We start from the raw sequence: 43,660 nt of genomic DNA, 5'->3' as shown, positions 1-43,660 counted from the left end.
CCCGCTGGTTTCGGGTCCGATTGCGGAGCAGTGGGGAAATAGGCCAAAAAGGGGGAGGGGGGGGGCAACCGGGGGGGGGGACCCCGAGGGGGGGGGGGGGGGCCCGGGGGGGAGAAACGCACGGCCCCCACTCGCTTTTCCCGCGGGGACGGGGTCTTTCGAACACGCCAACAGTAATGAAGCGGTAAAGGCGTGTTGGGCGGGAAAGGTCCCGGCTCTGCCCGACCTTGGTCCCGAAGCGGCGCAAATTGCTCGCTACCGCCCGGATTCTGGACGAGGGCTTCCGCTGAGCGAACCTGCTCGCTACATTCCCCGCATTGAAACGCCCCGTGGCAGCGCCGCCGCGGAGCGCAGCCGGGCATTTGGCCTTACCGGCGGCCTCTCCGTGCGTCGCCGATGGGACCGGCGTCGCTTCCCCCGTGAGAGCCCCCCGCCGCTCACCGAAAGAGGGAGAGGCGTCGTGACCGCGGAAACCTCCCAGACGCTCGACCGGGGACTGCGCGTCCTCAAACTTCTTGCCGATACCGACCACGGTCTGACGGTCACCGAGCTCTCGAACCGGCTCGGCGTCAACCGGACCGTCGTCTACCGCCTGCTCGCCACGCTGGAGCAGCACGCGCTCGTACGCCGGGACCTCGGCGGCCGCGCCCGTGTCGGGCTCGGCGTGCTGCGGCTGGGTCGCCAGGTCCACCCGCTGGTCCGCGAGGCCGCGCTGCCCGCGCTGCGCTCGCTGGCCGAAGACATAGGTGCCACCGCCCACCTCACCCTCGTCGACGGTACGGAGGCCCTCGCGGTCGCCGTCGTCGAGCCGACCTGGACCGACTACCACGTCGCCTACCGGGCCGGATTCCGCCACCCGCTGGACCGCGGCGCGGCCGGCCGGGCCATCCTGGCCGCCCGCCAGGGCGCGCTGACCGACCCCGGTTACACGCTCACCCACGGCGAACTGGAAGCCGGCGCCAGCGGCGCCGCCGCCCCCCTGGTCGGCATCACCGGCCTGGAGGGCAGCGTGGGAGTCGTCATGCTCGCGGACGCGGTGCCCGAGCGGGTCGGCCCGCGCGTGGTCGACGCGGCCCGCGAGGTCGCCGACGCCCTGCGCTGATCCACGCGCCCGCGCCCGGACCGCAGTGACCCTGCGCCGATCGGACAGGCCACCGTCGCCCTGCACCGATCGGCCAGGCTGCCGCCGATCCCGCCCGGCGCGCCCGGCCAGCTAGATTGGCCGGGTGCTCTCACGCCTCACACGTCTGTCCCGTCCCGCGACCCTCGCGCTCTGCGCCGCGCCCGTGCTCGCGCTGCTCGCCGTCGCGGCCCTCGCCCCGCTGCCGTTCGCGCTGGCCCGCCCCGGCATGACGGCCGACGTGCTCGGCGCCCAGAAGGGCAAGCCCGTCATCACCGTCACCGGCGCACCCGTGCGCCCGACGACCGGTCAGCTGCGCATGACCACGATCCTCGCGACCGGGCCGTCCACCACGGTCCAGCTGCCCGAGCTGGTCGACAACTGGTTCCGCACGGACCGGGCGGTGCTGCCCAAGGAGGCCGTCTACCCGTCGGGCGGAAACGACCGGGAGATCGAGAAGCACAATCTGGAGGAAATGGAGAAATCCCAGTCGGCCGCCGCCCAGGCCGCCCTCGGATATCTCCACAAGGACCCCAAGGCCGTGAAGGTGGACCTGGAGCTCGCCGACGTCGGCGGCCCCAGCGCCGGACTGCTCTTCTCCCTCGGCATCGTGGACAAGCTCGACGGCGACGGCAGCGGCGGCGACCTCACCGGCGGCCGCTCCATCGCAGGTACGGGCACCATCACCCCGGACGGCAAGGTCGGCGCCGTCGGGGGAGTGGCCCTGAAGACCCAGGCCGCCAAGCGCGACGGCGCCACGGTCTTCCTCGTACCGAAGGCGGAGTGCGCGGACGCGCAGTCCGACCTTCCCGCCGGCATGCGGCTGATCCCCGTCACGACCCTGACGGACGCGGTGTCCTCGCTGCGCGCGCTGAACCGCAACGCCGAGGTCCCCAGCTGCTGACAGCCCTTAGCCGTCGGCCGTGGCCCGTGCCTTCTCCTGCCGCTCGTCGGGCCCGGCAGTGGACCCGGCATCGGGCTCGGGCTTCGTGTTCATCGTGCGCCAGGACGGGAAGGTCACCGGCGCCAGTGTCGTGAGCAGGTAGACACCGCCGAACACCAGCAGTGCGGTGGTCACCCCCAGACCCTCGACCAGCAGGCCCGCCGCCAGGCCGCCCAGCGGCATGGTCAGCTCGCAGCCCGCCGTGCTCACGCCCGCGACCCGGCTGCGCAGCGCGTCCGGCACCCGCTCGTAGAACACCGTGGTCAGGATCGGGTTGAGCATGCCCACCGTGAAGCCCGCCAGGGCCATGGTCACCGCGAGCGGCAGGGTGGTGTCGGTGGCGGCCGCGACCACCCAGCGGGCGGGCCCGCTGATCAGGAAGGCGGCGGCGAAGACCGTGCGGCGCGGGAAGCGGTGCCCCACCGTCCCGTAGGCCAGCGCCCCCAGCAGGGCGAACCCGCCGAACAGCGCGACGAGCAGCCCGAGCTGCGTCGATCCGCCCAGCTCGTCCTTCGCGTGCACCGGCAGGAGTACGGAACTCCACGCCTGGTCCAGGCCGTTCGTCATCATCACCATCACGGTGATCCCCAGCAGCAGCCGGTTGCGCAGCAGGAACGCGTACCCCTCGGCCAGTTCGGTGCGGTACGACGCGAACGAGACCGCCCCCGCGCCCGGCTGCGGCTCGGCGGCCCGTACCCCGCGCACCCCGGCGGCGACCAGTGCCGCCGACACCGCGAAGGTCGCCGCGTCGAGCAGCAGCACCGCCTCCGCGCCGAGCACCGCGATCAGTACGCCGGCCAGCGCGGCCCCGATCATCCGCGCGCCCCGCGAGACCGCGTCGTACAGGCTCGCCGCCCGGGTCAGGGAGGTCCCCGCGTGTGCGGCCAGGTCCGGCAGCAGCACCTGGCGGGCCGTGAGGCCGGGCGTGTGGACCAGCCCGCCCACCGCCATCAGCACGCACAGCATCCAGAACTCGAGCACCCCCGCGAAGTGCAGCAGCGGGATCGCGCCCACCGACAGCCCGCAGACCAGGTCCGAGCCGACCGAGATCCGGCGCCGCCCGACCCGGTCGATGACCGGGCCGCCGACCAGCGCGGCCACCACGATCGGCAGCGTGGCGCAGAACGCCACCACCCCGGCCCGCGCGGCGCTGCCCGTGGTCTCCAGCACGAACCACGGAACCCCGATCATGGTCAGCGAAGTGCCCGCGATCGAAACGGTGTTGGCCGTCAGCACGGCGAGCAGCGGACGCCGTCCCTCCGTCTTTCCCCCCTGGCGGAACACGGTGTGTGCCTCCTTCAGTCGTTGGTGCGCGGAAAGGCGTGGATCTGGAATCGGACCGTCTCGGCACCCTCTGCGGGCTCGCGGTCCTGGTAGCTCTCGATCAAGTCGTGGATCTTCAGGATGAGTTCGTGGCTCTGCGCGGCGTCCAGCCGCAGCGAGAAGTCGCTCATGTCGGAGCCGCGCCGCCACTCCAGCGGCCACGTGTGGGCATTGCCGAGCCAGGTGCTCAGCTGCTGCGCGTGCACGGTGGCGATCTCGTGCAGGAACAGGTCGGCGGCGCCGCGCACCGCCGGGTCCGGGTCCATCGCCAGGGCCTCGTCGAAGCGGGTGGCGGCGTGGGTGGCCCGCCACCAGCGCTCGCGCCCCTTGCCGTACTCGGGGGCGTCCTCGACGAACCCGTACGCGGCGAGCTGGCGCAGGTGGTAGCTGGTCGCGCCGCTGGACTCGCCGAGCTGCTCGGCCAGTTGCGAGGCGGTGGCCGGACCGTCGTGGCGCAGTGCGCCGAGGAGGCGGATGCGCAGCGGGTGGGCGAGCCCGCGCAGGGTGCGGGCGTCGAGGGTGCGGACCGTGCGGTCCGGTGCGGGCTCGGGCTGGGTCATGAGGGCAGCGTAGGGTTGCAAAGGATCCTATGCAACGGATTCTTTGCAACTAGTCCTTTGCAAGTCGGCGGCGCCCGGGCGGGGCCACCTGCCGGTGGCCGCTCAGTCGAGGTGGTCCTCCGCGGCCTGCTCCACCAGCGGGATGATCCGCAGCGGCACGGGGTTCTCCATCACGATGGCCGTCGACGCCCGCACGATCCCCTCGAATCCCACCACCCGGTCGATCACCCGCTGCAGGTCGGCGTTGGAGCGGGCCACCAGCCGGCACAGCATGTCCCCGTGCCCGGTGGTCGTGTGCAGCTCCAGCACCTCGGGCACCGTGGCCAGATGGGCCCGTACGTCGGCCCCCTGGCCCTGCTTGATCTCCAGCGTCGCGAACGCCGTGACCGGGTAGCCCAGGGCCGTCGGGTCCACCTGCGGGCCGAATCCGCGGATGACGCCGCTGGCCTGGAGGCGGTCCAGCCGGGCCTGCACCGTGCCGCGGGCGACCCCGAGCCGGCGCGAGGCCTCGAGGACCCCGATCCGGGGTTCCCGCGCCAGCAGAACGATGAGCCTGCCATCCAGTTCGTCGATGCCCATGGGGCCTCCTCGGGTGGTCATCCTGTACAGAACCTCGAGGGATCCTGGCACCAGGCTGTGCAGATTGACCAGTGAATGAGGAAACTATTGCGCACCTTGTGGATGGGCGCGAGTCTGCGCATATGACTGAGACGCTGCACCACACCACTCCCGACACCGCGCGTGAGGCCGACCCCTTCCCGGTGAAGGGCATGGACGCGGTGGTCTTCGCCGTAGGTAATGCGAAGCAGGCCGCGCACTACTACTCCACCGCCTTCGGCATGAAGCTCGTCGCCTACTCCGGACCGGAGACCGGCAGCCGCGAGACCGCCAGCTACGTCCTCACCAACGGCGCGGCGCGCTTCGTCCTGACGTCGGTCATCAAGGCGACGACCGACCACGGCCGCTTCATCACCGAGCACGTCGCCGAGCACGGCGACGGCGTCATCGACCTCGCCATCGAGGTCCCGGACGCGCGCGCCGCCTACGCCTACGCCGTCGAGCAGGGCGCGCGCGGCCTGGAGGAGCCCTACGAGGTCACCGACGAGCACGGCACCGTCGTGCTCGCCGCCATCGCGACCTACGGCCAGACCCGCCACACCCTGGTCGACCGGTCCGGCTACAACGGCCCGTACCTGCCCGGCTACGTCTCCGCCGAACCGATCGTGGCGCCCCCGGCCAAGCGGACCTTCCAGGCCATCGACCACTGCGTCGGCAACGTCGAGCTCGGCCGCATGAACGAGTGGGTCGGCTTCTACAACAAGGTCATGGGCTTCACGAACATGAAGGAGTTCGTGGGCGACGACATCGCGACCGAGTACTCCGCGCTGATGTCGAAGGTCGTCGCGGACGGCACCAAGAAGGTCAAGTTCCCGATCAACGAGCCGGCGATCGCGAAGAAGAAGTCGCAGATCGACGAGTACCTCGAGTTCTACGGCGGCCCCGGCGTCCAGCACATCGCCCTCGCCTCGAACGACATCGTCGCGACCGTGCGCTCCATGCGCGCGGCCGGCGTCCAGTTCCTCAGCGTCCCGGACAGCTACTACGACACCCTCGGCGAGTGGGTCGGCGACACCCGCGTGCCGATCGACGAGCTGCGCGAGCTGAAGATCCTGGCCGACCGCGACGAGGACGGCTACCTGCTCCAGATCTTCACCAAGCCGGTGCAGGACCGCCCGACCGTCTTCTTCGAGATCATCGAGCGCCACGGCTCCATGGGCTTCGGCAAGGGCAACTTCAAGGCCCTCTTCGAGGCGATCGAGCGCGAGCAGGAGAAGCGCGGCAACCTGTAAGCCGCTTGCGGCAGCCCGCGGACGGGCGGGTCCGGGCCTCCACCCGGACCCGCCCGTCCGCGTGCCGTACTCCACGCCCGCGCGCCACGCGCCCGCGCCGGGGCCGGCGCGTCAGCCGGACCCGGTCGGCGCCGGGGCGGGCTCCGGCCGCTTGAGGGGGGCGGCCGGCGCCGGCTTCGACGCCGGGTCCCGGTCCGGCGCCGGCGCATCCGGCACCCGTACCCGCTTCGGCGGCGCCACCGGCTTCGGTTTCGGCTTCGGCATCACCGGCGCCACCCACGGAGTGGCCGGCTGCATGTGCTCCGGACCGCCGGGCGGCGGGTCCGCCAGCGCCTCCAGCGCCTGCCTCGCCCGCGGCGCCCGCAGCGGCGAGAACTTCGGGTTCGTCCGCAGCGCCTCCTCGAAGTGCCGGCGCGCCGCCGCCGTCTCCCCGAGATCCCGCTCGACCACCGCCCGGTGGTACGCGAACTCCGCGTTCCGCATCCCCAGCTCCGTCGCCTTCTTGGCGTACCAGAGCGCCTCGTCCGGCTCCCCGGACCGGAACAGCGCCCACCCCAGCGCATCCGCCACCTGCACGCTCTTGCTCCGCGTCCACTCCGCCCGCAGCCGCCGCACCGCCGCCGCCGGATCCGCGTGGTCCGCCTCGTACAGCGCCAGCGTCACCTCGTCCCGCACCCCGTACGACGCCGCCCGCGCCAGCTGCGCCCGCAGCAGCCCGTACGCCTCCTGCGCCTCCGGCTCCCGGTCCAGCGACTCCAGCAGCTCACCCAGCTCCAGCGCGAACTGCGGCAGCGCCACCCGCTGCAGCGCCGCCCGGTAGTCCCGTACCGCCTCGCGCGTCCGGTTCAACGCCGCCAGCGCCCGCGCCCGGCCGCCCAGCGCCAGCCCCTGCGAAGGGTCCGTCCGCAGCGCGGCCTCGTACGAACGCAGCGCATCCGCCCACTCCCCGCGCTCCCACGACAGCTCCCCGATCCGGTACAGGCAGTACGACTTCTCCGCCGGCGTCCGCGCCGCGCCCGCCGCGTGCGCCATCGCCGCCGCCGCGTCCTCCCGCCACCCCCGGTCCCGGTACACCTGCGCGGACCGCAGATACCCCGGCAGCCCCCCGCGCAGCGACATCAGCTTCTCCACCGCCGCCTCGCCCGGCTTGTACATGCCGAGACCCGTGTACGCGTCGATCAGCACCGGGTACGCAGTCCACCGCTGCGGCGACTGCGCCCGCACCAGCTCGCCCCACTTCCGGCCCAGGGCGAAATCCCGCCGCGCATTGGCCAGCGCCCCCATGCCGACCATCGCGTCGAAGTTCCCCTTCTCCGCCGGCCGCACCTCCAGCGAGCGCTTCAGCGCCTGCTCCGCCTTCGGCAAGTGCGCCGCGTCCGCCGTACGCCGCGCCTGCTCCAGATACGCCGCGCCCAGCACCGACCACGCCCCGTCGTCCGCCGGATGCGCCTTAACCCACCCGGTCCGGTCCGCGATCAGCGCGTCCAGGTCCACCGCGGCCGCCGGAGCCCCCATCCCCACCGAGGCCATCGCGCGCTGCTCGGGCGCGGGCGGGCGCGGATCGTCCCCCTGCGAGGGCGCCGGCCTGATGAACAGCGCACCGGCGATCAGGACCACGGCCACCGCGGTGGCCATCGCCGTACGCCGCGCGGTGAACGTGACGGGCGGCTGCTGCGCCTCGAAGTCCGCCCGATCCGGACGATCCATCCGATCCATACGATCCATGCGCTCACTGTGCGTCAATATGAAGAGTGATCCGCGGTGTCCACAGCCGTGGGCGGCCGGGTTCACACCAACGGCCCCGGCTGCGAGGCTGGCCCCATGGCCCCCACGGATGCCCCCACGGACGCCCACCGCACGCCCCCGGCGCACGAGCTGCTCGCCCGCCTGCGCGAGGGGCTGCCCGCCGAAGCGATCCACACCGACCCCGAGATCACGGCCTCCTACGCCACCGACATGGCGAGCTTCTGCGCCGCCGGCACCCCGGCCGCCGTGGTCCTGCCCCGCACCGTCGAACAGGTCCGGCACGTCATGCGCACCGCGACGGCCCTGCGCGTCCCGGTGGTCCCGCAGGGCGCCCGTACCGGCCTGTCCGGCGCCGCCAACGCCTCCGACGGCTGCATCGTGCTCTCCCTCGTCCGGATGGACCGGATCCTGGAGATCAGCCCGGTCGACCGGATCGCCGTCGTCGAGCCCGGCGTCGTCAACGCCGTCCTCTCCCGCGCCGTCGCCGAACACGGCCTGCACTACCCGCCCGACCCCTCCAGCTGGGAGCAGTGCACCATCGGCGGCAACATCGGCACCGCCTCCGGCGGCCTGTGCTGCGTCAAGTACGGCGTCACCGCCGAATACGTCCTCGGCCTCGACATCGTCCTCGCCGACGGCCGCCTCCTGCGCACCGGCCGCCGCACCGCCAAGGGCGTCGCCGGCTACGACCTCACCCGCCTCTTCGTCGGCTCCGAGGGCAGCCTCGGCATCGTCGTCCAGGCCGTCCTCGCCCTCAAGCCCGCCCCGCCCCGGCAGCTCGCCCTCGCCGCGGAGTTCCCCTCCGCGGCCGCCGCCTGCGCCGCCGTCTGCGCCGTCATGGAGGCCGGCCACACCCCCTCGCTGCTGGAGCTGATGGACCGCACGACCGTACGGGCCGTCAACCGCCTCGGGAAGATGGGACTGCCCGAGACCACCGAGGCCCTGCTGCTCGCCGCCTTCGACACCCCCGGCGCGGCCGCGGACCTCGCCGCCGTCGGCGCCCTGTGCACCGCCGCCGGAGCCACCCGCGTCGTCCCCGCCGAGGACGCCGCCGAATCCGAACTCCTCCTCCAGGCCCGCCGGATGTCCCTGACCGCCCTCGAGACCCTCCGCCCCGCCACGATGATCGACGACGTGTGCGTACCTCGCTCCAGGCTCGCCGACATGCTCGACGGCACCAGCGCCATCGCCGGACGTCACGGACTGACCATCGGCGTCTGCGCCCACGCCGGCGACGGCAACACCCACCCCGTCGTCTGCTTCGACCCCGACGACGAGGACGAGACCCGGCGCGCCCGCGAGTCCTTCGACGAGATCATGGCGCTCGGCCTCGGTCTCGGCGGCACCATCACCGGCGAACACGGCGTCGGCGTCCTCAAGAAGGAATGGCTAGCCCGCGAACTGGGCCCCGTCGGCATCGAAATGCAGCGCGCCGTCAAGCACGCCTTCGACCCCCTGGGCCTCCTCAACCCCGGCAAGCTCTTCTGACACCCCGTCCTGGAGACTATGAAGGAAGGACAACTGCCTTACGGGGGACATGCAATGGGCACAGCGCTACATCCGGACGATCCGGAACGGCTCGGCGGGTACTGGCTGGCGGCACGCCTCGGTGCGGGAAGCCAGGGCGTGGTCTACGAGGCCTACGACGGCACCGGCGCCCGGGTCGCCGTCAAGGCCCTGCACCGCGACGCACAGCAGTTCGTGCGCGACCGGTTCGCCAAGGAGGTCGACGCCGCCCGCGCCGTCGCCCCCTTCTGCACGGCCCGCATCCTCGACGCCGCCACCGGAGCCGAAGCCCCGTACATCGTCAGCGAGTACATCCCCGGCCCCACCCTCGCCGCCGCCGTCCGCGAACAGGGCGTCTTCGACGCCGAGGCCGTCACCCGGCTCGCCGCCGGCGTCGCCACCGCACTCGCCGCCATCCACCAGGCCGGGGTCGTCCACCGCGACCTCAAGCCCGGCAACGTCCTCCTCGGCCCCGACGGCCCGCGCGTCATCGACTTCGGCATCGCCCGCGCCTCCGACATGTCCGTGACCGCCACCGGCGCCATCATGGGCACCTTCGGATACATGGCCCCCGAGGTCCTGGCCGGGCAGCGCGCCACCGCCGCCTCCGACATCTTCGGCTGGGGCGCCCTCGTCCTCTACACCGGCTCCGGCGACGAACCCTTCCGCGGCGACAACATCGCCCAGGTCGCCCACCGCACCGCATCCGTCGACCCCGACCTGTCCGGGCTCCCCGCCCCGCTGCGCCCGCTGGTCGCCGCCGCCCTCGCCAAGGACCCGGCCCTCCGCCCCACCGCCACCGAACTCCTCCTCGGACTCGTCGGCGACACCCCCGCCTCCGCCGACCCCCGGCGCACCCTGCTGGAGGCCGGCGCCCGGCGCGCCGCCGACCCCCGCCCCGAAGCCGACCTGCCGGCCCTCGGCGAGCGAGCCGAGGCGGCCTACGCCGCCCTGCCGTTCGGCGCCCAGCAGGCCGCCCACGAACTGATGCTGCGGCTGGTCGTCCCCGGCGAGGACCCCGACGGCAGCCAGGACACCGTACGGACCGCCGCGTACCAGGAGGTCTACGAGGGCCGCAGCGACGCCGAGCGGGCCGACGGCCACGCCGCCATCACCGCCCTGGCCGGCGCCGGCGCCCTCGTCGTCGCCGAAGACCACTCGATCCGTCCGGTCAGCGCCGCCCTGATCCGCGCCTGGACCCGGCTGCGCGCCTGGACCGAGGCCGACCGGGCGGGCCTGGGCCTGCGCCACCGCCTCGGGCACGCCGCCCGCGAATGGGAACGCCACGGCCGCCGCCCCGAGGACCTCCAGCAGGGCACCGCCCTGCGCGCCGCCCTCGACTGGTCGGCGACCGCCACCCCGCACCTGCGGCCGAACCCGCTGGAGCTGGCCTTCCTCGCGGCGGGCCGCGCCTCCGCCACCCGCACCACCCGCCGCCGCCGCCAGCTCCTGGGCGGCCTCGCGGTCACGCTGGTCGCATCCTTGGTGGCCGGCGGCCTGGCCTGGCAGCAGTCCCGCGCGGCGGCCCGCGAACAGGCCCGCGCGGCCGCCCGCACCACGGCCCAGGCCGCCGCCAGCCTGCGCGCGGCGGACCCCCGCGCGGCGATGCTGCTCGCGGTGGCGTCGTGGCGGATCGCCGAAACGGAAGACTCACGGGCGGCGCTGCTGGGGGCGGTGACGCAGCCGGAGTCCGGCATGCTGCAGTTGCCGGCGGAGGCGGCGGCGGACGAGCCGCGGTCGTCCCGCGTCCTGTCGGCCGACGGCCGGGTCCTGGCCGCCGGAGTCGGCGCGGACGCACAGTTCTGGGACGTTCCCAAGGGGCGGATGATCTCGTCCACCAAGGGTCGGCAGGGGCTGGACCGCTGGGACTTCCAGGCATTGAGCGCGGACGGCCGGCTCGTGCTCGGCGTCGACCAGTTCGACTACCAGGTCTTCGAGGTCGCCACCTTGAAGCCCGTGGGCCGGCCGGGCACTGCCACGGACAACCGCCGCCCCGTCGAGGTGACCGTCAACGGGCTGGTGCTCACGCAGCCGTTCGGCAGTGAGTCCTACGAGGTGATCCGCGCGTCGGACGGCGAGACGGTCGTCGAAGGGGGAGGCGCGTCCATGGCCCTCTCGCCGGACGGCCGCTTCCTGGCCACCTGCCAGCCGAGCGGGTCCGTCCTGCTGTGGCGGATCGGCCCCGAGGGCACGAACTCCGTGCCCCTGTCCTCGCCCCCGGGAACCGTGCAGCCCCAGTGCTACGGATCGGTTCTCGACCGACTGGTCTTCAGCCCCGACGGCAGGATGCTGGTCGCAGGCGCCTACGAGGAGAGCAGTCCGCAGACGAGCCGCCTCTTCTCCTGGACGACCGGAGACGGGAAGTACCTCGGCAACTCCGCCATCGCGCTGGAGGAGGTGGCCTTCAGTAGCTCTGGCCGGTACCTCGTCGGGTTCGACTCCGCGACGGGCCTCATCGAGATCCGCACGCCGGGTTCCTCGGTGGCTCCTGCCTTCACATATCAGGCGCGCCACGCATCTGACCGGCCGCACCGGGCGTTCCTGACGCTGGCCCTGGACGACAAGACCCGGCAGTTGGTCTTCCACCGGACCGACACCACCACGGTCGAGACGGTCGACGTGCCGTTGCAGGCGGGCGACGGGGGTACGGACGGCGTCGCTGCGGTCTCCCCGGACGGACGTTTCGGGCTCACCGTCTCGCCGGAGAACGGGGAGCGGGCGCTCGTCGACCTGCGGACCGGCAAACCGCTCGGCAGGCCCTTCGGGGCCGGCTCGCCGCCCGGGCACCACGGCGGCTTCAGCGTGACCCGCGACGGCAAGGCGATGGCCGAACTGGCGGACGAGTTCATGGTCGTGTGGAACCTGGAAACCGGAAAGCAGATCGCCCGGACGAAGGTGGACACGCGGGGTACCGAGGACGCCCACGGCGTGAGTTCGGCGGTCCTGTCGCCCGACGGCCGCTGGTTCGCGTACTTCCGGGGCAGCGATCCCATGCCGGGAAACGGTGCGAGCATCGAGCGCCCCGGTGCCGTCCAGGTCTGGGACGTCGCCGCCGGCAAGCGGAAGCACACCGTGGAAACGGCGGCGAGCGCGCTCGCCTTCAGCCCCGACAGTCGTCTGCTCGTCAGCGCGGAAGGCGATGTGCTCGACCTGGCCGGCGGAAAGGTGCGGCGGAGCGCATTCGGGCCCGTTCCGGCCAGTGACCTCGCCTTCTCCCCGGACGGACAGAGCCTCGCCGTCGCCAAGGGCAACGGCTGGATCGAGCTGTGGGACGGTACGGCGTCCCGCCGGAGCGGCGCGGTGCCCAGTGGGGCGACCCGGGGCGGCCAGCGCTTCGGGCAGTCGATCGTCAGCCCTGTCTTCTCCGCCGACAGCAGGTTCCTGGCCGCGACGTTCCGTGCGCGCATGACGGGTACGGGGATCACGGAGAGCGGCGGCGGCGTGCAACTGTGGGACCTGAGGTCCCGGCTCGCCCTCGGCTCGCCCCTCGACACCGGCGACGTCCAGGGACTCGCCTTCGACGGGGACGTCCTGCGGATCCTCTCCGCCGAGAACCCCCTCCGGGCCGTCCCCACCGACGCGGACACCCTCATCGAGGCCGCCTGCGAGCGCGCCGGTCGCGACATCACCCCCAAGGAGTGGGAGACGTACGTCCCCGCCGGGACCGAGTACCGCGAGGTCTGCCCCTGACCCGACCCCCGTTCGGGTCACAGGTCGCCCTCCGACGACTCGTCGGAGGGCCACGGGTCGCGGAGCCAGAGGTCGTCCGCCGGGGTCGGGGTCAGCAGCTCCGCCAGGGCCGCGTCCAGGCCCAGTCGGTCGGTCTCCGAGCCCGGCGGGACCGCGCGGAGCGTGCGCTCCAGCCAGGTCGAGACCGCGGTGGACGGCGCCTCCAGCAGGGCGTCGCCGTCGGGGGAGCTCAGGGCCATGCACAGCACGCTGCGCGAGTCGATCTTCGTCGGCCAGATGCGGACGTCACCGTGGCCGCAGGGACGGAACACCCCCTCCACCAGCAGTTCACGCGCGAACGTCCAGTTCACCGGGGTGCTCGACCCCACGTGGAAGATGACGTGCACGGCGTACGGGTCGTCGGCGCGGTAGACCAGCCGGGCGGGGACGGGGATGCTGCGCTCGGGCGACAGGACCAGCTTGAGCTCGAGTTCGCGTTCGACGACGGTGTGGTGCATGGCGGTTCCTTCCGGCTGCATACGTGCTTGCACCCGGAGAGAGTGCCGCCGCCGCCGGGTATGACGCGGGTTTTCCGGGAAAAATCCTGCTCGGCCGGAATCCGTCTGCTGACCGGAATTCAACCTCTGCCCAGGGGTCGCCCGAAGGCGGTCTTTCTCTCGTTCCCGGCCCTGTGGGGGCCCTGTTCTTGGCTAAGGTCTGCTTGCACGAACGGGCACCAGCTGACGAACGGAGTTGGGGACATTGGCGGCCTCTCCAGGTGACGGCGAATACGCGGCCCGAGAGGGGTACTACCCCGATCCCTCCATTCCCGGCTTCGTCCGGTACTGGAACGGCTCGGCCTGGGTGCCGGGTACGAGCCGCCCCGCGCCCCCCGGGTACGAGCGGCCCGCCCCGCCCGCTGCGGTCCTCGCGCCCCCGCCCGTGCGCGTCGAGGAGACCGGGCCGGTCTTCCTCGACGAACTCCCGCAGGAGCAGGAAGAGGAACCCGCACGGCCTTCCGCGGCCGCCGCTCCCGCCGAGCCCGCGGCGGTCTGGCAGGCGGACGTCTCCCGGCAGAGCGGCTTCGGCGGTGATCGCGATCGCAAGGTGTCCTGGGGCGAGGCCCCGGCCGGCAGCCAGGCCGACCCTGCCCCCGTTCCTGTCCCCGCGCCCGCGCCTGCCCCTGCTCCCGCGCCCGCGCCTGCCCCTGCTCCCGCCGCGTCTCAGGGGATCCTGTCGGTGAAGTCCCCCGCGCACGCAGAGCCCGTCGCGCCCGTCGCCGCGCCCGCGCCGGAGCCGCGGCCCGAACCCACCCCCACCCCCACCCCCGTCTCCGTACCCGCCCAGGCGACCGCCCCCGCCGAGCCGAAGCCCCAGCCGGCGGAGAAGACCAGGCCCCAGAAGTCGCAGCCCCGGAGCCCCGAGCCCGAGGCGAGCCCCGCTCCCACTCCCACTCCCACTCCCGATCCCGATCCCGCCCCCGCGCCCACTGCCTGGAAGGCTCCCGCCGACGAGCTGTTCCGGCGGCTCGCCGAGGACGCTCCGCGTCCCGCCGGGCTTGGGCGCCGCCTCGTCGCACGCCTCATCGACGGCATCGTCACCGCCGCGGTCGCCACCGCCGTGACCGTTCCCTTCGTCGCGAAGGCAATCGAGCACATCGAGCTGAAGATCGACGAGGCCCGGCTCGCCGGCGAGACCGTCACCGTCTGGCTGATCGACGGCACCACCGGCGGCTACCTCGCCGTCGTCCTCGGGGCGCTGTTCGTCTTCGGGTTCCTCTACGAAGTCCTGCCCACCGCCCGCTGGGGCCGCACCCTCGGCAAGAAGCTCCTCGGCGTCCGTGTCGTGCGCATGCAGTCCGCCGAGCCGCCCGGCTTCGGTGCGGCACTGCGCCGCTGGCTGGTGTACAGGGCGCTCGGCGCCGTCGGGATCGGGCTGTTCAACGTGCTGTGGTGCCTGGTGGACCGGCCCTGGCGGCAGTGCTGGCACGACAAGGCCGCCGGGACGTTCGTCGCCCGCTGAGCGGGTTTCGGCACGGACCGTCCCCCGAACGGCGGCCGTCCCGTTGCGGCGTGCACGGGGCCGGGGTCGACTACGGCCATGAGTACCGATCAGCCGCCGGGCCAGCCGCCCGAGGAGGACCCGTTCCTCAAGAAGCCGCAGGAACCGACGCCTCCGCCGCCACCGCCCCCCGGGTCGGGATCCCCGTACGGGGGCGCGGGCGGTGCTGCCGGCGGAGGCGCGGGAGGAGGCGCGGGAGGGGGCGGCTACCCGCCCCCGCCGCCCCCGTACGGCGGTGACCCCTACGGCGGGGGAGCGGGATACGGCGCCCCCGACCCGCTCGCCGGCATGCCGCCGCTGGCCGACTTCGGCAAGCGCCTGCTGGCCCGCATCGTCGACGTCCTGATCATCGGCATCCCGCTCGGCCTGCTCCAGTGGCTCACCAGCCGCAACCGCTGGACCATCGAGACGGACAAGGGCGAGGACGCGACCGAGGTCTTCACGAACGCCTACAGCGGCGGCGGCCTGCTGTGGACGCTCATCGGCATCGTGGCCTACGTCGGCTACGACTGGTACATGACGAAGAAGGACGGCCAGACCGTCGGCAAGCGCCTGATGAACCTGCGCGTGGCGATGCTCAACGACGGCAGCGTCCCGACGAGCAATGCCGCGCTGTCCCGCGCCGCCGTGCTGTGGCTGCCGACCCTGCTCTGCTGCGCCTGCCTGTGGCCGCTGGTACTGATCATCACGATCTTCAGCGACAAGCCGTACAAGCAGGGCCTGCACGACAAGGTCGGAAAGACGGTGGTCGTCGCGACCACCTAGCAAGACCTCAAGACCTCAAGACCTCAAGAGCGCAAGACCGTCAGTGGTGCGCGTGCTGCTCGGCCTGCCGGGGTTCGGGCACCCGGCCGGCGGGCGCGGTCCCCGCGGCGGTGGTGTCTTCGGAGAGGGCGGGTGCCGGGTTCGTACGAGCCCGGCGCGCCGTCCTCTTCGGCATGGCGGCTGCCGTGAGGGCGACGAGGAGTCCGAGGGCGAGTGCGGCCGCTGCGATGACGGCCACCCCGATGCCGGAACGGGTCTGCGAGAGCAGCAGCATGGCGAGGGTGGACACGATGACGGTTGCTGAGCCGTAGGCGAGCTGTGCGGCAGTCGGACGCGGCATGGCGGTATCCGTCCTCGAAGACATCGGTCGGGGAGTCGCTCAACTCGGTCGCACGTTCAAGAGACTCTACGTCGGGGGATTCCCGGGGGGAACCGCCAGTAAGCGTGACCTAACCCACGGTGCCGGAGCATGGGGGGCGCACGGGGTCACACCGCGCGCCGTCGTAGGGTCGGGACGCGCCCTTCGTCCCGTACGACCACGAGACGTCCGAAATGCGGAACGGGCTGTCCGCATAGTGCACTTGACCTGACCAAGTCAAGGTCTGTCTTTTCTCGCGCGAGTCCGGTCGAATGTCGTCACTTGAGACGCGCGCTGCCCCGGAACCCCTGACTAACGGTCCGTCCTGGCGGCCGCGGGAGGGGAACAACATCAAGTGAGCAGCAACACCTCGTCGAGAAGACGAGCCATCCGCTTCGCCGCCGTCACCGTGACGATGGCCGCGTGCGCGGCGACCGCCTCCGCCTACAGCCTCGCCACTGCCGGCGAGGCCGAGGGCGCGAAGACCGCGATCGACCGCACCGACCCGGCGCCCGCCAAGGGCAAGGGTCACGTCGACCACGACCTCGAAGGCCCGTTCAGCAAGCAGCAGGCGCAGGCCCGCGAGGCCGCCCTCGAGCAGGTCCTCGAAGGCAAGACCGCCATCCAGCAGCGCGGCGCCTCCAAGGTCGTCAAGCTCGACGACAAGAAGTACGTCGAGCTCGGCCGCGAGAAGACCGACAAGATCTTCACGATCCTCGTCGAGTTCGGCAACAAGGTCGACAACTCGACCATGTTCGACCCGGACGGCTCCGAGGGCCCCAAGCCCCCGGTGGTCAAGTACGGCGGCACGCCCGGCCCGCAGAAGAACCAGATCCCCCAGCCGGACCGCAAGAAGGACAACAGCACCTTCTGGCGCAAGGACTTCAACCAGAAGTACTTCCAGGACCTGTACTTCGGTACGGGCAAGGGCAAGCACTCGCTGAAGACCTACTACGAGAAGACCTCCTCGGGCCGTTACTCGGTCGACGGCGAGGTCTCCGACTGGGTCAAGGTCCCGTACAACGAGGCCCGTTACGGCTCCAACTACTGCGGCGACTCCAACTGCGCCAACGTGTGGGACACCGTCGCGGACGGCGTGACCGCCTGGGTCAAGGCCCAGCAGAAGGCCGGCAAGACCAACGCGCAGATCAAGGCGCAGCTGGCCAAGTACGACCTCTGGGACCGTTACGACTTCGACGGCGACGGCAACTTCAACGAGCCCGACGGCTACATCGACCACTTCCAGATCGTCCACGCGGGCGAGGACGAGTCGGCCGGCGGCGGCAAGGAAGGCGCCAACGCCCTCTGGGCCCACCGCTGGTACGCCTACGGCACCAACGCCGGCAAGACCGGCCCGGCCAACAACAAGGCCGGCGGTACCCAGATCGGCAAGACCGGCATCTGGGTCGGCGACTACACCATGCAGCCCGAGAACGGCGGCCTCGGTGTCTTCGCCCACGAGTACGGCCACGACCTGGGCCTGCCCGACCTGTACGACACCACCGGTGGCGGCGAGAACTCGGTCGGCTTCTGGTCCCTGATGTCGGCCGGCTCCTGGCTCGGCACCGGCAAGGACTCCATAGGCGACCTCCCCGGCGACATGACCGCCTGGGACAAGCTGCAGCTCGGCTGGCTGAACTTCGACAAGGCGAAGGCCGCGACGAAGTCCACCCACAAGCTCGGTGTGTCGGAGTACAACACCAAGCACAAGCAGGCGCTCGTCGTCGAGCTGCCGAAGAAGAAGGTCACCACCACCGTCGTCAAGCCCGCCGAGGGTGCGAAGCAGTGGTGGAGCAACATGGGTGACGACCTCAAGAACACCCTCACCCGCTCCGTCGACCTGACCGGCAAGTCCACCGCGGCCCTTTCCCTCAAGGGCTGGTGGGACATCGAGGCCAACTACGACTACCTCTACACCGAGGTGTCGACCGACGGCGGTGCCTCCTGGAAGGCCCTCGCGGGCACGGCCGACGGCAAGGCGCTCCCGGTCGACGCGGCCAACAACCCGTCGCTGACCGGTGCCTCCGAGGCCTGGAAGCAGCTGAACTTCCCGCTGGACGCCTACGCCGGCAAGAAGATCGACCTCCGCTTCCGCTACCAGACGGACGGCGGCGCGGGCGGCAAGGGCTTCACGGCCGACGCCATCACCCTCACCGCCAACGGTGCCACCCTCTTCACCGACGGTGCCGAGGCCGGCGCCAACGGCTGGACGGGCAAGGGCTTCTCCGCCATCGGCGAGAGCTTCACCAAGAAGTACGCCCAGTACTACCTGGCCGAGAACCGCCAGTACGTGTCGTACGACAAGACCCTCAAGGTCGGCCCGTACAACTTCGGCTTCTCGGGCACCCGCCCCGACTGGGTCGAGCACTACCCGTACCAGAACGGTCTGCTGGTCTGGCTCTGGGACACCTCCCAGAAGGACAACAACACGTCCGTCCACCCGGGCCAGGGTCTGATCCTCCCGGTCGACGCCAACGCCAAGCCGATGAAGTGGACCGACGGCACGCTGCTCCGCAACAAGATCCAGCCGTACGACGCCACCTTCAGCTTCTTCCCGACCGACGCCTTCACGCTGCACAAGGCGGACAAGGCGCTGAAGATCGGCCAGAAGGTCGGCGTGCCGGCCTTCGACGACCACAAGGGCAAGTACTACTACGCCGAGAACCCGACCGGCAGTGTCAAGGTCGCTGACACCAACACCCGGATCTCGATCGTGAACGAGGCCGTCGACGGCGCGACCATGGTCGTCCGCGTCGGTCCCTCGACGAAGTAACCGGTAAAACTGCAGGTCAAAACATGATCGGCCGTCGCCCCCTAGCGGGCGGCGGCCGATCGCGTTTAGATGCGTCATGCGAGCTTCTTATTGACACTCCATCTCACGGGGGAGATGAACCGCATGCCCGGCGGAGGTTTCGTCAAGCTGCCCAACGGCAGCGTCGTGGTCGCACTGACCCTGCCCAGGCCCTCCGGCGACGGCGGCCACGTCCGCGTGCTGGTGCACGCAGTGAACCGCGCCCGCGCCCTGACCAGGCTGCGGAACCTCGGTATGCGCGCCGTGTACCTGCGGGGGAACCTCCAGCCGCCCACCCCCGACGAGGTCACGGCGGTGCTGCACCACCCGGACGGGCTGCTCTGGCGCTGCGCCCCCGGCGCGGCCGACGGCCCGGCCGAGCTCTGGCACCCCATACGAGCCCTCCTGCGGGGCGTCTGACCCCGCCCGGCGGCCGTCCCGGCCGTCACCGCCGTCACCGCCGTCCCAGGCCGTCCCCGGTCCCTCCCAGAGGCCCCGCTGCCGCTACGCCACCACAGGGCGCCCGCTCAGGCCCACCCCGGCCGCCCGGAGCTCCTCCAGGGCCCGCTCGGTGGTGTGCGCGGCCACCCCGGCCGTGAGGTCCAGCAGCACGTGCGTGGCGAAACCCTCGCGGGCCGCGTCCAGCGCGGTCGCCCGGACGCAGTGGTCGGTGGCGATGCCGACGACGTCGACCTCGGTGACACCGCGGTCCCGCAGCCAGGCGGCGAGCCCGGTGCCGTTCTCGTCGGCGCCCTCGAAGCCGCTGTACGCGGCCTCGTGGGCCCCCTTGTCGAAGACGGCCGCAATGGCGCCCGAGGCGACCGCGGGGGCGAAGTTCGGGTGGAACCCGACGCCCTCCGTGCCGGCGACGCAGTGCACCGGCCAGGACGTCTCGAAGTCCGGCTCGGCCGCCGGGTGCGCGAAGTGGGCACCCGGGTCGACGTGGTGGTCGCGGGTGGCGACGACGTGCCGGTAGCCGGGCGTGGCCGCACCGATCAGCTCGGTGATGGCGGCGGCGACGTCCGCGCCGCCGGCGACCGCCAGGCTGCCCCCTTCGCAGAAGTCGTTCTGTACGTCCACGACGATCAGTGCGCGGTGCATGGCGCGGTCCTTAGTGAGAGGTTGCGGTGGCTTTCCCTGCGGGGGCTCTTCCCCCGCCCCGGCCGGGGCAACCCCGGCCCGGGCTCCGCGCGGCGTCCGGGCGCCCCGCGGGCCGGCCGGCGTACGCGGTGCGGCGGTCAGACGTACTCGGTCGGGATGACGGCCTCGCCGCGCGAGAGCTGCGTGGCCGACAGCGGCAGCGCCCCGCGGGCCGCCCGGTGCCGGTCGCGCGCCGCCTCCAGCGGCTCCCGGGCCACGACCTCGCCGCCCTTGACCAGCTCCACCAGCAGCTGGTGCGGGGCGAGCGCGGGCGGCACCTGCCCGGTGCCCACGACCTCCGCCTCCGCGACCCCGTCGGCGTCCGGCCGCCGTGCCGCCCACTTGCGGCCGCCGTGGGAGGCCTTCCCGCCCAGCGACTTCTTCGCCACCGGCGCCAGCGCGGCCTTCGGGTCCGCCGAGGTGGCGCGCGCGACCAGCTTGTAGACCATCGAGCAGGTCGGGTGACCGCTGCCGGTGACCAGCTGGGTGCCGACGCCGTACGCGTCCACGGGCGCGGCCGCCAGCGAGGCGATCGCGTACTCGTCCAGGTCCGACGTCACGATGATCCTCGTGTCGCGGGCTCCCAGCTCGTCCAGCTGCTGCCGGACCCGGTGGGCCACCAGGAGCAGGTCCCCGGAGTCGATGCGGACCGCGCCCAGGTCCGTACCCGCCACCTCGACGGCCGTGCGGACGGCCTCTGCGACGTCGTACGTGTCGACCAGCAGCGTGGTCCCGCCGCCCAGCGAGGCGACCTGCGCGGTGAAGGCGTCGCGCTCGGTGTCGTGCAGCAGCGTGAAGGCGTGGGCGCTCGTGCCGACCGTGGGGATCCCGTACCGGAAACCGGCCGCCAGGTCCGAGGTCGAGGTGAAGCCGCCGACGTACGCGGCCCGGGAGGCGGCGACGGCGGCCAGCTCGTGGGTCCGCCGGGCGCCCATCTCGATCAGCGGCCGGCCGCCGGCGGCCGAGGCCATCCGGGACGCCGCCGCGGCGATCGCCGAGTCGTGGTTGAGGATCGAGAGGATCACGGTCTCCAGCAGCACGCACTCCGCGAAGCTGCCCTCGACCCGCAGGACGGGCGAGCCGGGGAAGTAGACCTCGCCCTCCGGGTAGCCCCAGATGTCACCCGAGAAGCGGTATCCGGCCAGCCACTCCAGGGTGGGGGCGTCGACGATCCTGCGCTCCCGCAGGAACTCGAGGACCGCGCCGTCGAAGCGGAAGTTCTCCACCGCGTCCAGCACCCGGCCGATGCCCGCCACCACGCCGTAGCGGCGGCCCTCGGGCAGCCGCCGGGTGAACACCTCGAAGACCGAGCGGCGGTCGGCCGTGCCGTTGGCCAGCGCGGCCTGAAGCATCGTGAGCTCGTAATGGTCCGTGAAGAGCGCTGTCGACGGCACGTCCACCGGCAGGCCCAGGTCCGCAGGGTTCATGGCAGCGACTGTACTGCACATTTCGTCAAAGTGACGAGATGTGCGAGGCCGTTTGTGCGACCGGCCCGCCACAGTGGCAGCATGGGGCAGGTGAGTGTTGCTCCCATTGAGATCGAACGCACCGAATCCGCCGAGGAGACCTATGCCGTCCCCGAACCGGACGTCCCCTGGGTGACCCTGGTGCACAACGACCCCGTCAACCTCATGAGCTACGTGACGTACGTGTTCCAGGCGTACTTCGGTTACTCCAAGGACAAGGCGCACAAGCTGATGATGGACGTCCACCACAAGGGGCGGGCGGTCGTCTCCAGCGGCACCCGCGAGGAGATGGAGCGCGACGTGCAGGCCATGCACGGCTACGGTCTGTGGGCGACCCTCTCCCAGGACCGCTTCTGATGGGCGGCACGTTCGAACGCCTGAAGGACGGCGGCGCGGCGATCGCGCTCGACGAGATCGAGATCTCGATCCTGCGCTCGCTGTCGGTCCAGCTGATGGAGTTGATCGGGCCGGGTGACGAGCCGGCGGCGGACGCCGACCCGCTCGCCGCGCTGTTCGCCGAGGGGCCGTCCGAGCCCCCGTCCGACCCCGCCCTGGCACGGCTGTTCCCCGACGCGTACGGCGGGCCCGGCGCGGAGCAGAGCGGCGACCCGGAGGAGGTCCGCGCCCGCTCGTCGGAGTTCCGCCGCTTCACCGAGAACGACCTGCGCACCCGCAAGCGCGAGGACGCGCTGGCCGTCGTGCGCAGCCTGGACTCGGTGACGCCCGGCGGCGACGGCGGGGCCGTGCTGGAGCTCACCGGCGAGGAGTCGCTGCGCTGGCTCGGCGCCCTCAACGACCTGCGGCTGACCATCGCGGCGCGGCTGGAGATCACCGAGGACGACGAGGCGGAGGCGCTGTTCCGGCTGCCGGACGAGGATCCGCGCAAGCCGATGGTGATGGCGTACCTGTGGCTGGGCGGACTCCAGGAGTCGCTCATCGAGTCCCTGTGACGCCGTAGGAGCCCCTGCAGAGGTCACCCGTTCGCTCAGCGGACGCTCAAATCCGGATAACGATCAGATCACCGCTGTGGTGTGACTTATCCGCCTTCGGGACCTGTGTCCTGATTTCCGTGTGGTGTGTGCCACTTTTCACCCCGTCGACCGCCCGTAAGCCCGTGATAAATCTTCCGGACCGGTCGACGGGACACCACCCCTGTCTCCTCGACGGTGCTTGAACCGGCCGATCGCCGGCGTGCAACTCCATCCGTATCCGGGGGGATCGAGGACCCGATCCGCAGCCATTTCGAGGCGCGGGTCGGCGTGGAGAAAGGCGCACCAAACATGACCTCTGTGCAGGTCGAGAACGTCGAGAATCCTGCCAAGGGCACGGCGGCCGACGAGGCCGCGGGGGAGGGATACCACCGGGCGCTCGGAGCCCGCCAGATCCAGATGATCGCGATCGGCGGCGCCATCGGCACCGGGCTCTTCCTGGGAGCGGGCAAGGCCATCAGCAAGGCCGGCCCGAGTCTCATCCTGGCCTACGCCATCGCAGGCCTGGTCATCTTCTTCATCATGCGGGCGCTGGGCGAACTGCTCATGTACCGCCCGGTGTCGGGCTCCTTCTCGGAGTACGCCCGCGAGTTCGTCGGCCCGTTCTGGGGCTTCGTGACCGGCTGGACGTACTGGCTGTTCTGGGTGGTCACCGGCATCACCGAAGTCACGGCGGCGGCCCAGTACATGTCGTACTGGACCCACGACAGCTTCCCGCAATGGGCCTACGCGCTGATCTTCACGGTCATCCTCTACGGCGCGAACCTGATCTCCGTGAAGCTCTTCGGCGAGCTCGAGTTCTGGTTCTCCATGGTCAAGGTCACCGCCATCGTCGGCATGATCCTGATCTGCGCCGGCATCCTCACCATCGGCTTCTCCGACGCCGCGGCCACCGCGTCCGTCTCCAACCTGTGGAACGACGGCGGCTTCTTCCCCAAGGGCATCGGCGGCACGCTGATGACCCTGCAGATCGTCATGTTCGCCTTCCTCGCCGTCGAGCTGGTCGGCGTCACCGCCGGCGAGTCCAAGGACCCCGAGAAGACCCTCCCCAAGGCCATCAACACCGTGCCGTGGCGGATCGCCGTCTTCTACGTCGGCGCGCTGATCATGATCCTGTCGGTCGTCCCGTGGTCGGAGTTCCAGCCGGGCGTCAGCCCCTTCGTCGCCGCCTTCGAGAAGATGGGCCTCGGCGTCGGCGCCGCCATCGTCAACTTCGTCGTGCTGACCGCCGCCCTGTCCTCCTGCAACTCGGGCATGTACTCCACCGGCCGCATGCTGCGCGACCTCGCGCTCAACGGCCAGGGGCCCAAGTTCTTCACCAAGCTGACCAAGAACGGCACCCCGCTCCTGGGCACCACGTTCTCCGCCGCCCTCATGCTCGTCGGCGTCTGGATCAACTACGTGGCCCCCGGCAAGGCCTTCGACTACGTCGTCTCCTTCGCCACCATCTCCGGCATGTGGGCCTGGATCATGATCCTGGTCTGCCAGATCCGCTACCGCGCCGCCTCCGACCGCGGCGACCTGCCCAAGTCGCCCTTCCGCGCCCCCGGCGCCCCGTGGACGAGCTGGTTCGCGCTGCTGTTCATCGGCATGGTCATCGTCATGATGGGCGCCGACAAGGACGCGCGGGTCTCGCTGTACTGCGCCCCGCTGTGGGGCCTGCTCCTCGGTGTCGCGTACCTCGTGCTCAAGAGCCGCAACCCGCAGGGCGCGGCCTTCGTGAAGCGGCGCTAGCCCGCACCCTGTCCAGCATCCGGGCCCTCCCGTACCACTCTTCGGTACGGGAGGGCCCGTCTGCATATCCTGTCGCCCATGCTGACCCTCACCCAGGCCCTGTACGACCAGATCGTCGCGCACGCCCGCGAGGACCACCCCGACGAGGCGTGCGGGGTCGTCGCCGGACCGGCGGGCACCGGCCGCGCCGAGCGGTTCATCCCGATGCTCAACGCCGCCCGCTCGCCCACGTTCTACGAGTTCGACTCGAAGGACCTCCTCAAGCTCTACCGCGAGATGGACGACCGGGACGAGGAGCCCGTGATCGTCTACCACTCGCACACGGCGACCGAGGCGTACCCCTCCCGCACCGACGTGACGTACGCGAACGAGCCCGGCGCCCACTACGTGCTCGTCTCCACCGCCGACAAGGACGGGCTCGGGGAGTTCCAGTTCCGCTCGTACCGGATCGTCGACGGTGTGATCACCGAGGAAGAAGTGCAGGTCGTAGCCGCCTACTGACCAGCATGCGAGCCGGGTCCGTCCGATATGCGAGATCACACTCCATTCCGCGGCCCGGGAATCGTTACGATGCCCGCATGGTTTCCCACGACGTGAGCATCGAGACGCCCGGCAGTGCCCTGCTGGTGGCGCGGCTGCACGTCGACCTGTGCCGCCTCGCCAGCGCGATCTGTACCGCCTGCTGAAGCTCCCGCAACGTCGCACCACCGTGTACCACCACCCCCTGTCGCGCGGGGGGCATGAGCCGCGCGCCCCTTTCACGACTGGAGCCTGCCATGGCCATCGAGGTCCGCATCCCGACCATCCTCCGCACCTACACCGACGGCGAGAAGGCCGTCTCCGGCGAGGGCGCCACCCTCGCCGAGCTCTTTGCGGACCTGGAGACCCGTCACAAGGGCATCGAGGAGCGCATCGTCGACGAGGGCAAGCTGCGCCGCTTCGTGAACGTCTACCTCAACGACGAGGACGTCCGCTTCCTCGACGGCATCGCCACCAAGCTCGCCGACGGCGACAGCGTCACCATCCTCCCGGCCGTGGCCGGCGGCGCGAAGTAATGCGCTACGACTCCCCGCTGGCGGCGGTCGGCAACACCCCGCTGGTCCGGCTGCCCCGGCTGTCCCCCTCGGAGGACGTCCGCATCTGGGCCAAGCTGGAGGACCGCAACCCGACCGGCTCGATCAAGGACCGCCCCGCGCTCCACATGATCGAGCAGGCCGAGAAGGCCGGCCGCCTGTACCCCGGCTGCACGATCCTGGAGCCCACCTCCGGCAACACCGGCATCTCGCTGGCCATGGCCGCGAAGCTCAAGGGCTACCGGATCGTCTGCGTGATGCCGGAGAACACCTCGCAGGAGCGCCGCGACCTGCTGGCCATGTGGGGAGCCGAGATCGTCCCGTCGCCGGCGGCCGGAGGCTCGAACACGGCCGTCCGTGTCGCCAAGGAGCTCGCCGCCGAGCACCCGGACTGGATCATGCTCTACCAGTACGGCAACCCGGACAACGCCGGCGCCCACTACGCCACCACCGGCCCCGAGATCCTCACGGACCTCCCGTCCATCACGCACTTCGTGGCCGGCCTGGGCACGACCGGCACCCTGATGGGCGTCGGCCGCTACCTGCGCGAGCACGTCCCGAACATCAAGATCGTCGCTGCCGAGCCGCGCTACGACGACCTGGTGTACGGCCTGCGCAACCTCGACGAGGGCTTCGTCCCCGAGCTGTACGACGCCTCGGTGCTGACCACCCGCTTCTCGGTCGGCTCCGCCGACGCGGTCACCCGTACCCGCGAACTCCTCCAGCAGGAAGGAATCTTCGCGGGCGTCTCCACCGGCGCCGCCCTGCACGCCGCGATCGGCGTCGGCCGCAAGGCCGTCGCCGCCGGAGAGAGCGCCGACATCGTCTTCGTGGTCGCCGACGGAGGCTGGAAGTACCTCTCGACGGGCGTCTACACCGCCGAGACGACCGAGGCCGCGATCGAGACCCTCCAGGGCCAGCTGTGGGCCTGACGCCCGCCTGAACCCCGGCCCCCGGCCCCCGGCGCCGCGTACCTCTGCGGGGCCGGGCCGGGCGCCCGACGGGCACGGCCCCGCACACCCCGCGGCAGCGCCCCGCTCACTCCGCCAGATGGCGCACCTGGTCCCACACCACCGGGTCCACCGCCCCCACCCGCCGCCGGAAGTCCCACACGGAGACCTCCCGCAGCTCGTCCGTCTCCAGGAAACTCGGACGCCCCTGCGCATCGCCCGCCACCCCGGGCGGCAGCGGGATCACGCCGGGCCGCTCGTCCCGGTACTTGCTCGTGATCTTCGCGACCAGCGCCGTGCCGTGCCCCGGACCGTGCCCCCGCACCCCGAGCACCAGGCACGGCCGGTCCTTGGCCCCGGGCCCGTCCTCGAACGGCACAGCCGCCCACCAGATCTCTCCCGCAACCGGCTGCGGCGCCCGTCCGGGAGCGTGCCCGGCCGGCCGCTGCCCCGGCGGACCGGCGGCCGCCGCACCCGGGCGGCCGGGCCCGCGCGGCCGGGCGCGCCCCGCCACCAGCGTCACCACTGCCAGCGCCACGAGCGCGGCCAGCGCAGGCCACCAGGACGTGTCCATGGCTCGACGGTAACCGCGCGGTCGCCCCCCGGCACGGCAACCCGTGCGGACCGTCGCCCCCGGGGGTGACTACGCAGGTGAGTTCCCCCACAACGGCCTGCCGCGGAGGAGCGACCGCCCCTTTCGCGCCTTACGCTCGACGCACGCACGGCCCCCCACGCCCACACGCACGGCCACCGCCGCCCGTATCCGCCCACGGAGGTTCCTGCTCCATGAAGCTCACCGTCGTCGGCTGCTCGGGTTCGTTCCCGTCCGCGGAATCGGCCTGCTCGAGCTACCTCGTCGAGGCCGACGGCTTCCGGCTGCTCCTCGACATGGGCAACGGCGCCCTCGGCGATCTGCAGCGCCACTGCGGTCTCTACGACCTCGACGCGATCTTCCTGAGCCACCTGCACGCGGACCACTGCATCGACATGTGCGCGTACTTCGTCGCCCGCTACTACCGCCACGAGGGCGGCCGCTGCGGCACCATCCCCGTGTACGGGCCCGAGGGCACCGAACGGCGCCTGACCACGGCGTACGAGGACGTGCCGGACGAGCGCTCCATGAGCGAGGTCTTCGAGTTCCGCACCCTGAAGTCCGGCAGCTTCGAGATCGGCCCCTTCCAGGTCCGCACCGAGAAGGTCGCCCACCCGGTCGAGGCGTACGGCATCCGGGTGGAGCACGCCGGCAAGGCGCTCACGTACTCCGGTGACACCGGCACCTGCGGGGCGCTCGCCTCGCTCGCCGAGGGCACCGACCTCTTCCTGTGCGAGGCCTCCTTCACGCACGGCAAGGAAGACATCCCGGACCTGCACCTCAACGGCCGCGAGGCCGGCGAGTACGCGCAGGCCGCGGGCGCCCGCCGGCTGGTGCTCACCCACATCCCGCCGTGGACGGACGCCGCCCGCAACCTCGCCGACGCCCGTGCGGCCTACGACGGCCCGGCGGAACTGGCCCACGCCGGCGCGGTCTACGAGATCTGACCCCGGTACGACCCGAACGGCCGCGGCGTCGGACACGAACGGCTGCGGCGTCGGACACGAACGGCCGAAGCCCCCGCCCTTCACAGTGAAGGGCGGGGGCTTCGGCCGTTCGGGGGCGTTCGTGCCCGGCGTGCCTACTTCGCCTCGGCCTTGAGGATCTCGGCGAGCTCCTCGTCGGACTCGCGGCCCGGCGTGGGGAGGTTGAACTTGGTGATCGCGAAGCGGAAGACCACGTAGTAGACCGCCGCGAAGCAGAGGCCGACACCCGCGAGCATCCACGGCTTCTCGGCGATGCCGAGGTTCAGCAGGAAGTCCACCAGGCCGGCGGAGAAGCCGAAGCCGTCACGCATGCCCAGGGCCCAGGTGAGGGCCATCGAGATACCGGTCAGCACCGCGTGGATCGCGTACAGGACCGGGGCGATGAACATGAACGTGAACTCGATCGGCTCGGTCACACCGGTGACGAACGAGGTCAGCGCGAGCGAGAGCATCATGCCGCCGACGACCTTGCGGCGCTCGGGGCGGGCGCAGTGGGTGATCGCGAGGCAGGCCGCCGGGAGGGCGAACATCATGATCGGGAAGAAGCCGGTCATGAACTGTCCGGCGGTCGGGTCGCCGGCGAGGAAGCGGGCGATGTCGCCGTGGACGGCACCGGTGGCACCGTCGAACGAGCCGGCCTGGAACCACGGGAAGGAGTTCAGCAGGTGGTGCATGCCGATCGGGATCAGCGCACGGTTGGCGATGCCGAAGAGGCCCGCGCCGACGGCGCCGGAGCCGGTAAGCCACTCGCCGAAGTTGTGCAGACCCGTGCCGAGGACCGGCCAGATCAGGCCGAAGACGATGCCGGTCAGCAGACCCGCGAGCGCCGACAGGATCGGGACCAGGCGGCGGCCGCCGAAGAAGCCCGCCCAGTCGGGCAGCTTGGTCCGGTAGAACTTCTGGTACAGCAGGGCCGTGATGATGCCCATCACGACACCGCCGAGCACACCGGCGTTGACCGCGGCGTCCACCATGACGATCTTGCCGTCGACCACCTTGGCGACCTGGGGAAGGTTGCTGTCGGTGAAGGTGCCGAGCACGGCCTTGAAGACCAGGTAACCCGTGACGGCCGCGAGCGCGGTCGAACCGTCCGACTTCTTCGCGAAGCCGATCGCGATGCCGACGGCGAACAGCAGCGCCATGTTGTCGAGGATCGCGCCGCCACCGGCGGCCATGTAGCCGGCGATCTTCGTCACGAACGTCGGGAAGACGTCGGCGTCGCCGAGCATGTCGCCCGCGCCCAGCCGGAGCAGGAGCGCGCCGGCAGGCAGTACCGCGACGGGGAGCATGAGGCTACGGCCGATGCGCTGCATGACAGCCATCGCGCCGGAGCCCTTCTTCTTCTCAGCCGCGGGGGCGGCAGCCGTGGACACAACTTCCTCCAGGAGGCAAGGCGCCGCCGGAGGACAAGCAACGGGGGACGGCGGCGTCTCAGGAAATGGGGGTACGCGGTCCCGGAACCGGGCGCGTGGTCTACACCAATGCGTGGTGTAGACCAGTTGTAACACGGTGAGGGTTAGATAAGGAACCTTCGTTTTCCTGTGGTCTACACCACATGGAGTCCGCTGCCCGTCCGTACCGGGTCCAAGGGCCCGTCCCCTGCCCCACCGCCTCAAGTCGGGTCTTTCCGCAGGTCAGCGCGGGTCGGAGGAGGATCGGGGGCCGGGTCGGTGACGGTTCGGCGACGGTCCGTGTGGTCGGCCGGCCGGCAGGCCGGGCATGGCGAAGGCCCTCGGGCCCGGGATCCGAGGGCCTTGGGCCCGAGCGGGAAAAGGGGGCCATTCCGCAGGCCGGTGCGCTACTTGACGTTCTCCCGCTCCATCTCCTCGATCTCCTCGTCCGACTCGCGGCCCGGCGTCTTGAGGTCGAACTTCGTGATGGCGAAGCGGAAGATCGCGTAGTAGACCACCGCGAAGGCCAGGCCGATCGGGATGATCAGCCACGGCTTGGTGGCCAGGCTCCAGTTGATGACGTAGTCGATCAGACCGGCCGAGAAGCTGAAGCCGTCCTTCGCGCCCAGCGCCCAGGTCACCGCCATCGAGACGCCCGTCAGTACCGCGTGGACCGCGTACAGCGCCGGTGCGATGAAGAGGAACGAGTACTCGATCGGCTCGGTGATGCCCGTGACGAACGACGTCAGGGCGACCGAGAGCATCAGGCCGCCGACCTCCTTGCGGCGCCGCGGCTTGGCGCAGTGCGTGATCGCCAGGGCGGCGGCCGGCAGCGCGAACATCATGATCGGGAAGAAGCCGGTCATGAACTGGCCGGCGTCCGGGTCGCCGTTCAGGAACATCGCGATGTCGCCGTGCACGACCGTGCCGTCCGGCTTGGTGAAGCTGCCGAACTGGAACCACACCGGCACGTTCAGGAACTGGTGCAGGCCGATCACCAGCAGGGCGCGGTTGGCCACGCCGAAGATGCCCGAGCCCCAGGCGCCGAGGCCCACCAGCCAGTCGGAGAAGCTCTCCAGGGCGTCGCCGATCGGAGGCCAGATGCCCAGGCAGATGACGGCGAAGGCGATCGCAACGAACGACATGATGATCGGGACGAGCCGGCGGCCGTTGAAGAAGCCCAGCCAGTCGACCAGCTTCACCCGGTGGAAGCGCTGCCAGAACCACGCCGCCAGCAGGCCCATCACGATGCCGCCGAAGACCCCCGGATTCTGGAACGTGTACTCGGCGAAGGAGTCGTCCGCCCCCAGGCAGCCGCCCCCCACGTCCGTGGTCCCCGACGGGCAGTCCTCGGGGAAGGCGCGCAGGACCGCCCGGTAGACGAGGAACCCCACCGCCGCGGCCAGGGCCGTCGAGCCGTCCGCCTTCTTGGCCATGCCGATCGCGACACCGATGCAGAACAGGAGCGGCAGCCCGAGGTCGGCGTTCAGCAGGGCCCCGCCCGCGCTCGCCATCACCTTGGCGACATCGGTCCAGCCGAGGCCCTCGTCGCCGAACATGTCCGGCTGGCCGAAGCGGTTGAGGATGCCCGCCGCGGGCAGGACCGCGATCGGCAGCTGAAGGCTGCGGCCCATCTTCTGCAGCCCCTGGAACAGGCCGTTCCACCACTTCTGCTGAGGCACTGCTGCCGCGCTGCTCGCGCTCATCGGCATCCTCCCTGACCGGCCCGTTTTGGCGGTTGCCGCACACTGGTGTAGACCAGTTGTCGATGCGGTCGCAGAAGACCCGCCCCAGGGCAGCCTGCTGTTGATCGTCATCATTCGGCAGACGCCGGACTTGCGCTCGCGAAGATGGGCCAACCGTGGGTTACCGTGACGAAGCGGACCACGGCTCCTGCCAAGCGGGCCGCCGAGACTCGTTCCTGAGACACAGGGAGAACAGACACATGGCCACCAAGGCTGAGAAGATCGTCGCCGGGCTCGGCGGAATCGACAACATCGAAGAGGTCGAGGGCTGCATCACCCGCCTCCGTACCGAAGTTGTCGACCCGGGCAAGGTCGACGAAGCCGCCCTGAAGTCCGCCGGCGCCCACGGCGTCGTCAAGATGGGCACCGCCATCCAGGTCGTCATCGGCACCGACGCCGACCCGATCGCCGCCGAGATCGAAGACATGATGTGAGCTGAGCCCCCGGCTCGCCCACCCCGACGCAGGCCCCGCCCGGAACCCCGGCCGGGGTCTTCGCGTACCTGCACAACGACTACGCTCGGAAGCATGTCTCGCATCGACGGCCGCACGCCCGAACAGCTCCGCCCGGTCACCATCGAACGCGGATGGAGCAAGCACGCAGAGGGCTCCGTCCTCATCTCCTTCGGCGACACCAAGGTCTTCTGCACCGCCTCCTTCACCGAAGGCGTCCCGCGCTGGCGCAAGGGCAGCGGCGAAGGCTGGGTCACCTCCGAGTACTCGATGCTCCCCCGGTCCACCAACACCCGCGGCGACCGCGAATCCGTCCGCGGCAAGATCGGCGGCCGCACCCACGAGATCTCCCGCCTCATCGGCCGCTCCCTGCGCGCCGTCATCGACTACAAGGCCCTCGGCGAGAACACCGTCGTCCTCGACTGCGACGTCCTCCAGGCCGACGGCGGCACCCGCACCGCCGCCATCACCGGCGCCTACGTCGCCCTCGCCGACGCCGTCGCCTGGGGCCAGCAGAAGAAGCTGATCAAGGCCGGCCGCAAGCCGCTCACCGGCACCGTCGCCGCCGTCAGCGTCGGCATCGTCGACGGAGTCCCCCTCCTCGACCTCTGCTATGAAGAAGACGTCCGCGCCGAAACCGACATGAACGTCGTCTGCACCGGCGACGGCCGCTTCGTCGAGGTCCAGGGCACCGCCGAAGGCGAGCCCTTCGACCGCAAGGAACTCAACGCCCTCCTCGACCTCGCCGCCGGCGGCTGCGCCGACCTCGAAGCCATCCAGCGCGGAGCCCTCGACCTCTGACGGAACGCCAGTCGGGGACCGACGGCAACCGACCGGAGCCCCCCGGCGTCTCCATGGGTACGGGCGTACAGTTCGACGCTGTGCGCCCGTCCGCGTACCCGATCCCTGGGGGGAACCACATGGCCATACGTCATCGCCGCACCGCCGCCGTCGCCGTTGCCGCGCTCCTCGCCTTCCCGGCCGTCGCCGCCTGCTCCGCGATCGACACGGCCGTCGGCTGCGCGAAGACGGCCGTCGCCGTCTCCGACGCCGTCAACGACCTCCAGCAGGCCATCTCCCAGGCCGGCAACAGCCCCGAGGACGCCAAGAACGCCCTCGACCAGATCGAGAAGAGCCTCAACGACGTCGGCGACAAGTCCGACAACGCCGACATCGGCAAGGCCGTCGACTCGATCGCCGCCGGGGTCTCGAACGTCCGCACCGCCATCGACAAGGGCGACGCCACCCCGGACCTCACCCCCATCACCGACGGGGCCACCGAACTGAGCAAGGTGTGCTCCCCGGGATAATCGGGGCATGACCCGCCTCATCCTCGCGACCCGCAACGCGGGCAAGATCACCGAACTCCGCGCGATCCTCTCCGACGCCGGCCTGCCGCACGAGCTGGTCGGCGCGGAGGCGTACCCGGAGATCCCGGACGTCAAGGAAACCGGCGTCACCTTCGCCGAGAACGCCCTCCTCAAGGCCCACGCCCTCGCCCAGGCCACCGGACTCCCGGCCGTCGCCGACGACTCCGGCCTGTGCGTCGACGTCCTGAACGGCGCCCCCGGCATCTTCTCCGCCCGGTGGGCGGGATCCCACGGAGACGACGCGGCGAACCTCCGCCTCCTGCTGGCCCAGCTCTCGGACATCGACGACGTCCACCGCGGCGCCCACTTCGCCTGCGCCGCGGCCCTCGCCCTCCCCGACGGCACCGAGCGCGTGGTCGAGGGCCGCCTGACGGGCACCCTCCGCCACACCCCGTCCGGCACCGGCGGCTTCGGCTACGACCCGATCCTCCAGCCGGCGGGCGAGACCCGCACGTGCGCGGAGATGACGGCAGCCGAAAAGAACTCCATCTCCCACCGCGGCCAGGCCTTCCGGGCGCTGGTGCCGGTGGTGCGGGAGCTGCTGGGCTGAGGTGGCGAAAGACAACGGCCTGTGAATCGGACTTTCGATTCACAGGCCGTATTGGGTGCGGCGGAAGGGATTCGAACCCTCAAGCCCGTTCAAGGGCCACAGATCCTAAGTCTGCTGCGTCACCATTGCGCCACCGCCGCTAGCCGCCTGTCATGATAGCGGCAGGCGGCTCAGTGGCGGGCGACAGATCAGAGCGCGGGTCGGCGGCGCCCCCCGCGGCACCAGGTGCTGGTAATCGCATGGCAGTTGGGACACGGCAGCCGGAGATTTCCGCGCCGGTCGTCGCTCCAGTCGCCGTCGATGTGATCCACTTCGAGCAGGAGCGGCTCTCCTCGCCACAGTGCCTCCGGTCCGCACAGTGCGCAGTGCTCGCTCGACCCGCTCTCCGGGAGAGCGCGCCGGAGTTGCCGGTTCGGAATCCGGGTGGCGTGCGACGAGGCGGCAATGCGAAGGATCTCCTCCGGCTTGCGGCGGCGCCGATTGTCCCGCATCCCCTCCGTTCGCCTCTGGCCGGTGAAGTGAGAGGTGTCGATGCCGAAGGACCTCACCTTGCGGCCGATGTGGGCGTGATGGCCGCCCACGGTCTCCAGGCCGAGCTGGCGCAGCACCTCGTACATCTTGCCGGAGACTGCCACGGCCTCGGCCAGGGTGCCTCGCTCGGCGTCCGAGACGTGCTCGCCGCCTGTTCCAGCCGTTCCCTCGTGTACGGGCTCACCGGCATGCCGATACTCCTCCCCGGCTGCGTGTGCGACTCTCGCATGGAGTAGCGGACCGATAGTCGGACGGTTACGACTCTGTTCGTCCGATAAGCGGAGCGGCCCGCGCCGGATAGGACGTTGTTGGTCCGGATCGGGGCGGGCCGCTCGTGGTCGGGCGTGGGCCGTCAGATGCCGAGGTCCTTGATGATCTTGGCGACGTGGCCGGTGGCCTTCACGTTGTAGAGGGCGCGCTCGACCTTGCCGTCCTCGTCCACGATCACGGTGGAGCGGATGACGCCCGTCACCGTCTTGCCGTACAGCTTCTTCTCGCCGTACGCGCCGTACGCCTCCAGGACCGCCTTCTCGGGGTCGCTGACGAGCGTGACCTTCAGGTTCTCCTTCTCGCGGAACTTCGCCAGCTTCTCCGGCTTGTCCGGGGAGATGCCGATCACGTCGTAGCCGGCGCCCGCCAGGACGTCGAGGTTGTCGGTGAAGTCGCACGCCTGCTTGGTGCAGCCGGGGGTCAGCGCCGTCGGGTAGAAGTACACGATCACCTTGCGGCCCTTGTGGGCGGCGAGCGAGACCTCGTTGCCGTCCGCATCGGGCAGGGTGAAGGCGGGTGCGGGGTCGCCCGGCTGGAGTCGCTCGCTCATCTCTCACAGTCTCCTTGGAAGGGTGGCAGTACCTCACGAGCGTAAGCTGACAGACTGTCCACGTCGGACTACGCCCACACACCATCCACGGAGGCAGCGCGGTGTCGGAAGTCAGGACCCCTGCGCAGATCGAGGCGGACATCATCCGCAGGCGCGAGCAGCTCGCGGAGACGCTCGACGAGATCGGCGTGCGCATGCACCCCAAGACGATCATCGGGGACGTCAAGGCACGAGTGGCGTCGACCGTCGATCAGACGGCGGGACGGGCGTTCGTCGCCGTCAACCGCACCGTCACCGACCTGAAGGCCGGTTTCCGGCACGAGGACGGGGCGCCGCGCGTCGAGCGCATCGTGCCTGTCGCGCTCCTCGCCGTCGGCGTCGTCGGACTGCTCGCGCTGTCGGCGCGGCGCAAGCGCTGATGAAGCGCACCCTTCGGCGTAGCGCGGGCCCGCAGGCAGGTAGGTTTTTCGCGTGAGCGAGAACCCCACCCACGACAAACTGCCCATCCGGATGCTGCACGACCGTGTGCTGGTCCGGTCCGATTCTCCCGAGGGGGAGCGGCGCTCCGGCGGCGGCATCCTCATTCCGGCGACCGCGGCCGTGGGCAAGCGGCTGGCCTGGGCCGAGGTGGTCGCGGTCGGGCAGAACGTGCGGACCGTGGAGCCGGGCGACCGGGTGCTGTACGACCCGGAGGACCGTGCCGAGGTCGAGGTCCGCGGGGTGGCGTACGTGCTGATGCGCGAGCGCGACCTGCACGCGGTGGCCGCGGAGCGGCTGGAGGGGTCGGAGGACTCCACCGGGCTGTACCTCTGACGGCTCCACGGCCTCTGACGGTGAGTGTGCGGGAAGGGCCGGTGACCTTGTCACCGGCCCTTCCCGCGTCTGTCAGTGCAGGGCCTTCAGGCCGACCACGCAGCCGACGATGCCGGCCAGCATGAGCAGCTTCAGTACGGAGACGGGTTCGCCGTCGAAGACCATCGCGTAGGTGACGGTCAGGACCGCGCCTATGCCGACCCACACGGCGTAGCCCGTGCCGACGGGCAGGGTGCGCAGGGCGAAGGCGAGTCCGGCCATGCTGAGGGCGAGGCCGACGCCGAAGACGATGGTGGGGGCGAGGCGGCTGAAGCCTTCGGACTTGCCGAGGGCGGTCGCCCAGACTGCTTCGAGTACGCCGGAGACGATGAGCACGAGCCAGGCCACGGTGAAACTCCCTGGCACCGTCTTGTCATGTCCGGGTACGGCACCCCTCGTCCGGAGGCCGTTCTCCGGCCTCCCTTCGACCATCTCACACGGGGGAAGGCGGGGCAAACAGCCCCGCCTTCCTCATGATCAGGCCCGGTCCCGGTTCGTCCTGCGCGCCCGGCTCCCGGCTAGCCCGTCGGGTCCGCGCCGCCGGTGGCTCCGCTGTCGCCACCCCCGGTGGTCGTCGTACCGCCCGTGATCGTGCCGCCCCCGGTGGCCCCGCCCTGCGTGTTGCCGCCGCCGGTCGTGCCTCCTGTGTCGCTGCCGCCCTGGGTGCCCCCGCCGCCGGTGTCCGTGCCTCCGGTCGTGCCGCCGCCGGTGTCGTTGCCTCCGGTCGTGGTGCCGCCCTGGGTGCCTCCGCCTCCGGTGTTCGTACCGCCGGTGGTGTTCGTACCGCCCGTGTCGTTGCCGCCGTTGGTGCCGCTGCCGCCCTGGTTGTTGCCGCCGCCGTTGGTGGTCCCGCCGCGGTTGCCGCCGTTGCCGTTGGTCCCCCCGTCGGTGCCGCGGGTGTCGTTGCCGCCGTCGGTGGTCCCCCCGTCGGTGTCCGAGGAGTCGCGGGTGGGGTCCGGCGGGGCGACCGGGGCGCTGCCGACCATGGTCTCCAGGTCGAACTCGACCGGGTCGCTGTCCGCGAGCGCGGCCTTCGTGTACGCGGCCCAGACCCGGCCGGGGTAGCCGCCGCCGTTGATCCGGCTCTCGCCCAGTGCCCCGTACAGCTCCTCGTGGGTGCCGGTGTCCGGGTCCTGGCCCATGATCGAGACGACCGTGGCCAGGTCGGGGGTGTAGGCCGCGAACAGCGCCGACTTGTCCTTCTCGCCGGTGCCGGTCTTGCCGGCGGCCGGGTGGTCGGAGTCGAGTGCCGCGCGGGCGGTGCCGTTCTCGACCGTGCTGACCAGCATCGAGGTCGTGGTGTCGGCCGCCTCGCGGCTGATCGCGCGCTGCGAGCCGCGCTTGGGCAGCTCGACGGCCGTGCCGTTCTTGGAGACCTTCTCGACGATCGTGTACGGGGTGTACTCGCCGTGCGCGGCGAGGGTCGCGTACGCCTGGGTCATGTCGAGGACGCTGGCGGTGGCGGTGCCCAGGGCCATGGCGGGGCCGGTGCCGATGTTCGGCGTGTTCTCGGGGATGCCGAGGGCGTACGCCGTCTCCTTGATCTTGTCGGCGCCGACGTCCACGGCCATCTGCGCGTAGACGGAGTTGACGGACTTCTCGGTGGCCTTGCGGACCGTGATGTCGCCGTAGTCGACGTGGTCCTCGTTCTCCGGGGCGTAGTGCCCGCCGTCCCAGCCGGTGACGGGCCGCTGGCTCGCGCCGCTGTAGACGGTGTTCGGGGTGATCAGCCGGCCGTCCTGGGTGTGCGAGGTGTTCTGCACGGCCGCGGCGAAGACGAGGGGCTTGAAGGTGGAGCCGACCTGGTAGTCGCGGCGGGTGGCGTTGTTGACGTACTGCTTGGTGTAGTCGATGCCGCCGTAGAGGGCGACGACCTTGCCGGTGGCGGGGTCGATGGAGGCGCCGCCGACGCGGACGACGCGGTCCTTCTTGTTCTCCTTGGGGTCGAGCTCGCTCATGACCTCGTCCCGCACGGCTTCGACGAAGTCGCTCTGGCGCTTCTTCTCGATGGTCGTGGTGATCTTGTAGCCGCCGGCCGCGAGGGTCTTCTCGTCGATGATCTTGTTGCTGGTCAGGTAGTCCTTGACGGTCTCGACGAGGTAGCCGCGCTGTCCGGACATGCCGGCGGGGGTGCGCACCTTGCCGGGCTCGGGGAACTTCATCGCGGCGCGCTCGGCGGGGTCGAGCCACTTCTGCTTGACCATGCCGTTGAGCACGTAGTTCCAGCGGTCGAGCGCGCGGTCGCGGCTCTGCGGGTGGGCGACGACGTCGAAGGCGCTGGGGGAGTTCAGCAGGGTGGCGAGGTAGGCGCCCTCGCCGGTGGTCAGCTTGCTGACGTCCTTGCCGTAGTACGCCTGCGAGGCGGCCTGGATGCCGTACGCGTTGCGGCCGAAGTAGCTGGTGTTCAGGTAGCCCTCGAGGATCTCCTGCTTGGACTCTTCGCGACCGAGCTTGATCGCGATGAAGAACTCCTTGGCCTTCCGCTTGATCGTCTGTTCCTGGCCCAGGTAGTAGTTCTTGACGTACTGCTGGGTGATCGTCGAGCCTGACTGCTTGCCCTTGCCGGTGACGGTGTTCCAGGCGGCGCGCACCATGGCCTTGGGGTCGACCGCGCGCTCCTTGTGGAAGTCGCGGTCCTCGGCGGCCAGTACGGCCTCCTGGACGGTCTTGGGCACCTGGGCGAGCTGGACGTTGACCCGGTTGACCTCGCCGTCGCGGGCGAGCGGGGAACCGTCGGAGTACAGGTACACGTTGCTCTGCGCCACGGCGGCCTTGTTGGCCGCCGGGATCTCGACGAGCAGGTAGCCGGCGACGAGGGCGCCGCCGAGCAGCATCCCGCAGAGGACGAAGGCGCCGAGGAGCATCCGCCAGGTGGGGAAGATCCGCCGCCAGCCGGTGCGCTTGCGCTTCTGCTTCTTGGCCGCCTTGGCCGCTTGCTTCGCGGCCTTCTTCGCGGCCTTCTGCGCGGACTTGCCGCCGGAGGCGGCGACGCTGCCGTGGGTGACGGCCGTGGCGGCGGGCGTGGCGGCGGGCGTGGTGCCTGGCGCGTGGGTGCGGGCGGGGGCGGGGGAACTGGCAGGCGCGCTGGTGGGCGCGCTGGTGTGCGCGTTCGTGCGCGCGGTGGCCGCGCCGGCTGCCTTGGCCGGGCCGTCGGTCCTGGCTTCGGTCTTGACGTTGGTCTTGCCGTCGGCCTTGGCATCAGGTTTGACGTCCGTCTTGACGTCCGTCTTGACGTTGGTCGGGCCGCTCGCGTTGCCGGGCGCGGGGTTGTCTGCCTGCTGGTCCGGATCCCGGGGGGTCCAGCCCTGCTGGGGTGACTTGTCGCTCATGTCTCCAGGGACTCCTCGGCCGGCATCTCGCACCACGAAAGGGCGATATTTGTTGATCTGTACCCAGTGGAATACCGTAGCGCGCCCCTCCGGCCCTATTCGGTCGCGCAGGTTCCCCCGCCGCACTAAGCTCGGTCGCTTTGGTTGTTTCGGTCGTTCCCGTCGGCGACCTGCTCTGGGCGGCACGGGTTCAGACGGCCGGCTACCGGGATTGGTTGCCCCCTAAAAGAGACTCCGGCGACTTTGTCGCCGATTCGTGATCACGAGGGTGGTGGGGGAGTGCGGCTTTACCTCGCGGTCGTCGCGGGCGGCTTCCGGCGGTACGCGACGTACGGCGTGGCCACGGCGGCCGGGATCTTCACGAACACCGTCTTCGGCTTCATCGTTGCGTACACGTACGTCGCCCTTTGGGATGAACGGCCCGACCTCGGCGGCTACGACCAGGCGCAGGCCCTGACCTTCGTGTGGATCAGCCAGTCGCTGCTGGCCGCGGGCGCGCTCATCGGCGGCGGGTTCCAGGAGGAGCTGCAGGAGCGGATCCGTACCGGCGACATCGCGGTCGACCTGTACCGGCCCGCCGACCTCCAGCTGTGGTGGCTCGCCGCCGACCTAGGGCGGGCCGCCTTCCAGCTGCTCGCCCGCGGGGTGCCGCCGACCGTCGTGGGCGCGCTGGCCTTCGATCTGGCGCTGCCCGCCGATCCGGCGCGCTGGCTGCTCTTCCTCGTCTCCGTCTGGCTGGGGCTCGTGGTCAGCTTCGCGCTGCGGTACCTGGTGGGGCTGTGCGCGTTCTGGCTGCTCGACGGGTCGGGCGTCAACATGATGGCGCTGCTCGTCTCGATGTTCTGCTCGGGTGTGGTGCTGCCACTGAGCGTGTTCCCGGGGGCGTTCGGGGAGGTCGTACGGGCGCTGCCGTGGGCGTCGATGCTTCAGGTGCCGCTGGACGTCCTGCTCGGTGAGCACCTGGGGGCGGGTGCGGCGGGGCGGGCGCTCGGGTTCCAGCTCGCGTGGGCGGTGGTGCTGCTCGGTGCGGGGCGGTTGGTGCAGGCGGCGGCGACGCGGAGGGTGGTCGTTCAGGGTGGCTGACGCGGGGAGCGATGTTTCGGGGCGCGGAGTGGCGGGGCACGCAGTGGCGGGGCGCTGGGTGGTGCGTCCGGGGTTCGGGGAGCGGGCCGGGGTCGTCGCGCGGACACGGGACGGGATACGGGGATACGGGCTTATCGTCTCGATGTGGATCCGGTCGACGATGACGTACCGCGCGTCCTTCCTGCTCGCGCTGGCGGGCAGCATGGCGACCAGCGGGCTGGACTTCGTCGGCATCTACATCATGTTCCGGCACGTCGACGCCCTCGGCGGCTTCTCGCTGCCCGAGATCGCCCTGCTGTACGGGGCCTGCGCCGCCTCGCTGGGGCTGGCGGACCTGCTCTTCGGGAACACCGACCGGGTGGGCGCCCGGATCCGGGACGGCTCGCTGGACACCATGCTGGTGCGGCCGGTGCCGGTGTTCGCGCAGGTCGCGGCCGACCGGTTCGCGCTGCGGCGGCTGGGGCGGGTGGTGCAGGGCGTCGTCGTCATGGGCTGGGGCGTGGCGGCGGTCGACGTGTCGTGGACGTTCGGGCGGGTGGTCCTCGTCCCGGTGATGGTGCTCGCCGGGACCGCCATCTTCGCGGCGGTGCTGCTGGCCGGGGCGGCGTTCCAGTTCGTGGCCGGGGACGCGGCGGAGGTGCAGAACTCCTTCACGTACGGCGGCTGCACGATGCTGCAGTACCCGCCGACGGTCTTCGGGAGGGAGATGGTGCGCGGGGTGACCTTCGTCGTGCCGCTCGCCTTCGTCAACTGGGTGCCGGCGCTGTACGTCCTGGGGCGGCCGCAGCCGTTCGGACTGCCGTGGTGGGCGGCCTTTCTGAGCCCGCTGGTGGCGCTGATGGTGCTGGTGCCGACATCGGTGGCGTGGCGGGCGGGACTTCGTTCGTACCGGAGTACGGGGAGCTGAGCGATGGGTTCGGAATCGGGTGCGGGTGCGGGTGACGGTGAGGGTGTCGTCATCTCGGTGGACGCGGTGGAGAAGGTCTTCCGGGTGCGGAAGCGGACCGGCCTGCTGCGGCGGGAGCTGAGGGAGGTCCGGGCCGTCGACGGGATCAGCTTCGAGGTGCCGCGAGGCGAGATGGTCGGCTACATCGGGCCCAACGGGGCCGGGAAGTCGACCACCATCAAGATGCTGACCGGGATCCTGACCCCGAGCGGGGGGCGGGTGCGGATCGCGGGCATCGATCCTGCGCGCGAGCGGACCCGGCTGGCCCACCGGATCGGCGTCGTCTTCGGGCAGCGCACCACGCTCTGGTGGGACCTGCCGCTGAAGGACTCGTACGGGCTGATGCGGCGGATGTACCGGATCCCGGCGGCGCGGTACGCCGTGAACCTCGAACGGTGCGTGGAGTTGCTGGAGCTGGAGAAGCTGCTCGACGTACCGGTCCGCCAGCTGTCGCTGGGGCAGCGGATGCGCGGCGACATCGCGGCGGCGCTGCTGCACGATCCGGAGGTGCTGTACCTGGACGAGCCGACGATCGGGCTCGATGTGGTGAGCAAGGCGAAGGTACGGGGGTTCCTGCGGGACCTGAACGCCGAACGCGCGACGACGGTCCTGCTGACCACCCACGACCTCCAGGACATCGAGCAGCTGTGTGAGCGGGTCATGGTCATCGACCACGGGCGGCTGATGTACGACGGCCCGCTGGACGGCCTGCACTCGGTGGGGGAGAGCGAACGGACCCTGGTCGTGGACCTGGCGCGGGAGCTGCCGCCGGTGTCGGTGGAGGTGCCGGGGGTGCCGGTGCGGGTGGTGAAGGTCGAGGGGCCGAGGCAGTGGCTCGCCTTCCCGGCGGCGGCCTCGGCGGCGCCACTGGTGGCGGCGGTCGCGGCGAAGTACCCGCTGGTGGACCTGTCGGTGCGGGAGCCGGAGATCGAGGACGTGATCGCGCGGATCTACGCGGAGGGGGTGTGAGCCCTGTGTGAGACCTGCCGTCCGGCGGGAGTTGGTGCATAGGGTGAGGTCATGGTGAGGTCATGGTGCGGTCATGAGTGACGAGCTGCCCGAGCTGAGGGCGTCGGATGCCGACCGGGAGCGGGTGGTGGAGCGCCTGCGCGAAGCCGTTGCCGAGGGGCGGCTCGACATGGAGGAGTTCGAGGAGCGGGTGGAGGCCGCGTACAAGTCCCGTACGTACGCGGAACTGGAGCCGCTGACCCGCGACCTGCCGGCGGCGGGACAGCGGCCCGGTGCTGGTGCTGGTGCTGGCGTGGGCGTGGGCGTCGGTGAGTCCTCTGCAGGGGTGCCGGTGCGGGTGGGCGACGGGGCCGGGGCTGGGTCGGCGTCCGGTGTGGCGGTGGCCGTCATGGGGGCCTTCGAACGGAAGGGGCCGTGGACGGTCCCGCGCCGGATGACGGCGGTGGCCTTCTGGGGCGGCGGCAAACTCGACCTGCGCGAGGCGACCTTCGAGGCGCGCGAGGTGGTGCTGAACTGCGTGGCGATCATGGGTGGCATCGAGATCGTGGTCCCGCCGGGCGTGGAGGTCCAGGTCCAGGGCATCGGCGTCATGGGCGCGTTCGAAGAACGCCGGTCGGGTACGGACTCCTACGACTCCTACGGCTCCCACGGCTCCACAGATGTCCACCTGCCGGTCCCCGGGTCGGCCCCGCGGGTGGTGGTGACGGGCTTCGCGTTCTGGGGCGGAGTGGAGATCAAGCGAAAGTCGCGCCGGGGCGGAGGGAAGACGCTCTGACGGTGGGTCGGGGTTTGGACGGTTCTCCGTGGTCTGCCCGCATGTCTGAGTGTCCGTCCGTGCCGGGCCGGCCCGTCAAGGGCGCTCCCTTCGGTCGCGTCGCTTCGCGATTCCGCTTCGCTCCACCCTTGACCGCCCGTCCCGTCCCGGAAGTCCACAGACTTGCGAGCATCCCCCGGAGGGGGAGGGATGGCAGGGGGGACGGGCCACCACCCGGTGGGGTCGGCCCGCGCAGCGGGACGGGGGCGTGGGCCCGCCCTCCGGGCGGAAGGGCACGCGGCAGATCGCTACACGGTCCCGGTCGATTGGCGGCCGACGGACCGGCCGTGGCCAGGCATAGGCCGCCCACGATCGCTACACGGCCGAGGCCGTCTCGGCGACCACCGGCCCGTCTGCGGCCGGGCTAGGCCGCCTCCGATCGCTACGCAGCGGCGGTCGTCCGGCGGCAGCCGGGCCGTCCGTGGTTGTCGGATGCTGAGCTCGGCGTGGGCGATATCCGGTGCGAAGCGCTACCCAAGCGCGCGGAAGGCCCGTTGAGTCGCGTCCATGCCCCGACGGCTCACTTGGAGCGAGTGCAGCTCCCAACATCTCGCGGCCTCTGCCCGGCGGTGGTTGGTTCAGGGCGGGTGTGCGGCCGCGGGCCGGTGGGGCTGCGCCCGCGCTCCGCGCGGGCTGGGGATACCCACCCGCACCACCCGTGCGGTTGGGAGGGCATCGCTGAGGTCTCCCAGTGGTCGGCCACCCACCGTCGGCGGCCTTCCCGCCGTGCGCGCCTCCGTCTTGCGGCCTGACGGCCGTCCCACCGAGCTCTGCTGCTGACAGGCGTCTGCCGCCGGACGGCCGGGGCCGTCCGGCGGCCTATGCCCATCCCCGGCTGGCCGCCGGCCGCCAATCGACCGCGGCCGTGTAGCGATCGTGGGCGGCCTATGCCCAACCACGGCCGGTCCGGTGGCCGCTGAGACGGCCGGGACTGTGTAGCGATCGTGGGCGGCTTATGTCCGGCCACGGCCGGTCCGCCGACCGCCGATCGGCCTCGGCTGTGTAGCGATCTGCCGCGTGCCTTTCCGCCCGGAGGGCGGCACCCCGCGCCCCCGTCCCGCTGCGCGGGCCCAGGGGGACCAGCTCTGGGCCCCGTCCCCGCTGCCATCCCTCCCCCTCCGGGGGATGCTCGCAAGTCTGTGGACTTCCGGGACGGGACGGGCGGTCAAGGGTGGAGCGAAGCGGA

Annotated in this window: 42 protein-coding genes, 1 tRNA gene and 1 riboswitch; of the genes, 27 read left to right on the top strand and 16 right to left on the bottom strand. The window is 71.2% G+C overall.

Going from position 1 to position 43,660, the window contains the following annotated elements; translation table 11 throughout:
• Positions 1 to 460 precede the first annotated feature (460 nt).
• Together ACZ7H1_RS23450 and ACZ7H1_RS23445 are read left to right on the top strand one after the other, a co-directional pair.
• Positions 461 to 1,102 (top strand): IclR family transcriptional regulator, encoded by a 642-nt coding sequence (locus ACZ7H1_RS23450; protein ID WP_356404465.1) that lies wholly within the window; start codon positions 461 to 463, stop codon positions 1,100 to 1,102.
• A gap of 124 nt (positions 1,103 to 1,226) precedes the next feature.
• Entirely contained in the window at positions 1,227 to 2,024 is a 798-nt protein-coding gene (locus tag ACZ7H1_RS23445; protein WP_470789305.1) for a S16 family serine protease, read from the top strand.
• Positions 2,025 to 2,030: 6 nt separating this feature from the next.
• Here the strand turns inward: ACZ7H1_RS23445 and ACZ7H1_RS23440 are convergent, their stop codons facing one another.
• The 3 genes from ACZ7H1_RS23440 to ACZ7H1_RS23430 all read right to left on the bottom strand — a co-directional run bounded on the left by ACZ7H1_RS23440 (position 2,031) and on the right by ACZ7H1_RS23430 (position 4,525).
• The gene (locus tag ACZ7H1_RS23440) at positions 2,031 to 3,347 is read right to left on the bottom strand and encodes an MFS transporter (RefSeq protein ID WP_470789304.1); all 1,317 of its coding nucleotides are present in this window, start codon (positions 3,345 to 3,347) and stop codon (positions 2,031 to 2,033) included.
• 14 nt (positions 3,348 to 3,361) lie between these two features.
• On the bottom strand, positions 3,362 to 3,946 hold the full coding sequence (locus ACZ7H1_RS23435) for an ArsR/SmtB family transcription factor (protein WP_470789303.1): 585 nt from the start codon (positions 3,944 to 3,946) through the stop codon (positions 3,362 to 3,364).
• Between the two features lie 102 nt (positions 3,947 to 4,048).
• Positions 4,049 to 4,525, bottom strand: a complete 477-nt coding sequence (locus tag ACZ7H1_RS23430; RefSeq protein ID WP_470789301.1) for an Lrp/AsnC family transcriptional regulator — start codon at positions 4,523 to 4,525, stop codon at positions 4,049 to 4,051.
• Positions 4,526 to 4,647: 122 nt separating this feature from the next.
• On the opposite strand from ACZ7H1_RS23430, the gene hppD reads away from it, so the two are divergent.
• On the top strand, positions 4,648 to 5,796 hold the full coding sequence (gene hppD, locus ACZ7H1_RS23425; protein WP_470789299.1) for a 4-hydroxyphenylpyruvate dioxygenase: 1,149 nt from the start codon (positions 4,648 to 4,650) through the stop codon (positions 5,794 to 5,796).
• Positions 5,797 to 5,907: 111 nt separating this feature from the next.
• On the opposite strand, the gene ACZ7H1_RS23420 is transcribed toward hppD, so the two are convergent.
• Positions 5,908 to 7,503: a tetratricopeptide repeat protein gene (locus ACZ7H1_RS23420; protein WP_470789297.1), complete on the bottom strand. Its 1,596-nt coding sequence runs from the start codon at positions 7,501 to 7,503 to the stop codon at positions 5,908 to 5,910.
• A 114-nt stretch (positions 7,504 to 7,617) separates the two neighbouring features.
• Here ACZ7H1_RS23420 and ACZ7H1_RS23415 point away from each other — a divergent pair, with 114 nt between their 5' ends.
• On the top strand, positions 7,618 to 9,030 hold the full coding sequence (locus ACZ7H1_RS23415) for an FAD-binding oxidoreductase (protein WP_470789296.1): 1,413 nt from the start codon (positions 7,618 to 7,620) through the stop codon (positions 9,028 to 9,030).
• A gap of 54 nt (positions 9,031 to 9,084) precedes the next feature.
• Positions 9,085 to 12,738, top strand: a complete 3,654-nt coding sequence (locus ACZ7H1_RS23410; RefSeq protein WP_470789294.1) for a protein kinase domain-containing protein — start codon at positions 9,085 to 9,087, stop codon at positions 12,736 to 12,738.
• Between the two features lie 17 nt (positions 12,739 to 12,755).
• Here ACZ7H1_RS23410 and ACZ7H1_RS23405 read toward each other — a convergent pair whose 3' ends face one another.
• Positions 12,756 to 13,235, bottom strand: a complete 480-nt coding sequence (locus ACZ7H1_RS23405) for an SsgA family sporulation/cell division regulator (protein ID WP_470789292.1) — start codon at positions 13,233 to 13,235, stop codon at positions 12,756 to 12,758.
• Positions 13,236 to 13,479: 244 nt separating this feature from the next.
• On the opposite strand from ACZ7H1_RS23405, the gene ACZ7H1_RS23400 reads away from it, so the two are divergent.
• Both ACZ7H1_RS23400 and ACZ7H1_RS23395 read left to right on the top strand, forming a co-directional pair.
• A complete protein-coding gene (locus tag ACZ7H1_RS23400) occupies positions 13,480 to 14,739 on the top strand; it encodes an RDD family protein (protein ID WP_470789290.1) in 1,260 nt (419 codons plus the stop codon).
• Between the two features lie 78 nt (positions 14,740 to 14,817).
• Positions 14,818 to 15,543 carry an RDD family protein gene (locus ACZ7H1_RS23395; RefSeq protein WP_470789289.1) on the top strand — a complete coding sequence of 242 codons (726 nt, stop codon included), beginning with the start codon at positions 14,818 to 14,820 and terminating at the stop codon, positions 15,541 to 15,543.
• Between the two features lie 40 nt (positions 15,544 to 15,583).
• Here the strand turns inward: ACZ7H1_RS23395 and ACZ7H1_RS23390 are convergent, their stop codons facing one another.
• A complete protein-coding gene (locus ACZ7H1_RS23390) occupies positions 15,584 to 15,883 on the bottom strand; it encodes a hypothetical protein (protein ID WP_470789287.1) in 300 nt (99 codons plus the stop codon).
• A gap of 433 nt (positions 15,884 to 16,316) precedes the next feature.
• Here ACZ7H1_RS23390 and ACZ7H1_RS23385 point away from each other — a divergent pair, with 433 nt between their 5' ends.
• Positions 16,317 to 18,674 carry an immune inhibitor A domain-containing protein gene (locus tag ACZ7H1_RS23385; protein ID WP_470789382.1) on the top strand — a complete coding sequence of 786 codons (2,358 nt, stop codon included), beginning with the start codon at positions 16,317 to 16,319 and terminating at the stop codon, positions 18,672 to 18,674.
• A gap of 123 nt (positions 18,675 to 18,797) precedes the next feature.
• Positions 18,798 to 19,112: a hypothetical protein gene (locus tag ACZ7H1_RS23380; RefSeq protein ID WP_470789285.1), complete on the top strand. Its 315-nt coding sequence runs from the start codon at positions 18,798 to 18,800 to the stop codon at positions 19,110 to 19,112.
• Positions 19,113 to 19,196: 84 nt separating this feature from the next.
• On the opposite strand, the gene ACZ7H1_RS23375 is transcribed toward ACZ7H1_RS23380, so the two are convergent.
• Both ACZ7H1_RS23375 and ACZ7H1_RS23370 read right to left on the bottom strand, forming a co-directional pair.
• Positions 19,197 to 19,793 carry an isochorismatase family protein gene (locus ACZ7H1_RS23375; protein WP_470789283.1) on the bottom strand — a complete coding sequence of 199 codons (597 nt, stop codon included), beginning with the start codon at positions 19,791 to 19,793 and terminating at the stop codon, positions 19,197 to 19,199.
• Positions 19,794 to 19,930: 137 nt separating this feature from the next.
• Positions 19,931 to 21,259: a nicotinate phosphoribosyltransferase gene (locus ACZ7H1_RS23370; protein WP_470789281.1), complete on the bottom strand. Its 1,329-nt coding sequence runs from the start codon at positions 21,257 to 21,259 to the stop codon at positions 19,931 to 19,933.
• Between the two features lie 81 nt (positions 21,260 to 21,340).
• Here ACZ7H1_RS23370 and clpS point away from each other — a divergent pair, with 81 nt between their 5' ends.
• The 7 genes from clpS (at position 21,341) to ACZ7H1_RS23335 (ending at position 26,026) form a co-directional block, all read left to right on the top strand.
• Entirely contained in the window at positions 21,341 to 21,655 is a 315-nt protein-coding gene (clpS, locus tag ACZ7H1_RS23365; RefSeq protein ID WP_470789280.1) for an ATP-dependent Clp protease adapter ClpS, read from the top strand.
• On the top strand, positions 21,655 to 22,248 hold the full coding sequence (locus ACZ7H1_RS23360) for a DUF2017 domain-containing protein (RefSeq protein ID WP_470789278.1): 594 nt from the start codon (positions 21,655 to 21,657) through the stop codon (positions 22,246 to 22,248). The genes clpS and ACZ7H1_RS23360 overlap by 1 nt, the downstream gene beginning before the upstream one ends.
• 330 nt (positions 22,249 to 22,578) lie before the next feature.
• Complete coding sequence (locus ACZ7H1_RS23355) at positions 22,579 to 24,021, top strand: amino acid permease (RefSeq protein WP_470789276.1); 1,443 nt, start codon at positions 22,579 to 22,581, stop codon at positions 24,019 to 24,021.
• Positions 24,022 to 24,099: 78 nt separating this feature from the next.
• Complete coding sequence (locus tag ACZ7H1_RS23350; protein ID WP_470789275.1) at positions 24,100 to 24,522, top strand: M67 family metallopeptidase; 423 nt, start codon at positions 24,100 to 24,102, stop codon at positions 24,520 to 24,522.
• Positions 24,523 to 24,599: 77 nt separating this feature from the next.
• On the top strand, positions 24,600 to 24,707 hold the full coding sequence (locus ACZ7H1_RS23345; protein WP_470789274.1) for a putative leader peptide: 108 nt from the start codon (positions 24,600 to 24,602) through the stop codon (positions 24,705 to 24,707).
• A 90-nt stretch (positions 24,708 to 24,797) separates the two neighbouring features.
• Positions 24,798 to 25,076 (top strand): MoaD/ThiS family protein, encoded by a 279-nt coding sequence (locus ACZ7H1_RS23340; protein WP_470789273.1) that lies wholly within the window; start codon positions 24,798 to 24,800, stop codon positions 25,074 to 25,076.
• A complete protein-coding gene (locus ACZ7H1_RS23335; protein ID WP_470789272.1) occupies positions 25,076 to 26,026 on the top strand; it encodes a PLP-dependent cysteine synthase family protein in 951 nt (316 codons plus the stop codon). The genes ACZ7H1_RS23340 and ACZ7H1_RS23335 overlap by 1 nt, the downstream gene beginning before the upstream one ends.
• A gap of 106 nt (positions 26,027 to 26,132) precedes the next feature.
• On the opposite strand, the gene ACZ7H1_RS23330 is transcribed toward ACZ7H1_RS23335, so the two are convergent.
• The gene (locus tag ACZ7H1_RS23330) at positions 26,133 to 26,618 is read right to left on the bottom strand and encodes a type II toxin-antitoxin system PemK/MazF family toxin (protein WP_470789271.1); all 486 of its coding nucleotides are present in this window, start codon (positions 26,616 to 26,618) and stop codon (positions 26,133 to 26,135) included.
• A 212-nt stretch (positions 26,619 to 26,830) separates the two neighbouring features.
• Here ACZ7H1_RS23330 and ACZ7H1_RS23325 point away from each other — a divergent pair, with 212 nt between their 5' ends.
• Positions 26,831 to 27,583, top strand: coding sequence for an MBL fold metallo-hydrolase (locus ACZ7H1_RS23325; protein ID WP_470789269.1), 753 nt, complete (start codon positions 26,831 to 26,833; stop codon positions 27,581 to 27,583).
• Positions 27,584 to 27,717: 134 nt separating this feature from the next.
• Here ACZ7H1_RS23325 and ACZ7H1_RS23320 read toward each other — a convergent pair whose 3' ends face one another.
• Both ACZ7H1_RS23320 and ACZ7H1_RS23315 read right to left on the bottom strand, forming a co-directional pair.
• A complete protein-coding gene (locus ACZ7H1_RS23320; RefSeq protein WP_470789380.1) occupies positions 27,718 to 28,944 on the bottom strand; it encodes a PTS transporter subunit EIIC in 1,227 nt (408 codons plus the stop codon).
• 476 nt (positions 28,945 to 29,420) lie between these two features.
• Entirely contained in the window at positions 29,421 to 30,719 is a 1,299-nt protein-coding gene (locus ACZ7H1_RS23315) for a PTS transporter subunit EIIC (RefSeq protein ID WP_470789267.1), read from the bottom strand.
• 239 nt (positions 30,720 to 30,958) lie between these two features.
• Between ACZ7H1_RS23315 and ACZ7H1_RS23310 the strand changes: the two genes are divergently transcribed.
• From ACZ7H1_RS23310 to rdgB, 4 genes are all read left to right on the top strand, one after another.
• Complete coding sequence (locus ACZ7H1_RS23310; RefSeq protein WP_470789265.1) at positions 30,959 to 31,192, top strand: PTS sugar transporter subunit IIB; 234 nt, start codon at positions 30,959 to 30,961, stop codon at positions 31,190 to 31,192.
• Between the two features lie 93 nt (positions 31,193 to 31,285).
• Complete coding sequence (gene rph, locus ACZ7H1_RS23305; protein WP_470789264.1) at positions 31,286 to 32,011, top strand: ribonuclease PH; 726 nt, start codon at positions 31,286 to 31,288, stop codon at positions 32,009 to 32,011.
• 119 nt (positions 32,012 to 32,130) lie between these two features.
• Positions 32,131 to 32,520, top strand: coding sequence for a hypothetical protein (locus tag ACZ7H1_RS23300; RefSeq protein WP_470789263.1), 390 nt, complete (start codon positions 32,131 to 32,133; stop codon positions 32,518 to 32,520).
• A 7-nt stretch (positions 32,521 to 32,527) separates the two neighbouring features.
• The gene (gene rdgB, locus ACZ7H1_RS23295) at positions 32,528 to 33,130 is read left to right on the top strand and encodes an RdgB/HAM1 family non-canonical purine NTP pyrophosphatase (protein WP_470789262.1); all 603 of its coding nucleotides are present in this window, start codon (positions 32,528 to 32,530) and stop codon (positions 33,128 to 33,130) included.
• A 56-nt stretch (positions 33,131 to 33,186) separates the two neighbouring features.
• Here the strand turns inward: rdgB and ACZ7H1_RS23290 are convergent.
• From ACZ7H1_RS23290 to bcp, 3 genes are all read right to left on the bottom strand, one after another.
• Positions 33,187 to 33,270: transfer RNA gene (locus ACZ7H1_RS23290), tRNA-Leu, on the bottom strand.
• Between the two features lie 48 nt (positions 33,271 to 33,318).
• Positions 33,319 to 33,765, bottom strand: a complete 447-nt coding sequence (locus ACZ7H1_RS23285; protein WP_470789260.1) for a hypothetical protein — start codon at positions 33,763 to 33,765, stop codon at positions 33,319 to 33,321.
• Positions 33,766 to 34,013: 248 nt separating this feature from the next.
• Complete coding sequence (gene bcp / locus ACZ7H1_RS23280) at positions 34,014 to 34,481, bottom strand: thioredoxin-dependent thiol peroxidase (protein ID WP_470789259.1); 468 nt, start codon at positions 34,479 to 34,481, stop codon at positions 34,014 to 34,016.
• A 101-nt stretch (positions 34,482 to 34,582) separates the two neighbouring features.
• On the opposite strand from bcp, the gene ACZ7H1_RS23275 reads away from it, so the two are divergent.
• Complete coding sequence (locus tag ACZ7H1_RS23275; protein WP_470789258.1) at positions 34,583 to 34,900, top strand: DUF3618 domain-containing protein; 318 nt, start codon at positions 34,583 to 34,585, stop codon at positions 34,898 to 34,900.
• 52 nt (positions 34,901 to 34,952) lie between these two features.
• Positions 34,953 to 35,294, top strand: a complete 342-nt coding sequence (locus ACZ7H1_RS23270; protein ID WP_470789257.1) for a GroES family chaperonin — start codon at positions 34,953 to 34,955, stop codon at positions 35,292 to 35,294.
• 72 nt (positions 35,295 to 35,366) lie between these two features.
• Here ACZ7H1_RS23270 and ACZ7H1_RS23265 read toward each other — a convergent pair whose 3' ends face one another.
• Positions 35,367 to 35,681 carry a DMT family transporter gene (locus ACZ7H1_RS23265; protein WP_470789255.1) on the bottom strand — a complete coding sequence of 105 codons (315 nt, stop codon included), beginning with the start codon at positions 35,679 to 35,681 and terminating at the stop codon, positions 35,367 to 35,369.
• An 11-nt stretch (positions 35,682 to 35,692) separates the two neighbouring features.
• A riboswitch (guanidine-III (ykkC-III) riboswitch) is annotated at positions 35,693 to 35,757 on the bottom strand.
• A gap of 94 nt (positions 35,758 to 35,851) precedes the next feature.
• Positions 35,852 to 38,662 (bottom strand): transglycosylase domain-containing protein, encoded by a 2,811-nt coding sequence (locus ACZ7H1_RS23260; RefSeq protein WP_470789254.1) that lies wholly within the window; start codon positions 38,660 to 38,662, stop codon positions 35,852 to 35,854.
• Positions 38,663 to 38,941: 279 nt separating this feature from the next.
• Here ACZ7H1_RS23260 and ACZ7H1_RS23255 point away from each other — a divergent pair, with 279 nt between their 5' ends.
• The 4 genes from ACZ7H1_RS23255 (at position 38,942) to ACZ7H1_RS23240 (ending at position 42,435) form a co-directional block, all read left to right on the top strand.
• Positions 38,942 to 39,745, top strand: coding sequence for an ABC transporter permease (locus tag ACZ7H1_RS23255; RefSeq protein WP_470789253.1), 804 nt, complete (start codon positions 38,942 to 38,944; stop codon positions 39,743 to 39,745).
• A gap of 61 nt (positions 39,746 to 39,806) precedes the next feature.
• Positions 39,807 to 40,652 (top strand): ABC transporter permease, encoded by an 846-nt coding sequence (locus tag ACZ7H1_RS23250; RefSeq protein WP_470789378.1) that lies wholly within the window; start codon positions 39,807 to 39,809, stop codon positions 40,650 to 40,652.
• 3 nt (positions 40,653 to 40,655) lie between these two features.
• Positions 40,656 to 41,660 (top strand): ABC transporter ATP-binding protein, encoded by a 1,005-nt coding sequence (locus ACZ7H1_RS23245; RefSeq protein ID WP_470789251.1) that lies wholly within the window; start codon positions 40,656 to 40,658, stop codon positions 41,658 to 41,660.
• Positions 41,661 to 41,733: 73 nt separating this feature from the next.
• Entirely contained in the window at positions 41,734 to 42,435 is a 702-nt protein-coding gene (locus tag ACZ7H1_RS23240; protein ID WP_470789249.1) for a DUF1707 SHOCT-like domain-containing protein, read from the top strand.
• The last annotated feature ends 1,225 nt before the right edge of the window (positions 42,436 to 43,660 follow it).

This window comes from Streptomyces sp. NPDC037401, from assembly GCF_055602345.1.
This window is presented reverse-complemented; position numbering and strand designations above follow the sequence as displayed.

Bases quoted from the DNA above. Each gene is read 5' to 3' on its own strand.
- ACZ7H1_RS23435 (WP_470789303.1), bottom strand. From the start codon at position 3,946: ATGACCCAGCCCGAGCCCGCACCGGACCGCACGGTCCGCACCCTCGAC.
- ACZ7H1_RS23430 (WP_470789301.1), bottom strand. From the start codon at position 4,525: ATGGGCATCGACGAACTGGATGGCAGGCTCATCGTTCTGCTGGCGCGG.
- hppD (WP_470789299.1), top strand. From the start codon at position 4,648: ATGACTGAGACGCTGCACCACACCACTCCCGACACCGCGCGTGAGGCC.
- ACZ7H1_RS23420 (WP_470789297.1), bottom strand. From the start codon at position 7,503: ATGGATCGTCCGGATCGGGCGGACTTCGAGGCGCAGCAGCCGCCCGTC.
- ACZ7H1_RS23415 (WP_470789296.1), top strand. From the start codon at position 7,618: ATGGCCCCCACGGATGCCCCCACGGACGCCCACCGCACGCCCCCGGCG.
- ACZ7H1_RS23410 (WP_470789294.1), top strand. From the start codon at position 9,085: ATGGGCACAGCGCTACATCCGGACGATCCGGAACGGCTCGGCGGGTAC.
- ACZ7H1_RS23405 (WP_470789292.1), bottom strand. From the start codon at position 13,235: ATGCACCACACCGTCGTCGAACGCGAACTCGAGCTCAAGCTGGTCCTG.
- ACZ7H1_RS23395 (WP_470789289.1), top strand. From the start codon at position 14,818: ATGAGTACCGATCAGCCGCCGGGCCAGCCGCCCGAGGAGGACCCGTTC.
- ACZ7H1_RS23390 (WP_470789287.1), bottom strand. From the start codon at position 15,883: ATGCCGCGTCCGACTGCCGCACAGCTCGCCTACGGCTCAGCAACCGTC.
- ACZ7H1_RS23385 (WP_470789382.1), top strand. From the start codon at position 16,317: ATGGCCGCGTGCGCGGCGACCGCCTCCGCCTACAGCCTCGCCACTGCC.
- ACZ7H1_RS23380 (WP_470789285.1), top strand. From the start codon at position 18,798: ATGCCCGGCGGAGGTTTCGTCAAGCTGCCCAACGGCAGCGTCGTGGTC.
- ACZ7H1_RS23375 (WP_470789283.1), bottom strand. From the start codon at position 19,793: ATGCACCGCGCACTGATCGTCGTGGACGTACAGAACGACTTCTGCGAA.
- ACZ7H1_RS23370 (WP_470789281.1), bottom strand. From the start codon at position 21,259: ATGAACCCTGCGGACCTGGGCCTGCCGGTGGACGTGCCGTCGACAGCG.
- clpS (WP_470789280.1), top strand. From the start codon at position 21,341: ATGGGGCAGGTGAGTGTTGCTCCCATTGAGATCGAACGCACCGAATCC.
- ACZ7H1_RS23360 (WP_470789278.1), top strand. From the start codon at position 21,655: ATGGGCGGCACGTTCGAACGCCTGAAGGACGGCGGCGCGGCGATCGCG.
- ACZ7H1_RS23355 (WP_470789276.1), top strand. From the start codon at position 22,579: ATGACCTCTGTGCAGGTCGAGAACGTCGAGAATCCTGCCAAGGGCACG.
- ACZ7H1_RS23350 (WP_470789275.1), top strand. From the start codon at position 24,100: ATGCTGACCCTCACCCAGGCCCTGTACGACCAGATCGTCGCGCACGCC.
- ACZ7H1_RS23345 (WP_470789274.1), top strand. From the start codon at position 24,600: ATGGTTTCCCACGACGTGAGCATCGAGACGCCCGGCAGTGCCCTGCTG.
- ACZ7H1_RS23340 (WP_470789273.1), top strand. From the start codon at position 24,798: ATGGCCATCGAGGTCCGCATCCCGACCATCCTCCGCACCTACACCGAC.
- ACZ7H1_RS23335 (WP_470789272.1), top strand. From the start codon at position 25,076: ATGCGCTACGACTCCCCGCTGGCGGCGGTCGGCAACACCCCGCTGGTC.
- ACZ7H1_RS23330 (WP_470789271.1), bottom strand. From the start codon at position 26,618: ATGGACACGTCCTGGTGGCCTGCGCTGGCCGCGCTCGTGGCGCTGGCA.
- ACZ7H1_RS23325 (WP_470789269.1), top strand. From the start codon at position 26,831: ATGAAGCTCACCGTCGTCGGCTGCTCGGGTTCGTTCCCGTCCGCGGAA.
- ACZ7H1_RS23320 (WP_470789380.1), bottom strand. From the start codon at position 28,944: ATGGCTGTCATGCAGCGCATCGGCCGTAGCCTCATGCTCCCCGTCGCG.
- ACZ7H1_RS23315 (WP_470789267.1), bottom strand. From the start codon at position 30,719: ATGAGCGCGAGCAGCGCGGCAGCAGTGCCTCAGCAGAAGTGGTGGAAC.
- ACZ7H1_RS23310 (WP_470789265.1), top strand. From the start codon at position 30,959: ATGGCCACCAAGGCTGAGAAGATCGTCGCCGGGCTCGGCGGAATCGAC.
- rph (WP_470789264.1), top strand. From the start codon at position 31,286: ATGTCTCGCATCGACGGCCGCACGCCCGAACAGCTCCGCCCGGTCACC.
- ACZ7H1_RS23300 (WP_470789263.1), top strand. From the start codon at position 32,131: ATGGCCATACGTCATCGCCGCACCGCCGCCGTCGCCGTTGCCGCGCTC.
- rdgB (WP_470789262.1), top strand. From the start codon at position 32,528: ATGACCCGCCTCATCCTCGCGACCCGCAACGCGGGCAAGATCACCGAA.
- bcp (WP_470789259.1), bottom strand. From the start codon at position 34,481: ATGAGCGAGCGACTCCAGCCGGGCGACCCCGCACCCGCCTTCACCCTG.
- ACZ7H1_RS23260 (WP_470789254.1), bottom strand. From the start codon at position 38,662: ATGAGCGACAAGTCACCCCAGCAGGGCTGGACCCCCCGGGATCCGGAC.
- ACZ7H1_RS23245 (WP_470789251.1), top strand. From the start codon at position 40,656: ATGGGTTCGGAATCGGGTGCGGGTGCGGGTGACGGTGAGGGTGTCGTC.
- ACZ7H1_RS23240 (WP_470789249.1), top strand. From the start codon at position 41,734: ATGAGTGACGAGCTGCCCGAGCTGAGGGCGTCGGATGCCGACCGGGAG.